Genomic DNA, 54,569 nt, shown 5'->3' with positions numbered 1-54,569 from the left:
TTTTCGCTAACTTCTTGATTTACAAGAGGTTTCGCCAAAGGCCTGCGCCGGAGAAGGTGCGCATTATAGGCACTCAGGAACTCGAGTCAACCGTTTTATTCGGACTTAAGCGACACGCGTCCGCATGCCTTTTTTCCTGCCTGGCAGACGTGAACGGCACCAACCTGAAAGACAAAAGCCCGATCAACAACTTGCCCATCAACTCGCACGCCACCAGAAGCCAACAAATCCCGGGCCACGGCAGCATTCTTGACCAGGCCTGCCCGATTCAACACCGAGGCTATTGGCATATCTTCTACCGAGCACAGCTGAATCTCAGGAATATCCTCGGGCAACTCACCCTCCTTCATCCTGTTGCCGGCCGAACGATGGGCCGTCGCGGCGGCTTCCTCACCATGAAAGCGCGCGACAATCTCTTCCGCCAGCTTGATCTTGATGTCACGAGGATTCGCGCCACGCGACACATCGGTGCGGAACTCTTCGATTTCTGCCATTTCCCGAAAACTTAACAGCTCGAAATACCGCCACATCAGTGCATCCGGGATCGATACCAGCTTGCTATACATCACGCCGGGTGCTTCCTGAATCCCCACATAGTTCCCCAACGATTTAGACATCTTCTTCACACCATCCAAACCCTCTAGAAGCGGCATGGTGACGATGCACTGCGACTCCTGCCCATAGGAGCGCTGCAACTCGCGGCCCATCAGCAGGTTGAACTTCTGATCCGTCCCACCTAGCTCCACATCCGCCCTCAACGCTACGGAGTCGTAACCCTGTACCAATGGATAGAGAAACTCGTGGATCGCGATAGGCTGATTGGTCGAGTAACGCTTGCTAAAGTCATCACGCTCCAACATACGAGCCACGGTGTATTGCGACGCCAGACGAATAAAGTCAGACGGCGTCAAACGATCCATCCAAGTGGAATTGAAGGCCACCTCAGTCTTGGCGGGATCAAGGATCTTGAACACTTGGCTTTTGTAAGTCTCCGCGTTTTCTAGAACCTGATCACGCGTCAGCGGCGGACGCGTTGCGCTCTTGCCGCTCGGGTCGCCGATCATCCCGGTGAAATCCCCTATAAGGAAGACCACCTGGTGTCCGAGATCCTGAAACTGGCGCAGCTTATTTATAAGCACGGTATGACCGAGATGGAGATCCGGCGCAGTTGGATCGAAACCGGCCTTGATTCGAAGCGGAAGACCGCGCTCCAGCTTGTTAACCAGCTCCGCCTCGACGAGCACTTCGTCAGCGCCCCGCTTGATCACCGACAACTGCTCTTGAACCGACTTCATTGGAGGCCCCACGCCAGAAGATAAGGCGGTAAACCTTACAAGAACGCCTGGAAAATTCAACGTTATCGAACGCGAACCAGGCCGCGCCCAAAGGATTCAAGGGTTGCCTCGACACCACTTTGCTTATATTTTAGGCAGATATTTTCTCTGTACAAAATTTCGCCAGATATTCCAGACTTTCTAATGACCTATTCAAAATCGAAAGCACCTCTCTACCCGAAAAGCCACCTCTTGGCTGCAAGCGGTGTAGCTGCGCTTCTGAGCCTGGCACTCCTTGTATTTCCATCCCGCGAAGTCGAAGCTAAGAAGACCTTCCTTGATCTGCGCCTCGATACCGCTGCTGAACTTGCTGCCGTGAGCGAACAACCTCTTGTCAGCCTTTCGGTTGAGCGCCCCTTCGCTCCGACCGAAACAGCTCTCGCACCGGAACTTCAGTCATTGCAGCTGAAAGAAGCCGAAGCGCCTACGGAAGCCGAGCCCTCGTCAAAAGAAGTTATCGTGACGAATGGGGACACGCTGTCGACGGTGTTTGCAAAGGTTGGCCTGCCGCAAGCAGCCGTTCACGACGTCCTGGCCAGCAGCAAAGAGGCAAAACAGTTTGCTCGCCTGAAGGTTGGTCAGCGCCTCGAATTCGAGCTGGACGACCAGGGCAACCTAGCCCGGTTACGCAGCCAGCTGAACAAGCTGGAAAGCGTGCAACTGGAGCGGTCAGGCACTAAGTATGTGTTCAAGAAGGAGCAGGTCAAGCCGGACGTCAGTACCGCTTACGCCTACGGTCGTATAGAGAGTAGCTTGTTCCTTGCTGCGAAGCGCGCAGGCCTTACTCACAACCTGACGATGGATTTGGCCAACGTGTTCGGATACGACATCGATTTCGCCATGGACATACGCAAAGGCGATTCATTTGAGGTTATATACGAGCAGAAGACTGTCGCCGGCGACCGGGTAGGAACAGGTAACATTCTCGCGGCCCGCTTCACCAATCGCGGCAAGAGCTATACCGCTGTTCGCTACACCAACAAGCAGGGCAATAGCAGCTATTACACGGCAGACGGCCAGAGCATGCGTAAGGCGTTCATTCGCACCCCAGTAGACTTCGCACGTATCAGCTCACGCTTTTCAAATGGTCGTAAGCACCCCATCCTGAACAAGATCCGCGCACACAAGGGCGTAGACTATGCCGCAGCCCGCGGCACGCCAATCAAGAGTGCAGGTGACGGCAAGGTCCTTCTTGCTGGCCGCAAAGGCGGATACGGCAACACAGTGGTTATCCAACACGGCAATCGTTACAGAACCCTCTATGCTCATATGCAGGGATTCGCCAAGGGTGTACGAAACGGTTCGTCGGTCAAACAGGGGCAGATCATTGGCTATATCGGTACCACCGGCCTGTCGACCGGTCCGCACCTGCATTATGAGTTTCAGGTTGACGGCGTGCATGTCGACCCACTGGGCCTAAAACTTCCGATGGCAGACCCCATAGCGAAGAACGAAAAACAGCGCTTTCTACAGCTCAGCACCCCACTGATGGCTCGTATGGACGATGAGCGGGCCACCATGCTGGCAATGAAGAGCGAATAGATGCCGCTTTACATCGGAGTAATGTCAGGCACCAGTTTGGATGGTCTGGATTTCGCTCTGATTGAGCAGGGTCAAGGGACGACCTTGCTTGAGACGCACTACGAACCGATGCCAGCACGGCTCAAGCAGGATCTGCTCGATCTCTGCACATCCGCATCAGACGAATTAGCCCGGTCTGCCCTTGCCGAGCAGGCCTGGGCCGAGCTCGCAAGTGTCGGGGTACACAAGTTACTGGACAAGACGCAACTCTCGTCTTCAACTATTCGCGCGATTGGCAGCCACGGACAGACCGTACGGCATGAACCGCAACGCGGCTTCTCTATCCAGGTCGGGCACCCTTCTCTCCTCGCAGAATTAACCAGCATCAGCGTAGTGACAGATTTTCGTCGACGCGACATTGCCGCCGGTGGCCAAGGCGCACCGCTGGTGCCCGCCTTTCATGAAGCCATGTTCAGCGACGCGAAACGGATCAGAGCGGTGCTCAATATCGGCGGCTTCAGCAACGTCAGCTTGCTACGTTCAGGCATGTCGACACGCGGCTTCGATTGCGGCCCGGGCAACGTGCTCCTCGATGCCTGGGTTCATCGCCACCAGGGACAACCCTATGACCGCGACGGCAACTGGGCAATCAGCGGAAAGGTCAATCACCAGCTGCTGACGCTACTGTTAAATGACGACTTCTTCTCTACCCACGGCCCCAAGAGTACCGGACGAGAGCTATTCAACCTGTCCTGGCTGGACGCCCACCTCGCATCTTTTCCGGACCTCGCGCCTGAAGATGTCCAGGCTACGCTACTAGAGCTGACGGCCCGTAGCATCAGCGAAGCGCTCGTGAAGTCTCAGCCTGATACAGAGGAAGTGCTGGTTTGCGGCGGCGGTGCGCACAACACTGCGCTGATGCAGCGCCTGCGAGCATTGCTGCCCGCATGCGAACTGGCAAGCACTGCAAATTACGGGATCGAACCTGATTGGCTAGAAGCTATGGCGTTCGCCTGGTTGGCGCACTGCTGCATTGAGGGTATTGCCGCCAACCGGCCAAGCGTAACAGGCGCTCGCGGCTTTCGTGTCCTTGGCGCGATCTATCCTGCATAGCTGTTGGCGCCGACTGCCCTACTGCCCCATTACCGTCCTGACTCACAAACAAAAACACCGTGCCAAGGCGCGGTGTCTTTTTGCTAGAACGAACCTTAAATCGAGAACGACTGACCGCAGCCACACGTTGTCGTAGCGTTCGGGTTCTTGATGATGAAGCGCGAACCTTCCAACCCTTCCTGATAGTCCACTTCAGCACCGGCGAGGTACTGGTAGCTCATCGGGTCGACCACCAGGCTGACACCCTCACGCTCGATGATGGTGTCGTCTTCGGCGAGCTCCTCATCAAAAGTAAACCCATATTGAAAACCAGAACAGCCGCCGCCGGTGACGAATACGCGCAGCTTCAGCCGCGGGTTGCCCTCTTCATCGACCAGACTCTTCACCTTGCTCGCGGCACCCTGACTGAACTGGATCGCGGTCGGCGTGAAGGATTCGACACTCATTTGGTTCTCCTGGCGCGTGAACACACATTACTGCTTTGACGGAGCATTATCGGCTTATCCTAGAAAATCGGTCAACTATTCGTCGCCGACTGGGAAATACAATACCCGACCCCCAACCGATATCCATGGCAGCCAGGTCAAGGCAGCAAAGCTGCGTTGCCTAAGCCAAGCCTTTCATCCAGACCGAAGACGATGTTCATGTTCTGTAGCGCCTGGCCCGACGCGCCCTTTACAAGGTTATCGATCACTGACAGCACGACCACCAGATCCCCGCCTTGTGGCCGGTGGACTGCAATACGGCATACGTTGGCGCCCCGCACACTGCGGGTCTCCGGATGGCTGCCGGCAGGCATCACATCAACGAAAGGCTCGCTCACGTAACGAGTTTCATAAAGCGCCTGCAGATCCACGGAGGTGTCGAGGACCGTCGCGTACAGCGTGGCATGGATGCCGCGAATCATGGGCGTCAAATGGGGAACGAAGGTCAAGCTAACGTTACCGCCGGCTGCACGTCGCAGCCCTTGGCTAATCTCTGGCAGATGACGGTGACCTTTAACCGCGTAGGCCATCATGCTTTCGCCCGCTTCGGTAAACAACGATCCAACCTTAGCCGCGCGCCCGGCCCCGCTCACGCCCGACTTACAATCGGCGATCAGCCGGGATGTATCGGCCAGCCCCTGTTCCAGCAAAGGCAGATAACCCAGCTGGGTTGCGGTTGGGTAACAACCAGGAACAGCAATCAACCGCGCCCCCTTGATCTGCTCACGGTTTACCTCGGGTAAACCATAAACCGCTTCGGGTAGCAGTGCTGGGGCTCCATGTGGCTGGCCGTACCACTTAGCCCATTCATCCGCATCCTGCAGGCGGAAATCCGCGGACAGGTCGATGACGCGAGTGCCCGCCTCCAGCAACTCAGCTGCCAGCGCATGTGCGACACCATGGGGGGTGGCGAAGAAAACCACATCACAGGCGCCGAGTGTTGCAGTATCCGGCTCACTGAAAGCCAGCTGGTCATAGTGACCTCGAAGGTTAGGATACATATCCGACACCTTGACCCCGTTTTCGGAGCGGGAGGTGATCACGGCTACTTCCGCCTGGGGGTGCTGGGCCAACAGGCGCAGCAACTCAACTCCGGTGTAGCCTGTACCGCCAACGATTCCGACCTTGACCATGAGCTGCCTCTCGCAGTGGAACGATAAGAATGTCGATGATAAAGGGGCCTGCGCTCAGGGCCAACCACCGAGATGACGCGCCGGCCCTCAAACCACTACTATCGGATCGACTCTGAACCGAAGGAATTTGCGAATGCTCTATCTCTGGCTGAAAGCCCTGCACATCGTTGCCATCGTCTGTTGGTTCGCTGGGCTGTTCTATCTGCCGAGATTGTTCGTCTATCACGCCATGAGCGAGGACGCGATCAGCCGTGATCGCTTTCAGGTCATGGAGCGCAAGCTCTATCGCGGCATCATGATTCCCTCAATGATCGCCACGCTCACCTTCGGTATAGGCATGATTGCGCTCAACCCTGCGCTCTTCAGCGGTGGCTGGCTACACGCCAAGCTCGCATTGGTTGTGTTACTGATTGGCTATCACCATATGTGTGGCGCTCAGCTCAAGCGATTCGCCCGCAACGAAAATACGCGCAGCCATGTGTTCTACCGCTGGTTCAACGAGTTTCCGGTACTGCTGCTCCTGGCTATCGTCATTCTTGTTGTCATCAAACCCTTTTGAAACCGACTCAAGGAAACTGCCATGACATTGCCAGCCATCCTCGAAGAGCGCCTGCGTCTACCTTTGGTCGCCGCTCCCATGTTCCTGGTATCGAACCCTGCGCTGGTAGCCGCATGCTGTACCAGCGGTGTGGTCGGCAGTTTTCCTGCACTGAATCAACGAGAAAGCAGCGGATTCCGTGATTGGCTGCAGGAGATAGACCAGCAGCTGAAGGGGGCCGACGAACCCGCCCCGTATGCCGTCAACCTGATCGTGCATCACAGCAACCCCCGGCTTCAGGCTGATCTCGCAATATGCGTCGAGCAGCGTGTGCCTATTGTGATCACCAGCCTTGGCGCCGTTAAAGAGGTGGTGGACGCCGTGCACAGCTATGGTGGGCTGGTGTTTCACGATGTCACCACACGACGGCATGCGGAGAAAGCGGCTGAAGCAGGAGTTGACGGCTTGATAGCGGTGGCCGCTGGCGCTGGCGGCCACGCAGGTACCTGGAGTCCGTTTGCCTTGGTGGCCGAGATCCGCCAATTCTTCGACAAGACGCTGCTGCTCTCCGGCTGCCTCAACCATGGTCACGAGATACTCGCCGCGCAGCTCCTCGGTGCGGACCTCGCCTACATGGGAACGCGCTTCATTGCGACGCGGGAAAGTCAGGCCTCGGATGAATACAAGCAAATGCTGCTGCAGGCGCATGCTGCCGACATCATTCACACCGCAGCGGTATCAGGTGTGCCCGCCAGCTTCCTGCGTCAAAGCCTGCAACAAGCCGGTTACGATGAGGATCGGCTGAAAAACAAAGGCGAAATGAACTACGGCGAAAAACTCAAGCCCGTCAGCGATGAGGCGAAGGCTTGGAAATCCGTCTGGTCGGCAGGCCAGGGCGTAGGGGAAATAAGAGACCTGCCGAGCAGCGAAGAATTGATTGCCCGGCTGGATCGAGAATACCGTGCGGCCCACGATCAGGCGTTGCAGCTGTCCCAGCGTTGGCTACGCCAACCGTGACACACCTCGCAGTTGCTACAAGCCTCGAGCAACTCTATGTGGCGACACTTGTTGGCCGCCCTACCGCGCTTTAGGCTTGCGCGAAAAACCGGCAACAGGGACGCTGGATGAGCGCTGATCAATATCGAATCGTCTTCGACGGTGAACTCCTACCGGGCGTATCACTCGACACGGCCAAGAACAACCTGACTCAACTTTTCAAATGCGACGCTAGCAAAGTCGAGCGTCTGTTCGGTCATGGCTCGGTCCCACTCAAGCGTGAACTGAGCGCCCCGGAAGCCGACCGATACCTGCAAGCGCTGCAGCGTGCTGGGGTCCAGGCACGCAAGGAAGCCGAACCAACGAAAGGTATTGCGCTGACCATCGTTGACTACGCGACCGTAAATCCGAGCGAGACACCCGTTCGGACCGAGCAGATGGCGTGCCCCAAATGCGGCCATACCCAGCCAACCGCCATCGAGTGCTGCAGGTGTGGCATCGTTATCGAGAAATATCTGGCACGCCAAGCACAGCTGGGCGAAACGTCGCTCCAGAGCCGGAGCATTGCCCATCCCTATGCACCACCGCGCGCCGAGGTCGGCGAGCCAACTGCCGAATACAGCACACTAAAGGTCTTCACGACACAAGGCAGGATCGGCCGGCTGCGCTATCTAGCCTGGTCCATGGCGTTGATGGCTGCGGCGCTCGGCCTATTGTTCATTGCCAGCATGACGTTCGCTGCCTCAGCAGTGCTCGGCATGATTGTCACCGGCGTGCTCGGCATCGGTTTTCTACTCGTGAGCGTACAGATCGGCGTGCAGCGTTTGCATGATGTGGGCTGGTCCGGCTGGTTCATGCTGCTCTATCTGGTGCCGGTCGTCGGCACGTTCTTTCCGCTGGTGGTACTGCTGATGCCAGGCAACACTGGGGCGAATCGCTTCGGGCCACCGCAACCGCCGAACAGCAGCGCCGTGAAAATTCTCGCGGCGCTATGGCTGCTTGTACCTATCATTGGCATCCTGACCGCCATCATCCTGCCAACTTATCAGTAGCGCTCTGGTATGGGACCGCGGGCCATTCAGGCCAATACTGTTCGACCCGAAGCCCAACCACGAAGCTCATCCAGCTTTTCGGCCATCACCACCGAAAGCGGAGCGGTCGCCCGGATACAATCCAAGAGCATGTCTTGGTTCGGCTCACTGGACCGGGCCTGACCCGCGTAGACAGCCGACACCACGACCTGTTCGATCTCGGCACCTGAGAAGCCATCGCAAGCGACCGCAAGTGCTGCCAGATCGAACTGTTCGACGTTCAGCTCACGCCGTGCCAGGTGAATTCCGAAAATTTCCGCCCTCGTGGATACATCGGGCAAGTCGACAAAGAACATCTCGTCGAAGCGCCCTTTACGTAACAGTTCTGGCGGAAGACGAGTCACTGCGTTGGAGGTCGCAACCATGAACACCGGCGCTTCACGCTCAGCCATCCAGGTAAGCAAGGTGCCCAGGACCCGCTGACTGACGCCTCCATCCATCTCCCCTGTAGCAAGCCCCTTTTCCAACTCGTCCATCCATAGGACGCAAGGCGCCATCTGTTCGGCCAGTTTTAGCGCCTCGCGCAAATTGCGTTCGGTTTCACCAAAGAATTTGTTGTACAAGCATGCAAAATCCAGGCGCAGCAGCGGCAAACCCCAGAACCCAGCGACCGCCTTGGCCGCCATACTTTTCCCACCGCCCTGCACGCCAACAAGCATCACCCCGCGCGGCATGTCCGAGCGGCTGCCGGCAAGAAAGGCAGCCTGACGCTGCCCCAGCCAGCGTTTGAAATTCTGAAGCCCGCCAACCTCGGCAAAACGCTCGGTCTCGTACTCGAAGCCCAACACGCCTTGCATGTCCAGCAGTTCGAACTTCTTACGGTTGAGCTCTGGAAGATCTTCCTGTGTGATCGCGCCATCATCGCAGATCAGGCTGTGCGCCAAGCTGCGCGCTTCTGCATGACTGAGCCCACGCAGGTTCTTCACGACCTGCTGCAGGGTGCGATTGTCGGTCCGCACCCGGGCGCCTCGATTACGCTCGCTCCAAACAGTCGCCTCATTACGCACAATACTCACCAGCTCTTCTTCGGTGGGCAGGGTGAGACTGAAGCGAGCCGCATAACGCTGGACCTCAGGGGGCAACTTGAGGGCATGCGACACCAGCACCAGCGTGGGTGCGGTGGCGCTTTCGCCCATTGCGATTTCCTTCAACAGGCGGACCAGACGCGGCTCATCAAGAAACGGATGCAAGTCGCAGAAGACGCACAGCCCTCCCAGCGGATCGTGTTTGACGCGCCTCAATGCGACCTCAGCCGAGCAGCTTTCGCCAGCATCCAGCGCCTCGCCGCCGAACGCGAGATGTCGGAGTCCTTCCGTTACAGACCACACATGAAGGGTCATCCCCCGGTTCACAGCTAATCCACTCAGTGTCTCGAGCACTCGACGCTCGTCCCATGATTCGATCAGCACCAAGCGCAACCTTGACTCGAGAACGAGAGCCAGATCGTGGATATCATTCTTCATTCGCTATGCTCCATGCCAGCTAACCAGTCCGAAAATCGCCTGTTACACTGCCTTTTGTTTCAGTTCTGGAGAAACGCCGTGGATTGTCTATTTTGCAAGATCGTCGCCGGGACCCTCCCCGCGCAGAAGATCTATGAAGACGAACAGGTTATCGCCTTCAATGACATCGCGCCCCAAGCGCCTGTGCATTTTCTGGTGATCCCAAAGAAACACATCGCAACCCTGCATGACCTAAGTGAGGATGACGACAAGCTTCTCGCTGGCCATATCCTTTTTACCGCGCAGCGTCTGGCCGAAGAGCAGGGCTGCCAGGAAGGCTTTCGGGTTGTCATGAACTGCAACGACCTTGGTGGTCAGACGGTACATCACATCCATATGCATGTGCTCGGTCAGCGCCAGATGCATTGGCCTCCTGGTTGAAACATCGGCTACCAAACTGCAGTAACGACTACTCACGCCTGCTCCGAATCACCTGGAGGCGACATGCCCAACCAACGCCAATACTCTCCTGCCGACCGCCTGCTGCTGCAGGCCGATGCCGCTTTAAGGACGCTGCTTCCGTTTAGCGGTCAACCTCAGCGACCGACGCCCGCCGTGTTGAAGAACGAGGCTGAGCTGAGCGATAGCGAGGCGCGTCACGTGGCCGGCCTGATGCGCATCAATCACACCGGCGAGGTCTGTGCGCAGGCGCTCTACCAGGGACAGGCGCTAACCGCTCGACTGTCGAGGGTGCGCGAGGCAATGGAGCGTGCAGCAGACGAAGAGATTGATCATCTGGCCTGGTGCGAACAGCGCATACACCAGCTGGGCAGCCACACCAGCGTTCTCAATCCGCTTTTCTACGGATTGTCGTTCGGCATCGGTGCGTCGGCGGGCTTGATCAGCGACCGCATCAGCCTGGGTTTCGTCGCCGCCACGGAAGATCAGGTCTGCAAGCATCTGGATGAGCATCTCGAGCAGATTCCACAAGAGGATGAGAAGTCGCGGGCAATTCTCGAACAGATGCGCACGGATGAAGCGCAGCATTCCACTGCGGCCCTCGATGCGGGCGGCTTGCGCTTTCCGGCGCCGGTGAAGTTCGGCATGAGTCTGATGGCCAAAGTGATGACCAAGACCACTTACCGGATCTGACCCGGCATAACGAAGAAGGGCGCCTAAGAGGCGCCCTTCTGGTTTCTACCCTCGTCCCCCATAGCCCGGCATATTGCAGACATAGAAGGTTTTCTGGCAGCTCATGGCGCATGACAATCCTCCACCTGCCCGCGTTGCTCCTAGGAAAGCTTTCGAGAAGTGTCATCGAAGAGATAGTTCTCCAGTCCGAATCCTTACAAAGCATCTTGGTGTTAAAGAAGTTCTGCTGATACACATCGGTCATGTGATAGACCGATCGGGTATCTTCGGAGAGGTAGTGCTGTATAGGGTTTATCTGTGGTCAATGAAGTGCTTTCTGCCTGAAATGCAAACTCGATAATCGACAGTGACGATATTCGAGGCACTGGTGGATCAGATAGCTGAGAGCCCTGAACGGTGAGATAACGCGCAAGTGGAATTGATATCCACGCTAAAGGAGCTCTTTGCAATCTCGACCGCGGCTGCGCAATCTAGCAGAACGCCTTGTCGAAGCGGGGCGCCTTCCAAATCGACGGCCCGCGCTCCAGCTCTGAAAGCATTAATCAAATCTGGCCAGGCTTATTGGCAGTTCAGCCCAGCTCGACGATTTCATAGTCGTGGCTGATCTGAACACCCGCGCGGCCAAGCATGATGGAAGCAGAACAGTATTTCTCCGCAGACAGTTCGACCGCGCGTTTAACTTGTGTCTCCTTCAGCCCACGCCCCTTGACGACGAAGCGCAGATGGATCTTCGTAAACACCTTCGGATCCTGATCGGCACGCTCCGCCTCAAGAAAGGCCTCGCAACTTTCCACCGCCTGACGCGACTTTTTGAGAATACTCACCACATCGAAGTTGCTACAGCCGCCGAGCCCCAGCAACAGCATCTCCATTGGCCGCACGCCCAGATTCCGCCCACCATTCTCGGGCGGGCCGTCCATGACCACGACATGTCCACTGCCAGACTCGCCAAGAAACATTGCCTCGCCAGCCCACTGAATGCGCGCTTTCATCGATAGACTCCGCTTGAAAAGGAGCGAAGCTTAGCATGACGACCTGCGGACGCCGGTGGCGATAAACCGACGAAATGAATGCCCAAAAGTTGATATTCGTGTCGCAGTTTTGTTGTCGACCCGGACCGGTCTGTTAAGCTCGCTTTGCCTGATAACAGAACTTAGTCATACATAATAAGAACTGCCTTCTAATTGGACACATCTTCCGGGACTACAGCATGGTCGCTATTACACTCACGCCCAAGATCAAGAACATCGACAAACTCCTCGCGCATTGCCATCGTCGGCGCTACACCGCCAAAAGCACCATCATCTATGCCGGTGATCGTAGCGAAACGCTTTTCTTCATCGTTAAAGGTTCGGTCACCATCCTGATCGAGGATGACGATGGTCGCGAGATGATCATTGCCTACTTGAACTCCGGGGACTTCTTCGGAGAGATGGGACTGTTCGAGAAGGAAGGATCGGAAAAGGAACGCAGCGCATGGGTTCGCGCCAAGACTGAATGCGAAGTTGCAGAACTGAGCTATGCCAAGTTCCGTGAATTGACCCAGCAAGACCCCGATATTCTTTATGCACTTGGCAGCCAGATGGCCGAACGCTTGCGCAACACTACACGCAAGGTGGGTGATCTGGCGTTTCTCGATGTGACCGGCCGCGTCGCCCGCACATTGCTTGACCTGTGCAAGCAACCCGATGCTATGACCCATCCGGACGGCATGCAGATCAAGATCACCCGCCAGGAAATCGGCCGCATCGTCGGCTGCTCGAGGGAAATGGTCGGTCGCGTGCTCAAGAGCCTTGAGTCACAGGGACTGGTGCACGTGAAGGGAAAGACCATGGTGGTGTTTGGTACGCGCTGAAACTCAGCTCAGCACCATTGAAAAAGCCGGCAACTTGCCGGCTTTTTCAATGGCAGCGGATCACTCCGGATCGGCAGCTGATTGGGGGCGGCTACGTCCCGGAAAGAACAATCGCTGCAGTTCGAGCCCCGGCTGCTCAGCTCGCATGAAAGCTTCTCCCACCAGAAACGCATACACCTGGTTGATTTCCATCAACTCCACGTCGGCACGATGAAGTATGCCGCTCTCGGTCACAGCCAGACGGTCGCGAGGGATGCGCGGCAGCAAGTCAAGAGTCGTTTCCAGGCTGAGCTCAAAGGTGTGAAGGTTGCGGTTGTTGATGCCGAGCAGAGGCGTATCGAGGCGCAGCGCGCGCTCCAGCTCTGCTCCATCGTGGACCTCTACCAATACGTCGAGATTCTGAGCCTTTGCCACATCGGCAAGCTCGGCCATCTGACCATCCTCCAGAGCGGCGACGATCAACAGAACGCAGTCAGCGCCTAAGGCTCTGGCTTCGATGATCTGGTAGGGATCGACCATGAAATCCTTGCGAATGACCGGTAGTTTGCAGGCTGAGCGCGCTTGTTTCAGGTAATCGTCGGCGCCCTGGAAGAAGTCGATGTCGGTCAATACCGAGAGGCAGGTGGCGCCTCCTGCCTCATAGCTTCTGGCGATGTCCGCCGGGACAAAATCCTCCCGCAGCACTCCTTTGCTTGGTGAGGCTTTCTTAATTTCCGCAATCACAGCCGGTTGCTTGTTACGCGCCTGCTCCTGCAACCGGCGGGCAAAACCCCGGACCGGGTCCGCTGCGGCCGCCATTGTTTCGAGTTCAGCCAAACCGACCCGACCGCGGCGCTCGCTGACTTCCTCGCGCTTGCGCCTGATGATCTTTTCCAGAACAGTCGGCACGTTACTCATTGGGAAGTCTCCTGCTTGAACACCACAGTGAAGGACACCAGCTCCTCGAACTTGTCCCGCGCCAAGCCGGTATGCAACGCATCATGGGCGATCTCCACGCCCTGTTTCAGGCTGCTGGCGATGTCGGCTGCATAAAGCGCAGCACCGGCATTAAGGACGATCATGTCGGCCGCCTTTTGCCCGTTTTCCGTCTTGCGCCGTCCCAGCGCGTCGCGAATCAGCGCCAGCGATCCCTGCGCATCCTCAACGTTCAGGCCGATCAGGCTCTGGCTCTTGATCCCGAAATCTTCCGGTTGGATACGGTACTCACTGATTTCACCCTTGTTCAATTCGGCGACATAGGTCGGCGCCGCCAGGCTGATCTCGTCGAGCCCGTCTTGTGCATGCACCACCAGCACATGCTGACTTCCCAGGCGCGACAGCACTTCGGCCATAGGCCGGCAGAGTTCCTTGCTGAACACCCCGAGCACCTGATGCTTGACACCGGCGGGGTTGGACATCGGGCCGAGGATGTTGAACAGCGTGCGCAAGCCCAACTCACGACGTGGACCGGCAGCAAATTTCATGGCGCCGTGATGCGCTGGCGCGAACATGAAGCCGACGCCCACGGCATCGACACTGCGCGCAACCTGTGCGGGTGTTAGGTCCAGATAAACCCCGGCCGCCTCGAGCAGATCGGCACTGCCACTCTTGCCCGACACTGCGCGATTGCCGTGCTTGGCGACCTTGCCCCCTGCGGCGGCGACCACGAAGGCTGCAGCAGTTGAGACATTGAAAATGTTCATCCCATCGCCACCGGTACCGCAGGTGTCCACCAATCGATGGGTATCGAAATGCACCGGCTCGGCAAGCTCGCGCATCACCTGCACCGCGCCGACGATCTCATCGATGGTTTCGCTCTTCATGCGCATGCCCATTAGGAACGCGCCAATCTGCGCATCGGTGCACTGGCCAGTCATGATCTGGCGCATCACCGCCTTCATCTCATCGGTGCTCAAGTCCAGCTGGCCGACGATGCGGTTGAGGGCTTCCTTGATATCCATCAGCGCACGCCTCCGGTCTGTTTCAGAAAATTGGCGAACAGTTCGTGCCCCTGCTCGGTGAGGATTGACTCAGGGTGAAACTGCACGCCTTCAACGTTAAGTGTCTTGTGCCGCAAGCCCATGATCTCGTCGACGCTGCCGTCTTCCAGCTGGGTCCAGGCAGTGATTTCCAGACAGTCGGGGAGCGTTTCACGCTTGACTACCAACGAGTGGTAACGCGTCACCGTTAACGGGTTGTTCAGCCCGGCAAACACGCCGGCATTCTCGTGGACCACCGGACTTGTCTTGCCATGCATGACCTGACGCGCCCGCACGACCTCACCTCCAAATGCCTGCCCAATGCTCTGGTGGCCGAGACAGACGCCGAGGATAGGCAGTCTGCCGGCGAAATGACGAATCAGTTCCAGCGAGACGCCCGCCTCGTTCGGCGTACAAGGGCCGGGCGATACGACAATCCGCTCCGGGTTCAGCGCTTCGATTTCGGAGACGCTCAACTCATCGTTGCGCACCACTTTGACGTCCGCGCCGAGTTCGCCGAGGTATTGCACGACGTTGTAGGTAAAGGAATCGTAGTTATCCAGCATTAGCAGCATTTGCATCACCCTAGGGCTTGAGGCTGATCCACCACCTGCCATTACGGCCCGAACCGGCGCAAAGGCGCCTCGGCAGAACGATCAGTAGTACAGGTGTGAACGGGGTATTCCGGCACGGAGCCAGCTACGAGGATCAGGCGCGCCAACGCCAGCGGGCATGTGCCTTGAATAGACGCATCAGGAGGGTGCTGCTGAATTTCACGGAAAAGGTCTCGCAGAGCTGACGACGCAAAGTAGCCCATGCCAGGCCACGGTTTCAACCGGACTATACCAGAGCATCGCTTGCCCGCTACAGGCAAGGCTGACGCCTAGACTGGCAGCGACCCTATAGCGGCAGGTAACGCGGAGGCTGGAACCGGTCGAGCGTAGAAAAAACCCTGCGCCTGCCGACATCCAAGTCGACGCAGCTCCGCAGCAGTGGCCTCGTCTTCGACCCCCTCTGCCAGCGTGCTCAAACCGAGCGACTCGGCCATATGGATGATCGCGGCGACGATGGCATGGCCGTCTTCATTAGGCAGATCGCTTACAAAGGAGCGATCAATCTTTAACGTATCCACCGACAATCGCCGAAGATACGCCAGACAGGAGTACCCGGTGCCGAAATCATCGATGGACAACGTGACGCCGAGGGCTTTCAGACCGGCCAGCGCAATCATCACCTGCTCAGTGTTGTCGACGAGGCTGGACTCGGTGAGCTCAAGCTCCAGCGCCGAAGCTGGCAGACCGGTCTGCGCCAAGGCGGCAGCGACAGTCTGTTCCAGCGACCCCTGGTGCAGCTGTATCGCAGCGACGTTCACTGCAACACGCGGGATGCCCACCCCCTCAGCCTGCCAGCGTTTGGCCTGTCGGCACGCCTCGAGGATTATCCATTCGCCAATATCCACGATCAGACCGCTCTGCTCGGCTGCGGGAATGAACTGCCCGGGCGCGACCAGTCCCCACTGAGGATGCTGCCAGCGCAACAGGGCTTCCGCGCCTACTACTCTGCCGATGGCAAGATCCAGCTGCAGCTGATACTCCAGAAAAAACTCCTCTCGCTCCAAAGCAAGCCGCAGGCCGTTGATGAGGTACAACCGCCCCCGCATCTCGGTATCCAGCGCAGCGTTGTAATAGCACCAGGTTCGGCGCCCGGCTTCCTTGGCCTTGTACATCGCCATTTCAGCGTTGCGCAGGAGGCAGGGAAAGTCCATGCCATCGCTCGGGCCAACCGCGACGCCGATCGAGATCGACACCACTATTTGTTGGCGCTCGATCATGAAGGGGCCGGCTAACTCATCGAGTACACGCTGGATCACTGCGGATGCACCCTCGGCATTCTCCAGATCGGCCAGCAACACGACAAACTCATCACCTCCGGCCCGTGCCAGCATGGCGCTATCGGGCAAAGCCTGCTGCATTCTTACCGAGGTTGTGCAGAGCAGCTGATCACCGAAAGCGCGCCCGAACGAGTCATTGACCATCTTGAAATGATCGAGATCCAGGTACAGCATCGCGACTGCACCCTTGAGCTTTAAAGCGCTGGCCATTGCCTGACGTGTCCGCTCTTCCAGCTGGGTCAGATTGGGCAGCCCCGTCAGGCTGTCGAAGTGGGCCATGTAGTCAGCGCGCTGTTGCGCAGCAATCCGCTCGCCCATTTCGAGTGCCAACCGCGCATATGGCGCACGCACACTCGACACGAACACCACCTGATAGATGAAGCCGTAGGAGATGATCTTGTACAGATGCCCGAGCAAACTGTAGAAGCTATTCACATTGGCGTAGGCGGTGAAGCACAACTCGGCAAGAATCGAGACCAGTGTCGCAGCCAGCATGCCCTCGAAATAGTCACGGCCTCCAACCTCTCGAGCCCGCCAGAACACCCATGCCGCCAGTGCGAAGAGGCTGATGATCAGCCACTCCATCTGCACTTTGAAGCGGGTCAGCCCCTCCCCGTCGATAAAGGTCCGAGGCCACAGCTGCGGCTGAAACAGCTGCAGATAAACCACCAGAACAACCAGTCCGAGGGATGCTGAAAGCAACATGACCCGCGGCAGTGCGATGCTTCGGTGGCAAAAACGGAACGCCACAGCGAGCAGCGTGAAAGCCAACAAGACGCGGGAAACCAGCCAGAAGGCGATCGCTTTTTCCGCCGAGGCAGGCGTCACCCATACGGGCATACCCCGGTAGGACAGCATATGAGCCAGATCCAGCAGCGCGATGGCCAAAAACGCGCAAGCGAGCAGCGGGTTCGAAAGAGGCACTGGCTGCTGGCTGTGCCAAGCCACCGCAAACACCAATCCCGCCACGACAATCGAAAAGGTTTCGACAGTGATGTGCAGCGGTAACGGAAACCATACTTGGCTGCCATTGAGATCCGCCAGGCTCGATAACAACCAGACCAGCACCAGCAGCGCCGCGAGAGCAGTCACCAACGGCGAGGCCGACGGCCAGGACTGGCGAACGGACGATGGGCGGGGGCTCGGCAGTAACGGCATGGCTGGCTCGTCTGGGCTGGGGTTGGAACGCCGAGCGTTCCTGCTCAGCTTCCACGACTATAGGTATAGCCAATAGCCATTACCATACGACCAATAAGGACTTTAGTCGCAGTCGCCGAGCAGGCCCATGAGCCGCGCCGAAACTAGTCGCTGCTGTGCTCCGCCAAGGCCACCGCACGGAACATCGCGCGGCGTTTGTTCAGCGTTTCTTCCCATTCAAGCGCGGGCTGCGAATCGGCCACGATGCCAGCGCCGGCCTGCACGTGCAGCTCGCCGTCCTTGATCACCGCGGTACGGATCGCGATGGCCGTATCCATGTTGCCATTCCAGGCCAGATAGCCGACCGCGCCGCCATAAACGCCGCGCTTGACCGGCTCGAGTTCGTCGATGATTTCCATGGCGCGAATCTTCGGTGCACCTGAGAGCGTGCCGGCCGGCAGGATCGCGCGCAGCGCATCCATCGCCGTCAATGGCGCCTTGAGCTGGCCGGTGACGTTGGAAACGATGTGCATGACATTCGAATAGCGCTCGATGACCATCTTCTCGGTCAACCGCACCGTGCCGGTCTCGGCGACACGACCGACGTCGTTGCGGCCCAGGTCGATCAGCATCAGGTGTTCGGCAAGCTCCTTGGCATCGCTGAGCAGGTCCTGCTCCAACGCCAGATCAGCTTCTTCGTTGGCACCGCGTGGACGCGTGCCGGCGATGGGGCGGACCGTGACCAGACCTTCCTCGACCCGCACCAGCACTTCAGGCGACGAACCCACCACATGGAAATCGCCGAAGTTGAAGAAGTACATGTAGGGCGTCGGGTTGAAGCAACGCAACGCGCGGTACAGGTCGATCGGCGCAGCCTTGAAGGGAATCGACATGCGCTGGGAGATCACCACCTGCATGCAGTCGCCGGCCAGGATGTAGTCCTTGATTCGGTAGACGGCCTGCTCGTAGTCCTTGCGGCTGAAGCTGGAGCGGAAAGTCGGCTCGTTACCGTTGCTCTTTTCGAAATCCAGGCCCAGGCGCGGCGTGATCGACTGGCGCAGCTTTTCTCGAAGCGCCTGCAGTTTCGCCTGCCCCGACTCGTAGGCGTCCGGCTGTGCCGGGTCGACCAGCACGATGCAATGCAGCTTGCCGGCCAGGTTGTCGAAGACCACCACGGCGTCGGACACCATCAGCAGGATATCCGGAGTACCCAGGGGATCGGGGTTGGGGCAGCTCGCAAGCTTGCGTTCGACATAGCGCACGCTGTCATAACCGAAATAGCCCACCAGACCGCCGTTGAAGCGCGGCAGTCCATCCACTGGCGCCACGCGGTAGCGCTGCTGGAACGTTTCGACGAACGCCAACGGATCGTCGACCTCACAAGCCTCGGTTTCGACGTCGTCGGTGGTCACGCTGATGCGATAATCCTGCACGCGCAACACCGTGCTGCAGGGCAGGCCAATGATCGAATAACGCCCCCACTTCTCCCCGCCCTGGACGGACTCGAGCAGGTAGGAGTTAGGCGCATCGGCGAGCTTGAGATAAAGCGTGAGCGGTGTGTCGAAGTCGGCGAGGGTTTCGAACGACAGAGGGATGCGGTTATGGCCTTCGGCGGCCAAACGCTGGAATTCTTCGCGGGTCATGTCAGCCTCGTGGTCGGAGGGGAGCTACATACGGTCGAGTTGTGCAAACGTACCGGGCAGAGCCGGCAGAAAATGTCAGGCGCGCCAGCGCCAACGGGCCAGGGCCTTGATGACATTCATCCACTGTTTGCGGGTGACCACCACGATCTGATCTCGGCTGCAGGGTTCAAAAGACAGGAGCCACACTAGCGCAGCCCCGAAACCGAAGCAACCAGCTCGCGCAGGTCGTCAAGCACCAGCGCCGGCTGCTCGCGGGCGATGGGCTCACCGTGGTTGTAGCCGTAGGTGAGCGCCACACAAGGCACCGCAGCCGCCTTCGCCGCGCGCACATCGTTGCGCGAATCGCCGACGAATAATGAAGCATCCGCGCGCACGTCGGCCTCGCGCATGACCCAAAGAAGGGCCGCCGGGTCAGGCTTCTGCTGAGGCAGGGTGTCGCCCCCGATCAACCACTGGAAATAACCGGCCAGCCCCTTCTCTTGTAGCAGCGGCTCGATGAACTGGGCCGGCTTGTTGGTGATGATTGCAAGCTTCACGTCACGCTCACGCAACCAGTCCAGGCACTCGCGAACGCCGGGGTAGACCTTGGTCAGTTCGTGCCCACCGGAATAGGCCTGCATGAACAACGCCAGGGCCTCGTCGGCCAACTCGTCGGCTACGCCCTCGTGCAGCAGCTGCCCGGCCAGCGCGCGGCGTACCAGCACCCGCGAGCCGTTGCCGACCCAGTCACGCACCCGATCAATGCCGGCAGGTTCACGCCCCAGCAACATCAGCATCTTGTCCACCGCAGCGGCCAGGTCCGGCACCGAATCCATCAGGGTGCCGTCCAGGTCGAACATCACCAACCGCGGCAGCCGGCCGTCAAACAGTTGCTCAAGACGGGTCATGGGCGTGCCAGCGCCAGTTCGGCGCGCATCTGGTCGATCACGGCTTTGTAGTCGGGCTGGTTGAAAATGGCCGAGCCGGCGACAAAGGTATCGGCACCGGCTGCGGCGATCTCACGGATGTTCTTTGGATTGACGCCGCCGTCGATCTCCAGGCGAATCTCGCGGCCACTGGAATCGATCAGCGCACGCGCTTCGCGCAGCTTGTCCAGGGTATTGGGGATGAACTTCTGCCCGCCGAAGCCTGGGTTGACGCTCATCAGCAAGACCATGTCGACCTTGTCCATGACGTACTTGAGCACGTCCAGCGGAGTGGCCGGGTTGAACACCAGACCGGCCTTGGCGCCGCCATCTTTGATCAGCTGCAGCGAACGGTCGATGTGCTCGGAGGCTTCCGGGTGAAAGGTGATGTAGCTGGCGCCGGCTTCGAGAAAGTCGCCGATCATGCGGTCCACCGGCTTGACCATCAGGTGCACATCGATGGGCGCGGTGACGCCGTGCTTGCGCAGCGCCGAGCAGACCATCGGGCCGACGGTCAGGTTGGGCACGTAGTGGTTATCCATCACATCGAAATGGACGATGTCCGCGCCCGCGGCCAGTACGTTGTCCACTTCCTCGCCCAGTCGGGCGAAATTGGCGGAAAGAATCGAAGGGGCGATGGCGAACGGCTGCATGACGACCTCGGGTAGCACGGCTGAATGCCGCGCATTGTACCCGACGGTCAGGGCTGCGGCGTACCTGACATCCGTTGCGAATGCCGGTGCGCCAGCTCGGATCAAGTCAGCTCGTCGAAACACTCACTGATAATGGACAAGCCACGCTCAAGCAGGTCGTCTTCCACGGTGAGCGGCACCAGCACCCGCAGCACGTTGTAATAGGTGCCGCAGGACAGCAGGATCAAACCCTTGTCACGTGCCTTGGCGACGATCTGCGAGGTCAGCGCTGCGGCCGGACGCGCATGATCACCGTCCTCGAACAATTCGATGGCGATCATCGCGCCGAGGCCGCGGACCTCGCCGATCTCCTGGTGCTTGGCCTGAATCGCCTTGAGGCCGGCGGTCAGCTTCTCAGCGACCGCTTTGCAGCGGTCGAGCAGTTGCTCTTCCTCGAAGATTTCCATGACCGCCAGCGCCGCCGCGCAGGACAGCGGGTTGCCGGCGTAGGTGCCGCCCAGCCCGCCGGGCGCGATGGCATCCATGATCTCGGCCTTGCCGCAGACGCCGGCGATCGGGAAGCCACCGCCGACGGATTTGGCAAAGGTGGTCAAGTCGGCGACGACGCCCATCTGTTCCATGGCAAAAAAGGTGCCGGTGCGGCCGGCGCCGGTCTGCACTTCATCTGCAATCAGCAGGATGCCGTGCTCATCGCAGAGCGCACGTAGGCGCGCCATGAATTCCTTCGGTGCGACATTGAAGCCACCCTCGCCCTGCACCGGCTCGATGATGATCGCCGCGATATCGCGCGGCTCGGCATCGTTCTTGAAGATGCGCTCGATGCTGGCGATGGACTCATCGACGCTGACGCCATGGATCGCGCAAGGATATTGAGCGCGAAAGATGCCGCCGGGCATCAGGCCCATGCCCGCCGAGTAGGGCGCGACCTTGCCGGTCAAACCAAGCGTCATCATGGTGCGACCGTGGTAAGCGCCGGTGAAGGCGATCACGCCGGCGCGGCCGGTGGCGGCACGGGCAATTTTCACCGCGTTCTCAACCGCTTCGGAGCCGGTGGTGACCAGCAGGGTCTTCTTGGCGAAATCCCCAGGCACCCGCGCGTTGATCTTCTCGCACAGCTCTACATAGGGCTCGTAGGCCAGCACCTGGAAGCAGGTATGGGTCAGCTTGTGCAGCTGATCTTCCACGGCCTTGATGATCTTGGGATGCAGGTGACCGGTATTCAGCACGGCGATGCCACCGGCGAAATCGATGAATTCGCGGCCTTCTACGTCGATCACGCTGCTGTTCTTCGCGTGGTCGGCAAAAATCGGGTGGATCTGGCCGACGCCACGGGGAACAGCGGCGACACGACGCTGCATCAGGGATTCGTTGGTTTTGCTCATAAGCTCCTCGGTAGCCGCTCATCGTCGGCGCGGGTAGGAATGAACGTCAGGACGCACGCGCCGCAGCATACGATGATCGACTGCGGCGCCTTTCCAGGCGTTCGGATTACAGTAAAACTCCGTGCATTATTTTGCACGCCTGTTTTTGCATCGTCCGGTCAAATGCCACCCAAACACAGGTATTTGATTTCCACGTATTCATCGAGCCCGTACTTCGAACCTTCGCGCCCCAGGCCGGAGGCCTTCATGCCGCCGAACGGCGCTACCTCGGTGGAGATCACGCCGGTATTGATGCCGACCATGCCGTACTCCAGCGCTTCGGCGACGCGGAACACGCGGCTCAGGTCGCGCGCATAGAAGTAGGCCGCGAGACCGAACTCGGTGTCATTGGCCTGCCGAATCACCTCGCTTTCATCGCTGAAGCGGAACAGCGGCGCCAGCGGGCCAAAGGTTTCCTCGCGCGCCACGGCCATCTCGGCGGTGACGCCACCGACCAGCGTCGGCTCGAAGAAGTTACCGCCCAGCGCATGGGGTTTGCCGCCGGCCAGCAGGGTGGCGCCCTTATCGAGCGCGTCCTGCAGATGACGCTGGACCTTGGCCACCGCAGCGGCGTCGATCAACGGGCCGGTGGTGACGCCCTCCTCCATGCCGTCACCCACATTCAGCCGCGCCACAGCGGCGGCAAGCTTATCGACAAAAGCCTCGTAGATGCCGTCCTGCACGTAGAGGCGGTTGGCACAGACGCAGGTCTGCCCGGCGTTGCGGTACTTGGAGATCATCGCGCCCTCGACCGCCGCATCCAGATCGGCATCGTCGAAGACGATAAAGGGCGCGTTGCCGCCCAGTTCCAACGAGAGCTTTTTCAGCGTCGGTGCGCACTGCTGCATCAGGTGAATGCCCACTGCCGTCGAGCCAGTGAATGAGAGCTTGCGCACCACCGGGTTTGCGCAGAGTTCGGCACCGACTTCGCGCGAGGTGGCGGCATCGGCGGTGATCACGCTGAACAGCCCCGCCGGAATGCCCGCGCGCTCGGCCAGAACGGCCAGGGCCAGGGCGGAAAACGGCGTCTGCGGCGCAGGCTTGAGTACCATGGCGCAGCCGGCAGCGAGCGCCGGGCCGACCTTGCGGGTGATCATCGCGCTGGGGAAGTTCCAGGGCGTGATCGCCGCGGTGACGCCGACCGGCTCCTTTTGTACGAGGATGCGCTTGTCGCCAGCGTGGGCGGGGATTACATCGCCATACAGGCGCTTGCCTTCCTCGGCGAACCATTCGAGAAAGGATGCAGCGTACGCCACCTCACCCCGCGCCTCGGCCAGCGGCTTGCCCTGCTCGGCGGTCATGATCCGCGCCAGGTCTTCCTGATGCTCCAGTATCAGCTCGTACCAGCGCCGCAAGCGCGACGCGCGCTCCTTGGCGGTCAGCGCGCGCCAGGCCGGCTGCGTCGCCTGTGCGGCTTCGATGGCACGGCGGGTTTCGGCGCGTCCCATGTTCGGCACCTCGCCAACGAGCTCGCCGGTGGCCGGGTTGAAGATAGCGGTGCGGCCGCCCGCATCGGCATCGCACCAGTCGCCGTTGAGGTAGGCCTGCTGGCGCAGCAGGCCGGGGTGGTCGAGTTGCAGGGTCATGGAAGCGTCCGAATCAGGCAGGTTGTTGAGTGCGCATCTTCTCGGAGCGGCCGCGCAGCCATTCCAGGGTCAGCAGCAGTGCGATGGAAAAGCCGATCAACAGGGTGGCCGCGGCGGCGATGGTCGGGCTGAGGTTTTCGCGGATACCGCTGAACATCTGCCGTGGCAAGGTGATCTGCTCGGGGCCGGCGAGAAACAGCGTCACCACCACTTCGTCGAAGGACGTGGCGAAGGCGAACAGCGCACCGGAAATTACCCCCGGAGCAATCAGCGGCAGGGTGACGCGGAAGAATGTAGCTATGGGCGAGGCGCCTAGGCTGGCTGCGGCGCGCACCAGGTTCTGGTTGAACCCCTGCAGCGTGGCGGAGACGGTGATGATCACGAACGGCACACCCAGCACCGCGTGAACCAGGATCAGCGACAGGTAGCTGTTGCCCATGCCCAACGGGGCGAAGAACAGGTAGCTGGCCACCCCGACAATCACCACCGGCACCACCATCGGCGAAATCAGCAAGGTCATCACCAGGGCCTTGCCGCGAAATTCGCCGCGGGTCAGACCGATCGCCGCCAGGGTGCCGAAGACCATCGCCAGCGCCGTGGCGGCCGGGGCGATGAGCATCGAGTTCTTCAGCGAGCGCATCCAGTCGGCCGAGCTGAACAAGGTTTCGTACCAGCGCATGGAGAAGCCTTGCAGCGGATAGACGAGAAACGAGCCGGAGTTGAACGACAACGGCACGATCACCAGCACCGGCACGATCAGAAACAGCAGCACCAGCGCGCATAGGATGCGCAGGGTATAGAACCAGACGCGCTCGATGGGCGACATGTAGGGGCTCAGCATGGAAAGTTCTCCTGCCCGGATTGGCGAATGGCTTGCGGTGATTGCCTGGTCATTACGGTCATGCTCAGCCCAGCCTCAGGCGGCTGGCGCCGACCAGCCAGCTGTAGACGATGTACAGCAGCATGGTCGCCAGGAGCAGCAGGCCGCCCAGCGCCGTGGCCATGCCCCAGTTGATGGTGGTGTTGGTGTAGAAGGCCACGAAGTAGCTGACCATCTGGTCGTTCGGGCTGCCGAGCAGCGCCGGGGTGATGTAGTAGCCAATGGAAATGATGAATACCAGCAGGCATCCGGCACCCACGCCCGCGAGGGTTTGTGGGAAATACACCCGCCAGAAGCTGGCGAAGGGGTGACAGCCGAGTGAAATCGCCGCGCGCATGTAACTCGGCGAGATATTCTTCATCACGCTGTAAATCGGCAGAATCATGAACGGCAGCAGGATGTGGACCATGGCGATGTAGACGCCAGCCCGGTTGAACACCAACTGCAATGGCTCGTCGATCAGACCCATTTTCAACAGCGCACCGTTGATCAGGCCGCTGGATTGCAGCAGCACGATCCAGGCGGCGACGCGCACCAGAATCGAAGTCCAGAACGGCAGCAGCACCATGATCATCAGCAGGTTGCTTTTGCGCGCCGGCAGGTTGGCCAGCAGATAGGCCAAGGGATAGGCCAGCACCAGGCAAATGGCCGTGATGACCAGTCCCATCCAGAAGGTGCGGGCAAAGATGTCCAGATAGACCGCCTGGTCAGGCGAAACCGACGCCAGCTCACCCATGTCATCAATACGGTGATCGAGGGCGGCCAACAAATAATAGGGGGTGATTGCGCTGTCGTTGCGGCGGATGACCTGCCAATAGGCGGGGTCGCCCCAGCGCTCATCGAAAGCTTCCAGCGCATCCTTGTAGGACGTCGGCACTTCCTTGAACGGAAGCGCGCGAGCCGTCTTGGTCATCAGGCTGCGGAAGCCGGCCTGCTCCATGTTCAAACGCTTGGACAGATCCCCCAGAGACTGGTTTTGCCGCGCCTCCTGGAGGTCTTGGCTCAGGGCCCGGTAAACCGACTCATCCGGCAGGCCGCGGCCGTCCCAGGCTGTGATTGCCTCGACCGTGCGCGGCAGGCTGCCCACCACTTCCGGATTATCGACGCTGCGCCAGAGCAGCGAGGCGATCGGCAGGATGAAGGTGAGCAACAAAAACACCAGAAGCGGCAGGATCAGCGCCTTGGACTTCAACCGGTTCATGCGCTCGGCACGCGCCAGCCGCCGCTTCAGGTTGGGCTCGGCGAGCTCGGGAACAGGCAAGGAGATGGCAGTAGCCATGACGAACTCCGCAAAGTGTCAGATTTCAGCGGCGCACGGCCCGCCTCAGGGCAGGCCATGCGAGGGGGCCAGGCTTGTTTAGCGCGCAGCCCAGGCGTTGAAACGCTGTTCCAGCTGCTCGCCGTAGTCGGCCCAGAAGGTCACGTTCATGGCCACCTGGTTGGCGATGTTCTCTGGCGTCGTCGGCATGTTTTTCAGCAGCTTTTGATCAAGCAGCTCGACCGCCTTCTTATTTGCCGGACCGTAGGCGATGTTTTCCGAGAAGGTTTTTTGCTGCTGCGGTTGCAAGGTAAAGCTGACGAAATCGAGCGCTGCCTTCTGATCCTTCGCGCCTTTGGGGATGGCCCAGGAATCGAAGTCGTAGATGCCGCCGTCCCAGACCACTTGCAGATTGCTCTCGTCCTGCACCGCCGCAATGCGACCGTTATAGGCGCTGCTCATGACCACGTCACCGGAGGCCAGGAACTGCGGCGGTTGGGCGCCCGCTTCCCACCACTGAATGCTGGGTTTGATCTGGTCAAGCTTCTTGAAGGCGCGATCCTGCCCCTCTTTCGTCGCCAGTACCTGATAGACGTCTTTCGGTGCCACGCCATCGGCCATCAGGGCGAACTCGAGGGTGTACTTGGCGCCCTTGCGCAGGCCACGTTTGCCGGGAAATTTCTCGGTGTCCCAGAAATCGGCCCAACCACTCGGAGCGCTGTCGAGCTTGTCGGCGTTATAAGCCAGCACGGTGGACCAGACGAAGAAGCCCACACCGCAAGGCTGTATGGCCCCTTCGATGAAGTCGTCCGGGTTACCCGCTACCGCTGGATCGATTTCCTCGAACAGTCCTTCATCACAGCCGCGTGACAGCTCGGGCGATTCAACTTCCACGAGATGCCAGGACACACTGTTGGTATCGACCATGGCCTTTACCTTGGCCATTTCACCGTTGTATTCGCCCGCGATGATCTTGTGGTCGGTCTTGGCTTCGAAGGGTTCGTTGAAGGCCTTGATCTGCGCCTGCTTGTTGGCCCCGCCGAAGGTGACGGCGGTGATATTTTCCGCCGAGGCCTGCGCAGCGCACGCCAGGCCGATGCTCAGGGCGGTCAGTTTCAGAGATTTCAGCATTGTGATTCGCTCCATGATGCGGTTGAAAACAGCTTTCTTGCTTGCTCGCCCCTGCTTATGCCGCCTGCAGCGGATCCAGCGCACGGACGTGTTCCACCTGCCAGCCGATCGGCACGACATCACCAACCGCCAGGGCGGTATCGAATTCGGCAATCGGCTGCTTGACGAAGAAGTCGCTGATGCCGCAGACCTCGAGGCGAATGCGAATGTGGTCGCCGAGGTAGACGAATTCGGCGACTCGCCCGGTGAAGCGGTTCGGGCAGTTGGCGCTGGCGCCGTTGAGGCGCACCCGCTCTGGCCGTATCGACAGGTTGACCGCGGCGCCCGGCACGCCGACCTTGACGGCCAGCGCCTCGACCCGCTCACCGCGGCCCAGCTCGACGGTGCAGTGGTCACCGTTGCGGCTGACCAGCCGCGCCGGCAACCGATTGTTCTCGCCGAGAAAATTGGCCACGAAAGTATTCGCCGGTCGCTCGTACAGCGCCCGGGGCTCGTCGATTTGTTGGATCTCACCCTGATGGAACACGGCGACCCGGTCGGACATGGTCAGCGCCTCACCCTGATCGTGGGTGACATAGACCACGGTCACACCCAGGCTTTGATGCAGATGCTTGATCTCCATCTGCATCTGCTCGCGCAACTGCTTGTCCAGCGCGCCTAGCGGCTCATCCATCAACACCAGCTGCGGTTCGAAGACCAGCGCTCGGGCCAGCGCCACACGCTGCTGCTGGCCGCCGGACAGCTGTGCCGGGTAGCGGTTGCGGAAACCGTCAAGCTGCACCATCGAGAGCGCGCGCTTGACCCGTTCCTTGACGTCGAGCTTGGGCATGCCACGCACGCTGAGCGGAAAGGCAAGGTTTTCCGAGACCGTCATGTGCGGAAACAGCGCATAGTTCTGGAACACCATGCCCATGTCGCGCTTGTGCGGCGGCAGCTTGTTGATCGAGCGGCCGCCCAAGAGAATTTCACCGGCCGTGGGCGTCTCGAAGCCGGCCAGCATCATCAGACTGGTGGTTTTGCCGGAGCCGGACGGACCGAGCAGCGTGAGAAACTCACCTTTACGGATATCCAGGTTGAGGTCTTTGACGATCAGCGCTTCGCCGTCGTAACTCTTCTGGATGCCACGAAAGCTGACCAGTACTTCGTTCGCTTGAGAATCGAGCATGCCGCACCTGTGATCCGTTGTTCCGTGGCCACAGGTTAGGAGCCCCACGCGCCAGCGCACATCGGCAGATGGGAGTGAATACACTCAGCGAAACGGAGAGCTGCTTGTAGGGATTGCCCTACAAGCAGCTCTGCGAACGACACAGCCCTAACGAACCCGAGCACAGCGACGGTCATAACGCCCGGTTCACAGGGTCAAGCTCAGAGCAGCTTGTGCTCCATGGCGTAGCGGACCAGATCGGCTACGGAGTGAGCGACCAGCTTTTGCATCAAGCGCGCCTTGTGCGTGCTGATGGTCTTGCTGCTCAGGGCCAACTTGGCGGCGATGTCGTTGACCGAATCGCCGTGCACCAGTCGCTCGAACACCGAATACTCACGCTCGGACAACAATGCATGGGGTGGCCGGAAGTCGGTGAGACCGACCTCGAAGACCATGCGGTCCGCCAGCTCCGGATCGATATAACGGCCGCCAGCGGCCACCTTGCGCACGGCAGTCAGCAGCAGCGCCGGGTCACTGTCCTTGGTGGCATAGCCGGCCGCACCGATCTTCAGCGCCCGCGCCGCCATCTGCGCCTCGTCGTGCATCGACAACACCAGAATCGCCGGCGGTTCGCTCAGCGCGCGTATCCGCGGTATGGCTTCCAGCCCGTTGACACCCGGCATGGAGATGTCCAGCAGGACAACATCACACGGCGTTTGCCGCAGTTGATCGAGCAGTTGCTGACCGTTGCCGGCTTCACCGATCACCTGCATGTCCTTGGCCAGCCCGATCAGCTGCTTGATACCCTCGCGAACGATGGTGTGATCCTCGGCGACGATTACCCTAATCATGGCGCTAGTTCTCCAATGTACTGATCAGAGCCACAGGCTCGGCGGGGCTGTCATCCAGTGGTACCGAGACGTGAATCAAGGTGCCTTCTCCCGGCTGGCTTTCCAGCTGCAAGCTGCCCCCCAGCATCTGCGCTCGCTCTTGCATGCCCACCAGACCGAACGAGGCTCCCTGGCGGCCCTGCTGGACCACGAAACCCTGACCGTCATCGCTGATGCTCAAGCACAGCATATCCCCATGCTGCTGCAGGGTGAGGCTCACGGTTTGTGCATTGGCGTGACGCATGACATTGGTCAGTGCCTCTTGAAGGATGCGAAACAGGCCGACAGCCTTGGCATTGCCCAGTTGCGGCGGGCATTCCGGCACCTCCACCAGGCAGGCAATGCCGGTGCGCTCTTCGAAACGCCGTGCCTGCCAATCGATCGCCGAGGCGATGCCTGCGTCCAAGATCGGCGGACGCAAGGCAGTCGCGACGTCGCGTACCTGCTGGAACAGCTGCGCAATCAGCCGTTTCATGCCTTGCAAGCGCGCTGCCAGGCCGGGATCGAGCTCGGCAAAGCTGATCTCGCACATGGAGATTTCCAGTTTCAGGACCGTAAGCATCTGACCCAGTTCGTCGTGGACCTCGCGCGCGATATGCGCCTTTTCTTCCTCACGCACCGTTTCCACATGGGCCGCGAGCTTGCGCAGTTGTGCCCGTGACGCATCCAGCTCCAGTTCGATTCGCTTGTTATCGGTAATGTCCCAGACGATGCCGTCCCAGACCTGACGTCCCTCCAACTGACCACGCACCGAGGCACGGATGTCGGCCCAACGAATCTCGCCGGAGCGGGTCAGGATCCGTCCCTGCCAGTACCAGTCGCTCATGCTGTCGAGCGCCTGCTGCTGGCTGCTCCAATAACCCGGCTCGTCATCGGGATGCACCAGGCTGCGAATACCGCGCCCAGGTTGCAGCAACAGGTCCGCCGAGTAGCCAACCAGTCGCTGACTGGCCTCGCTGATGTAGGCGATATTGACGGGCGCTCCGACGTCCTGCCGCTCCAGACGGAAAACCAGGCCCGGCACGTTGCCCGCCATGGCTTTGAGCCGCACCTCACTTTCTTGCAGCGCCGCACTGGCGCGACGGCGCTCGGTGATGTCAGCGAGGAACAGCACCAGATACTCCTTGCTACCCAGACGCAGGAAGCTGAGCGTTACCGCAGCTGGGAACCGGCTACCATCGGCCCGCTGCCACTCGCACTCATATATCTGGTGATCCTCAACGCCGCTGCGCGCATCACGCCAGAGCTGCATCCAGTCGTCCATGCTCATACCTGGCTCCAGCGCTTGCAGCGGCTGGTCGAGCAGATTGTCCGAGGCATAGCCGAGCAGTTCGACGGCCGCCTGGTTGGCATAGCGAACATGGCTGTCCCAGTTCAACCAAAGAATCCCGACCGTGCTGTGGTCAAGGCAGAACTGCGTCAACCGCTGCGCCTCTTCGGCTGCGGCGCGTGCCTCGATGTCTCGCCGCGCCGACTTCAACCTGCTCTCCAGAAGCCCCTGTTGACGACGCTGCCAGACCAGCATGGCGACGGTCGCGGCCAGCAGCAGCGACAACAGCAGACTGAGGCTGCGCCAGTAACTGATGCGGCGAGATTGATCGATGCTGCGCGACTTGAGCCACTGTTCCTGCAACTGACTGAAGTCACGGGCGGGAAAATTGCGCAGTGCCTGATCGATGACCGCACTCATCACCGGACTGTCGCGGCGCGAACCGATGCGCAGCAACAAGGGATTGCCCAGATCGCCCACGACATCAAGCGATGCGTATTCGGCTCGCTGCGAGAGCCGGCCATAAAGCGGTTCATCGACCACGGCGAAGCGAACGCGCGCTTCGAGCAACTGACGCAGCGCCTCGAACTGACTGCCCACCTCAAGAACCGGCTGGCTCGGGTAGTTGCTGCTCATGTAATCGGCGACCGCTCCGGGCCCTTCCAGCGCAATCACATCATTGCTATCCAGACGCTCCAGGTCGATCGCGCGAGGGCCGTTGATGTCACCGATAATCAGCCTCGGAACCCTTAAGAACGGATCGCTATAGCGCCAGATGCGTAGCCCTTCGCGCGTCTGGCGCAGCCCCGGCGCCAGGTCGATTTCATTGGCACGCATGGCTTCGTCCAGGTCGGTATCGTTGACGTATCGATGCCATTGCAGGTTGATGCCGAGGCTGACTGCGAGCCGTTCCATGTACTGTACGTGGAAGCCGGACAGGCGACGTTGGCGTTGATCGTATTCAGCGTAAGGCGGCGCCATCACCACACCCACGCGCCACTGCTGGTGTGCCGCCAGCCATTCCTGTTGTGCGTCGCTCAGCGGCACGGTCGAGGCCTCCACGGCCGGTACGGTCAGCGTCAGCAACAGGCAGCAACAACGCAGCAGAAATGACACCATAAGCCTCACGAGATCGGCGGTTGTGCCGAAACGCTGTTTTAGTGCATCTATGCCGCCTGCGCCAGCGTCACTGCGGTCCAGCGGGCGAATATCAGGGAAAAATCCATGGGTCGAGTGCGCGTTTCAACTGCTTTGGCGGCCGTCTTGTTCGTCATCTTCAACAGTGTCCAGCTCAGGGCCGCCGAAGAACCCGCCGAGCCGGAAACCACAACGGCGCCAGTGGTTGCTGATCGTCCGGGCCTGCCGTCGCGCAGCGAAACCATGGCTGCCGACCTGTTGCGTCAGTTGCCCTCCAGCGAGTTCATCAACCTGAACGCCGGGGGGAACGATTTCGTTGCACTCTGGCGTCCGGCCAATGTTGCCGAGCCCAAAGGTGTCATCGTCCTGCTGCCTGGTGAGGGAGAAAGCGCCGACTGGCCGCGCGGCGTTGGCCCGCTGCGTCGCAGCCTGCCTGACCACGGTTGGCACACCCTGAGCTTGAGCCTGCCGGACTCGCCGGGGTTGGTGCTCCAGATCGCCACGGAGCCCGCCCCGGAGCAAGCGACCGACGCGGCCGAAACCGAGGCAGAACAGCCCAGCGAAGATCCGGCGCCAAACGAGGCCGGCTATCTACCGGAAGAAACCGCAGCGGCGCCAGCAGAGCCGGCAGCGGACGACCCCGACACGAAAGAAACCATCGAAACATCACAAATCAAGTCCGACCAGGCTGAGCAGATCACCGCTCGTATCGAGGCGGCCCTGGCCTTTGCCCGCAGCAAGCAACCAAAGACGATCGTGCTGTTGGGCCAAGGCACAGGCGGCTACTGGGCGGCCCGCTACCTCCAACAGCAGGCACCGCAAGACGTCAGGCATTTGCTACTCGTCCAGCCGCGTCAGCCGGATGGACAGGAAGAACCGCTTGCGCAGCTGGTGCCGCCCCTCAAGCTGATCACCGGCGACTTCTACTATAAGGATGTAACCAGCGACCAGCAGACGGCTCGGGACCGGCTGAACGCCAGTCGCCGAATCCAGCACCCAGCCTATCGACAAGTCGGTTTACCCCAAAGGACCGGTGAACGGCAGGCTGATCAGGAAGTGCTCGTTCGCCGGGTACGCGGCTGGCTTGGGCGAGAAACCTAAGCCCGACCGGTGCCCATCAGCGAAAGCCCCGCCGCTCACGAATCAGGCTGTAGGCATGGTGCAGTTCGCGGGTCCGCTCGGTTGCCTCACGCACCTCAATAGCCGTTGCACCGGCACCGGCTTGCTTATCGGGGTGATGCTTGCTGAGCAGGCGCCGATAGGCCCGCTTGATGGCCTGCGGCTCGCTGTCGGCACGCACCCCGAGCAACCGCAACGCCTGTTCGTATGCGCCACCGGGGTTGCTCGGCGCACCCTGGCGGCGACCGCCGTGCTCATCCAGCGCTGCCACCGCTACAGAATCCCAGCCCATCCACTTGCCCCAGAGCATGATCAACTCGTGCTCACGTGCATCGATCTGGCCCTGAGCCCTGGCCATGCGCCAACAGGCCTGGAGGATCGCTTTCGTTTCATCCTGACGCCCGCGTAGGCGCTGCAGTGGCTCGCGCAAGCCGTCCGTACTGGATTTGCCGCGGTAGAACGCATCGATTGCCACGCGCTGCTGAGGGGGCGTCAACCGCAGCCGGCGCATTTCGTTGCGGGCAGCCTGAATATGTGACTCGCTGATCCGTCCGCTGCTTTTCGCCAGGCGCCCAAGTAGATAGAACAGCAAGTCGCTGCCTTGCATCCTGGGGGTGACGCGCGACAGCAATCGCCGAAAGCTGGCCCAGGAGTCGAGCCCGAAGCGGCGATCCAGCACCTGCCCGATCAGCGCACCCAACACCGCGCCCGGAATGCTCGCCAGCAGCCAACCGATCAGTGCGCCCAGGAAAGTAATTGGCCAGAACATTCAGCGCTGTGCCTCAAGAATGCGCTCAAGCTCAGCCAGACGCTCATGCGTCCCGACATCGATCCAGCGCCCATCGAAATACTCGCCGCTCAATTGTCCGGCAGCCATGGCCTGACGCAGCAGCGGCGCAAGCTTGAAAGCCCCAGCCGTGCATCCGGCGAAGAGTTGCGGACTGAGCACGGCAATGCCGCTGTAGGTGAGTCTCGAGGCCTCGTCGTCACCAATGTGTCCATCGATCAGACTGAAATCGCCTGTGGGGTGATGGACCGGGTTGTCCACCAGCACCAGATGCGCCAAACCTTCGAGCGGGCGTTTCAGCGCGCTGAAATCGTAGTCGGTCCAGATGTCGCCATTGACCACCAAAAAAGGCTCCGATCCCAGCAACGGCAAGGCACGATGAATCCCGCCGCCGGTTTCCAGCGGCTCGCCCTCCGCTGAATACTGGATACGGACTTCCAGACGTCGACCATCACCGAGGTGCGCCTCGATCTGCTGCCCCAACCAGGCGTGATTGATCACCAACTCATCAATGCCAGCCTTGGCCAGTGCGCGGATGTGGTATTCGATCAGCGGCACGCCGCCCGCCCGCACCAGCGGCTTGGGTGTGTGCAAGGTCAGCGGGCGGAGGCGCTCGCCCTTGCCGGCCGCGAGAATCATCGCTTTCATGATGAGGCAGGCTCCTTTGGCAGCCCCTGCAGCAGCTGTTTGAGATCACTCAGTTCAGGTCGGCGCGCCAGCACCGTGTCGAGATAAGCGAAGAAGCGCGGCACATCACCGAGGTAGCGCGGCTTGCCGTCGCGGTGACAGATGCGCGCAAAGATGCCGATGACCTTGAGGTGGCGCTGCAGACCCATCAGATCGCTGGCACGATGAAACTCGGCGAAGCTCTCCTGCACTGGTATCCCGCGCGCGCGCACAGCGTCCCAGTAACCCTGCAGCCAGCCAAGCACCCGCTCTTCCGGCCAACTGAGAAAGGCGTCCTTGAACAGCGAAGTAATGTCATAGGTGACCGGGCCGATCACGGCGTCTTGAAAGTCCAGCACGCCGGGGTTGGGCTGACTGAGCATAAGGTTGCGTGGCATATAGTCACGATGCACCAGCACGGTTGGCTGGGCTAGCGCAGAGTCAACCAGCTCCCGACAGGTTCTATCCCACAACTGCTGTTCATCCGCCGTAAAGCTGTGGCCCAGATGCCGCTGGACGTACCACTCAGGAAACAGCTGAAGCTCGCGGCGCAGCAGCGCTTCGTCATAAGAGGGCAGCGCTGCTGGCTTGGCGTTGGCCTGGAAGGTGATCAGCGCCGAGATGGCGTCCGTAAAAAGTTCATCAGCATTGTCGGTGTCGATCACGTCCAGATAGGTTTGACGACCCAGGTCGCTGAGCAACAAGAAACCCCGATCGAGATCAGCCGCCAGGATCTTGGGCACATGCACGCCAGACTCGGCCAGCATTGCCGCGATGTCCACGAACGGCCGGCAGTTCTCCTGAGGCGGCGGCGCGTCCATCAGAATGAAGCTGCGCGGCGCCGCCTCCCAACGAAAGTAACGACGGAAGCTGGCGTCACTGCTGGCAGCAACCAGCGACACTTCGGGCACTTCACCCCAACCTCGGCGATCAAAAAGCGCTTGAAGATGTGGCTCCAGCCAGGCGTTGAGGTCCAGCAGACGTTGATCATGTTGCGGCATATCAGGGGCTCTCCACGGCGCTAGCCGATAGGCGGGTCATGCTTTATTATCCAGCATCTTTTTCAGCCCATCGAGAGGCGTGCGGCCCAGCTCGGCCGATGGCTCGCCGCAAGCACGGACCAATAAACAAGATGGCAGTCAAATATCCCGCTTTTCGTAAAAAATTCCCTCTATTGGTAACCGGCGGCCTGCTCGCACTGCAACCTGTAGCGACCCCCTTGGTTATCGCAGCCGAACAATTCGCCTGCCAACCGGGTGCCGATGGCGGTTGGAACTGCGCAGCGGATGCGGCCAGCCCGGCCTTGCCGCCGCGCCCGACTCACCGCGGCGCTTCTACTGAGACCACCAGCGCCCAGCCCAGAGCCAGCAAAGCCGAGCGCCAGGCGGCCACAACCAAGCTGGTCACTGAAAGCAAGGGCCGGGCACTGGCCTCGCGCAGTGCCGATTACAGCCATCTGGACTGGGTGCCGCGCGATCAGCTGAGCAATGCACAGCTGGCCGAGACGGGTCCATATTGTGCCGGCACCTATGTTGAACCGAACCGCCCCGGTCAGTTCGACGACACACCGATGAGCGAAGCGCCGACCTACGTATCGGCCAAGGCAACCCGCTACGAACAACAGCAGGAAGTCGCCACGCTGGCCGGCGACGTGGTACTTCGCCAGGGCAGCATCCAGGCCGAAGCCGACGAAGCCAGTCTGTACCAGTTGGAAAATCGCGGCGAGCTCAAAGGCAATGTCCGACTGCGTGATGGCGGCGCACTGATGGTCGGAGATCGCGCCGAGCTGTTCCTCGACACCGGTGAAGCTCAGGTCGAGAATGCCGAATACGTGGTCCATGAAGGCAAGGTCCGCGGCAGCGCGCTGTATGCCAAGCGTACTGAGGACGCGATCATCCGCCTGAAGGATGGAACCTATACGCGCTGCGAACCAGGCGATAACGACTGGTATCTGCAGGGCAACAACGTCACCCTCAACCCGGCCACCGGCTTCGGCTCGGCGACCAACGTGACGCTGCGGGTCAAGGGTGTCCCGGTGTTCTATACGCCTTACATCTATTTCCCGATCGATGACCGCCGTCAGTCCGGCTTCCTGGCGCCGAGCATCAGCTCATCCAGCGATACAGGCCTGTCGCTGATCACGCCTTACTATTTCAACCTGGCGCCGAATTTCGACGCCACGCTCTACCCGAACTACATGACCGATCGCGGCCTGTTGATGGAGGGTGAGTTCCGTTACCTGACCCGTCGCAGCGAAGGCCAGTTCGGCGCCGCCTACCTAGATGACAGCAACGACGAGCGCAAGCTGCAGTCTGAGTACGAGGATCAGCGCTGGATGTACAGCTGGCAGCACCGTACCGGCCTGGATACCCGCTGGCTGGCAGAGGTCAACTACACCGACATCAGCGATCCCTATTACTTTCAGGATCTAGACACCCAGCTGGGCATCGATCAGCCGGACCATCTCGACCAGCGCGGCACCCTGAGTTACCGGGCCCCTTCGTACACCGCGCGACTGAACGTTCACGCCTACGAGCGTGCCACCATTGCTGATATCACGCCCTACGAGCGCCTGCCCCAGCTGACCCTGAATGGCGCACTGCCTTTCCAGCCGGGCGGCCTGCGGCTTGCCTACGACACCGAATTCGTCAGCTTCCAGCGCAGCCTGCGCAGTGGATATTTCACCGATCAAGATGGCAATACCGGGACACCCGAGCAGCTCTGGTATGACGCGCGCTTGGCCGGACTGAACCGAGCCGAGGGCGAGCGCCTCCACCTTGAGCCGGGCGTCAGCCTGCCGCTCGACTGGAGCTGGGGCTTCGTCCGCCCCTCGTTGAAATACGCGTATACCAAATACGATCTGACGCTGGATAACACTGGCCGCAGCCAGGTGAACGACTTCAATGACTCACCTGACCGCAGCGTACCGATCTTCAGCGTCGACAGCGGCCTGTATTTCGACCGTGACACCCAGTGGTTCGGCAAGGATTACCGTCAGACCCTCGAACCACGGATGTTCTACCTGTACGTTCCAGAAGAGGATCAGGACGACATCCCCGTCTTCGATACCGGTGAAAACACCTTTAGCTACTCCTCGCTGTGGCGTGAAAACCGCTTCTCCGGCAAGGATCGAATTGGCGATGCCAATCAGCTTTCGCTGGGCGTGACCAGTCGCTGGCTCGAGCCCAACGGACTGGAGCGTCAGCGCTTGAGCGTTGGCCAGATCGTCTACTTCCGCGACCGCGAAGTGCAGTTGCCAAATCTTGAGAATCGTCCGGGCTCGACATCGGACGTATCGCCATACGCCCTTGAGTACATGTATCGCTACAACCGCGACTGGCGCTTCACCTCGACATTCAACTGGGACCCGGACGAAGGCCGCACGCAGTCTGGCAGCGCCATGTTCCATTATCAGCCGGCTGACAACCCACGGAAGATCGTCAACTTCGGTTATCGCTATCGTAACGACACGGTGCGATTCGACCAAGCCACCGGCGAGTGGGCCTACGGTGGCGACTATGGCGTGCCGGGCTCGCCTGAATACATCGAGGATTACTACAAGATCAACCAGCACGACATTTCCACCATCTGGCCGATCCTGCCACAGTGGAGCGTGATCGCCCGCTGGCAGCACGACTACAGCCGCAACCGTACACTGGAGGCCTTTGGTGGCTTCGAGTACGACAGCTGCTGCTGGAAGCTGCGCCTGATCAACCGCTACTGGATCGACTACGACGAAACCAGTCTCAACCCATCGCAGAACGACGAGCCGGACAACGGCATCTTCCTGCAAATCGTCCTCAAGGGACTCGGCGGCGTGTTCGGCAGCTCGACCGAGACATTCCTCGACGAAGGCATACAAGGTTACCGTGAACGTGAAGATCAAGCTTTCTGATTACCTGCGCCCCCTACTGGCGGGCGCGATTCTACTGAGCAGCGCGACCTCGGCGGTGACTGCGTCGGCGGAAGTTCAACAGCTCGACCGCATCGTCGCGATCGTGGATAACGACGTGATCATGCAAAGCCAGTTAGATCAGCGGACCCGCGAAGTCCAGCAGACCATCGAGAAACGCGGCGCAGAAATGCCACCCGCCGAGGTCATGCAACAACAGGTGCTGGAGCGACTGATCACCGAGAATTTGCAGCTGCAGATCGGGGAGCGTTCGGGCATCCGCATCTCTGATGAAGAGCTCAACCAGGCCATGAGCACCATCGCCCAGCGCAACAATATGACGCTGGACCAGTTCCGCGCGGCTCTGGAGCGCGACGGGCTGAGCCTCGATACTGCCCGCGAGCAGATTCGCCGTGAAATGGTCATCAGCCGGGTGCGCCAGCGCAGAATTGCCGAACGTGTCCAGGTATCGAACCAAGAAGTGGAAAACTTCCTGGCTTCCGATCTCGGCAAGTTGCAGCTGTCGGAAGAATACCGACTGGCTAATATCCTGATACCGGTGCCAGAGTCGGCTGATTCGGCCACGATCCAGGCGGCTGAAAAAACCGCGCTGGATACCTACCAGCAGCTTCAGCAAGGCGCTGACTTCGGCAAACTGGCTGTGTCCCGTTCAGCCAGTGAAAACGCCTTGGAAGGTGGCGACATGGGCTGGCGCAAGGCGGCTCAACTTCCGCCCCCCTTCGACACTGAAGTCAGCACTATGTCGGTCGGCGACGTCACCCGGCCGGTGCGCACTCCTCCGGGCTTCATCTTGCTTAAAGTGCTCGACAAGCGTGGCGGTGATACTCAGGTACGTGACGAGGTCCATGTTCGCCATATCCTGATCAAACCCAGCCAGATCCGCAGCGAAGAAGAAAGCCGACGCCTGATCCAGCGACTGCGTGACCGCATCCAGGCTGGCGAGAGCTTTGCCGAACTGGCGAAAAACTTCTCCGAAGACCCAGGCTCGGCCCTCAACGGCGGCGACCTCAACTGGATCGACCCCAGCTCGCTGGTTCCCGAGTTTCGTGAGGTCATGGCCAATACGGCCAGTGGGCAACTTTCCGAACCCTTTAAGACACCGTACGGCTGGCACATTCTGGAAGTGCTTGGGCGCCGCGCCACCGATGCCAGCGAAGAGTTCCGCGAGCAGCAGGCGCAGTCCTTGTTGCGCAACCGTAAATACGAAGAAGAACTGCAGAACTGGCTTCGTCAGATTCGCGACGAAGCCTACGTCGAGATCAAGATCTGACTCGCGTCGAATAGCTACTCTGCAGCGCCTCAACGGGCCGGCCAATCGGCCGGCCCGTTTCTTTTCACCCGTCTGAAGGCATCGACATGACCGCCAAACGTTTCGCCCTGACGCCCGGCGAACCCGCCGGTATTGGTCCCGACCTCTGCCTGTTGCTCGCACGCGACAGTCATCCGCATGCATTGATCGCCATTGCCAGCGCCGAGCTGCTACGCACGCGCGCTGCAGAGCTTGGACTGGACATCACCTTGCTTGAGGTTGCACCTGGCAACTGGCCGAACCAGCCTGCACCCGCCAACAGCTTGTATGTCTGGGACACGCCGCTCGCTGCGCCCGCCATAAGCGGCCAGCTCACCCCTGCAAACGCCGACTACGTTCTGGCCACGCTGACCCGAGCCGGTAAGGGATGCCTTGATGGCAGCTTCGCCGGCATGGTCACTGCGCCGGTGCACAAGGGCGTGATCAACGAGGCAGGTATCCCTTTTTCAGGACATACCGAGTTTCTCGCGGAGCTGTCGGGCACCGAGCAGGTCGTCATGATGCTGGCCACCCGCGGGTTGCGGGTGGCATTGGTCACCACCCACCTGCCACTGAAGGACGTGCCGACCGCCATCACCGCCGAGCGGCTGCAGCGTGTGACGCGCATACTGCATGCCGATCTGGTGGAAAAATTCGGCATCGCCCGGCCGCGGATTCTGGTCTGTGGGCTCAATCCTCACGCTGGCGAGGGCGGACATTTGGGCCGCGAGGAAATCGAGATCATCGAACCGACGCTGGAGATGCTGCGGCGCGATGGGCTCGACCTCATCGGCCCGCTGCCGGCAGACACGTTGTTCACCCCTAAACACCTCGACCATTGCGACGCAGTGCTGGCGATGTACCACGACCAGGGCTTGCCGGTGCTCAAGTACAAGGGATTTGGTGCGGCCGTCAATGTCACCCTGGGGCTACCGATCGTACGCACCTCAGTCGATCACGGCACCGCCCTGGACCTTGCAGGCACGGGCCGGATCGACACCGGCAGCCTGCAAGTGGCGCTGGAAACAGCGTATGAAATGAGCGGCGGTTAGACGAGCCGCCAGTATCCAGGCAAGAAGTAGGGGGTGCACAAGTTGCGCCTGCGAGCGAACCGGCTCTGACAGCCGCCGCACGCTTGTCCCCCAACGGCTGCGCACTGAAGTCACGGTCCAGGACTGGCCATGGACCGCTTATGCGCCCACCAGGGTGCCTCAAACAGCAATGGCTCTCACAGCCCTTACCGGCGGGCGCTCGCCTCAGCTATCGCAGCTGCTAAACTGCGGGCCTTTTCGTCCCCAGCTTCAAGCCTCACGCTTAGCTGCTCCTGAGACTGCTGTATATGTCCGAGAATTACCAACACCGCGCCCGCAAGCGCTTTGGCCAGAACTTCCTGCATGATGCAGGCGTGATCCATCGTATCCTTCGCGCCATCCATGCTAAACCGGGTGAGCGGATCGTCGAGATCGGCCCTGGCCAGGGCGCATTGACCGAAGGCTTGCTCGACAGCGGTGCACACCTCGACGTGGTCGAGCTGGACCTGGACCTGATCCCGATCCTGCAACAAAAATTTGCCGACCGCGAGAACTTCGCCCTGAACCAGGGTGACGCACTGAAGTTCGACTTCGCCCAGTTAAGCTCGGAGCCAAACAGCCTGCGCATCGTCGGCAATCTGCCCTACAACATTTCCACACCGTTGATCTTTCACCTGCTCGATCACGCCAGCCTGATTCGCGATATGCATTTCATGCTGCAGAAGGAAGTGGTCGAGCGCCTGGCCGCAGTGCCAGGCGGCGGTGACTGGGGTCGGCTGTCGATCATGGTGCAGTACCACTGCCGCGTCGAACACCTGTTTAACGTCGGCCCTGGCGCATTCAATCCCGCGCCGAAGGTTGACTCGGCCATCGTGCGCCTGGTCCCGCATGAGGTGTTGCCGCACCCGGCGCGCGATCATCGACAGCTGGAGACCGTTGTTCGCCAAGCTTTCAACCAGCGCCGCAAGACCCTGCGAAACACGCTCAAAGGGCTGCTGGACGCTGACGCAATCGCCGCCGCCGACGTCGATGGCAGCCTGCGCCCGGAACAGCTGGACCTCGCCGCGTTCGTAAGACTATCGGATCAATTATCTGCCCGCGGCTGAAAGCGACCACGCGAAGGAGCACGCCATGCCTGAAGACCACCGCTACAGGATCGACGTCACTGTCCGCCCAGCCTATCTGGCTGACCAGTCACAGCCAGAGCAAAACCGCTTTGCCTTTGCCTACACCGTAACCATTGAAAACAACGGCCAGCTCACTGCGCAGCTGCTGTCACGCCACTGGATCATCACGGACGGAGACGGTCAGGTGCAGGAGGTACAAGGCGAAGGCGTGGTCGGTGAGCAGCCGGTGCTTGCCCCCGGCCATCGACACGTCTACACCAGTGGCACGCTGATGGCTTCGCGCGTTGGCACAATGCAAGGCAGTTATCAGATGCTTGCTGAAGACGGGCACCGCTTCTATGCCATGATCGAGCCGTTTCGGCTGGCCGTACCGGGAGCCTTGCATTGACTACCTACGCTGTCGGCGATCTGCAAGGCTGCCTTGAACCCCTGCTCTGCCTGCTCAAGCAAGTGGATTTCAGCCCATCGCGAGACCGTTTGTGGCTGGCGGGCGATCTGGTCAACCGCGGTCCTCAATCACTCGAAGCGCTGCGTTTCGCGCGTGACCTGGGCAGTTCGGGTGTAACCGTGCTGGGTAACCATGACCTGCATCTGCTGGCCGTGACACACAAGGTCGAACGGCTGAAGAAATCCGATACGCTGCAGCCAATCCTTGATGCGCCCGACAGAGCCGATCTGATTTTCTGGCTGCGTCAGCAGAAACTGGTCCATCACGATGCCGAGCGCCAGGTCACCATGGTCCACGCGGGGATCCCGCCGCAATGGACATTGAGCAAAGCCCTGCGCCGGGCGGCCGAGGTCGAGCAGGCGCTACGCGATGACGCCATGCTGCAACCCTTCCTCGACGGCATGTACGGTAACCAGCCGGCCAAATGGAGCAAGGAGCTGCATGGCATCCCGAGGCTGCGACTGATCACCAACTACTTCACCCGAATGCGCTTCTGCAAAGCCGACGGAACCCTCGACCTCGAAGCCAAAGAGGGGCTCGACTCGGCGCCCACAGGGTTCGCGCCCTGGTTTAGCCACCCCACTCGCAAGACCCGCGGCGAAAAGATCATTTTCGGCCACTGGGCGGCACTCGAAGGCAACTGTGACGAACCGAACGTCTACGCGCTGGACACCGGCTGCGTTTGGGGTAATTCCATGACACTGATGAACATCGACAGCAACGAACTGTACAGCTGCGACTGTGAGGCCAAGCCATGACTGACTTCAAACGTATATCCCCCGAGCAGGCGCAATCGCTACGCCATGAAGGCGGTGTATTCGTCGACATTCGCGACCCGAACAGCTTCGCCAATGGTCACGTCACCGGCTCGACACATCTGGACAATCAATCTTTGCCAGACTTCATCGCGACGGCTGATCTCGACCAACCGCTGATAGTGGTCTGCTACCACGGCAACTCCAGCCAGAGTGCAGCCGCCTACCTCGTAAATCAGGGTTTCTCTGACGTCTACAGCCTCGACGGTGGCTTCGAACTTTGGCGACAAGCGTTTCCGCAAGAAACTGAACAGGGCGATCCCGCCTGAAAAAAATCTAGCCCACCCTAGGCCGCAGCTCATGCGGCCTTGAGCCTCCCTTCCGACGAAACGCAGCGGCAAAAACACCACTCCCCCCTTGAACTTGCCGAATCCGAACTATCCTTCAGTTCAGGCCATCCAAACAGGTGGAAGCCGTACTGCGGCTACCGGGCCTCAGTTTCGACCATCAGGTGTTCGGGGGAACTCCACAGGCCGGTAAGGCGGCCGTACCTGAATGCATGATGACAACACCGGCTCCGAGCATCGTCCGAGGTGAAGTCAATGAGCATTTTCAGCCATTTCCAGCAACGATTCGAAGCAACCCGTCAGGAAGAGTATTCGCTTCAGGAATACCTCGACCTGTGCAAGGAAGACCGGGGAACCTACGCAACTGCAGCCGAACGCCTGCTGATGGCGATTGGCGAGCCCGAACTGATCGACACGTCTGCCGACTCGCGACTTTCGCGGATTTTCTCCAACAAAGTCATCCGCCGGTATCCCGCCTTTGAAGACTTTCACGGGATGGAAGATTGCATCGACCAGATCGTTTCCTATTTCCGCCACGCCGCGCAGGGCTTGGAGGAGAAGAAGCAGATTCTCTATTTGCTGGGGCCAGTGGGCGGCGGCAAATCATCGCTGGCCGAGAAGCTCAAGCAATTGATGGAGCGGGTGCCCTTCTATGCGATCAAGGGCTCGCCGGTGTTCGAGTCGCCGCTGGGGCTGTTCAACCCGGCTGAAGACGCACAGATCCTCGAAGAGGATTACGGCATTCCCCGTCGCTACCTCAGTTCGATCATGTCGCCCTGGGCCACGAAGCGCCTGCAAGAGTTCGGCGGCGATATCAGCCAGTTCCGTGTGGTCAAGCTCTATCCCTCGATCCTCAATCAGATCGCAGTGGCCAAGACCGAACCGGGCGACGAGAACAACCAGGATATTTCCGCCTTGGTGGGCAAGGTCGATATCCGCAAGCTAGAGGAATTCCCGCAGAACGACGCCGATGCCTACAGCTATTCAGGCGCTCTGTGCCGTGCCAACCAGGGCATGATGGAATTCGTCGAGATGTTCAAGGCGCCGATCAAGGTGCTGCACCCGCTGCTGACCGCAACCCAGGAAGGCAACTACAACAGCACCGAGGGCCTCGGCGCGATCCCCTATAACGGCATCCTGCTGGCTCACTCCAACGAGTCGGAATGGCATACCTTCCGCAACAACAAGAACAACGAAGCTTTCATCGACCGTATTTACATCGTCAAAGTGCCGTACTGCCTGCGCGTCACCGATGAGATCAAGATCTACGACAAGCTGCTGGTCAACAGCTCGCTGTCCAAAGCCCATTGCGCGCCCGACACGCTGAAGATGCTGGCGCAGTTCTCGGTATTGAGCCGTCTGAAGGAGCCGGAAAACTCCAACATCTACTCGAAGATGCGGGTCTACGACGGTGAAAACCTCAAGGACACCGACCCCAAAGCCAAATCAATCCAGGAATACCGCGACACCGCCGGCGTTGACGAAGGCATGAATGGGCTCTCCACCCGCTTCGCCTTCAAGATCCTGTCCAAGGTGTTCAACTTCGATCCGCACGAGATCGCGGCCAACCCGGTTCACCTGCTGTACGTGTTGGAGCAGCAGATCGAACAGGAGCAATTCCCAGCCGAAGTGCGCGAACGCTACCTGCGCTTCATCAAGGAATACCTGGCGCCGCGCTACGTGGATTTCATCGGCAAGGAGATCCAGACGGCCTATCTCGAGTCCTACAGCGAGTACGGTCAGAACATCTTCGACCGCTACGTGCTCTACGCGGATTTCTGGATTCAGGACCAGGAATACCGGGACCCGGAAACCGGCGAGATTCTCAACCGCATGGCGCTCAACGAAGAACTGGAGAAGATCGAGAAACCGGCCGGCATCAGCAACCCCAAGGACTTCCGCAACGAGATCGTCAACTTCGTGCTGCGCGCACGCGCCAACAACAACGGCAAGAACCCATCCTGGCTCAGCTACGAGAAGCTGCGCGTGGTGATCGAGAAAAAAATGTTCTCCAACACCGAGGACCTGCTTCCAGTCATCAGCTTCAACGCCAAGGCCAGCAAGGAAGATCAGAAAAAGCACAACGACTTCGTCGTTCGCATGGTCGAGCGCGGTTACACCGAGAAGCAGGTACGCCTGCTTTCGGAATGGTATCTGCGCGTACGTAAATCGCAGTAAGAGCAGCTGAGGGCTGGAGTCGGAGCCGGAAGCAGATGCAACAAGCTTCCGGCTCCAGGCTCAGGACTTCCAGCTCAGCCCGGAGGGCTCGTATGAGTTACGTGATCGACCGCCGTTTGAACGGCAAGAACAAGAGCACGGTCAATCGCCAGCGCTTCTTGCAGCGATACCGAGGACACATCAAAAAGGCCGTGGAAGAGGCCGTTGGACGCCGCTCCATTACCGACATGGAGCACGGCGAGCAGATCAGTATTCCCGGTCGAGACACCGATGAACCAATCCTCCACCACGGCCGTGGCGGTCGGCAAACCATCGTTCATCCTGGTAACAAGGAATTCATCGCCGGCGAGCGCATTCCTCGTCCACAAGGCGGTGGTGGCGGCCAGGGGGCCGGCCAGGCCAGCAACAGCGGCGAAGGCATGGACGACTTTGTCTTTCAGATCACCCAGGAAGAGTTCCTGGATTTCATGTTCGAGGATCTGGAACTGCCCAACCTGGTCAAGCGCCACTTGAGCGGCACCGACACCTTCAAAACCGTCCGCGCCGGCATCAGTAACGAGGGCAATCCGTCTCGGATCAACATCGTTCGAACCCTGCGCTCGGCACATGCGCGCCGTATCGCCCTATCGGGTAGCAGCCGCGCCAAGCTGCGCGAGGTCAAGGCCGAACTGGCGCGACTCAAACTGGAAGAACCCGCCAACTTCACTGACATCCAGGCCGCTGAAGAGGAAATCGAGCGGCTCAGTGCACGCATTCACCGGGTGCCCTTCCTCGACACCTTCGACCTCAAGTACAACCTGCTGGTAAAGCATCCCAACCCCAGTTCCAAGGCCGTGATGTTTTGCCTCATGGACGTGTCCGGGTCGATGACCCAGGCCACCAAGGACATTGCCAAGCGATTCTTCATCCTCTTGTACCTGTTCCTGAAGCGGAACTACGACAAGATCGAGGTGGTATTCATCCGCCACCACACCAGTGCCAAGGAAGTCGACGAAGAAGAGTTTTTCTACTCACGGGAGACGGGCGGCACCATCGTCTCCAGTGCACTGAAAATGATGCAGGAGATCATGGCCGAACGTTACCCGGCCAATGAGTGGAATATCTATGCCGCTCAGGCGTCCGACGGTGATAACTGGAACGACGACTCGCCGGTCTGCCGGGACATCCTTATCAATCAGATCATGCCGTTCGTCCAGTACTTCTCTTACGTTGAAATCACCCCTCGCGAACATCAGGCACTGTGGTACGAATACAACCAGGTGGCCGAGGCCTTCGGCGACTCGTTCGCCCAGCAGCAGTTGGTGACGGCGGGGGACATCTATCCAGTGTTCCGCGAACTGTTCCAGCGGCGCATGGCTAGCTGAGGTAAGCGACATGAAACGACAGCCCATTTCCACCGGCTCGGAATGGACCTTCGACCTGATCCGCACCTACGACCGCGAGATCGGCCGGATCGCCGAACGCTACGCGCTCGACACCTACCCCAACCAGATCGAGGTCATCACCGCTGAACAGATGATGGATGCCTATGCTTCGGTAGGCATGCCGCTGGGCTATCACCACTGGTCCTACGGCAAGCATTTCCTCAGCACGGAAAAATCCTATACCCGCGGGCAGATGGGCCTGGCATACGAGATCGTGATCAATTCCGATCCCTGCATCGCCTATCTCATGGAAGAAAACACCATCACCATGCAGGCGCTGGTGATCGCCCACGCGAGCTACGGCCATAACAGCTTTTTCAAAGGCAATTACCTGTTCCGCACCTGGACAGATGCCAGCTCGATCATCGATTATCTGGTGTTCGCCAAGCAGTACATCACACAGTGTGAGGAGCGCCACGGCATCGACGCGGTTGAGGATCTGCTCGATTCCTGCCACGCGCTGATGAACTATGGCGTGGACCGCTACAAGCGCCCCTATCCGATTTCCGCAGAGGAAGAGCGGCGGCGGCAGAAGGATCGTGAAGAGCATCTGCAAAAGCAGATCAACGACCTCTGGCGAACCATTCCCAAATTTGGCGAGAAGGAAGATGAGCGCCAGCGAGATCAGCGCTTCCCGATCGAACCCCAGGAAAACATCCTCTACTTCATCGAAAAGCATGCGCCGCTGCTGGAACCCTGGCAGCGCGAAGTGGTGCGGATTGTGCGCAAGATCGCACAGTATTTCTATCCGCAGCGCCAGACGCAGGTGATGAACGAGGGCTGGGCGACCTTTTGGCATTACACCCTGCTGAACGACCTCTACGATGAAGGTTTGGTCACCGACGGCTTCATGATGGAGTTCCTGCAGTCGCACACCAGCGTCATTTATCAGCCCGGTTTTGACAGCCCTTACTACAGTGGCATCAACCCCTACACCCTGGGCTTTGCGATGTACCAGGACATCCGCCGGATTTGCGAGCACCCCACCGAGGAAGACAAACGCTGGTTCCCGGACATAGCCGGAAGCGACTGGCTCACCACGGTGAAGTTCGCCATGAATAATTTCAAGGATGAAAGCTTCATCCTGCAGTTCCTCTCGCCCAAGGTCATTCGGGACCTCAAGCTGTTCAGCATCCTTGACGATGACCACAAGGACGAGCTGCTGGTCCCTGCCATCCACGACGAAAACGGCTACCACGCCATCCGCGAACTGCTGGCAGCGCAGTACAACCTCGGCAACCGCGAACCCAATGTGCAGGTCTGGAGCGTCGATCGCCGCGGTGATCGCTCGTTGACCCTGCGCCATCAGCAACACGATCGCAAACCCCTGGGTGGTTCGACCGATGAGGTTCTCAAGCACCTGCACCGGCTCTGGGGTTTCGACGTGCACCTACAGTCAATGCAGGACGACAAGCTGATCGCTACTCACCATATGCCACCCAGGGCGGAACCGGATGCCGAGGCCAAATACCCCGGCATGAACCTGGCGCTGCCGCCCATCTGACGGACGTCCGTCGCGGCAGATCGAGGCCTCGAGAACAGTCGCAGCTTGCTGCCTCGGGGCATTCGTTTATCCTCCGCCGCAACGGAGGGCTGCATGCGAATTTATAAAGTCGGCGGGGCGGTACGTGACCGGTTGCTGGGTCGCCCAGTGACTGAAGTGGACTGGGTGGTGGTCGGCTCCAGTGCCGAAGAAATGCAGGCCAAGGGCTTTCGCCCGGTCGGTGCGGATTTTCCGGTCTTCCTCCACCCGGTCACCGGAGAGGAACACGCCCTGGCTCGCACCGAACGCAAAAGCGGTCGGGGTTACGGTGGATTTACCTTCTATGCCAGCCCCGAGGTGAGCCTGGAAGAAGACCTGATCCGCCGAGACCTGACCATCAACGCCATGGCCGAAGATGAGCAGGGCCAACTGATCGACCCCTATGGTGGACAGGCCGACCTCGCCGCCCGCCAACTCCGGCACGTATCCCCCGCCTTCGCCGAAGATCCATTACGGGTGTTACGCGTGGCGCGCTTTGCTGCGCGTTATGCCGAGCTCGGTTTTAGCATTGCGCCCGAAACCCAGATACTGATGCGTCAACTCGCCGAATCGGGCGAGCTGTTGGCGCTGACGCCGGAACGCAGCTGGAAGGAAATCTCCCGCGCCTTGATGGAGGCGCGTCCGGACGTATTTGTGCAGGTGCTGCGCGACTGCGGCGCGCTGAAAGAACTGTTTCCAGAAATCGATCAACTGTTCAATTCAACAGCGCCGCTCGAGGATGACATGCAGGCCGAAAAGCACGCCCTCACAGTGCTGCACAGATGCGCCATCCACACTCAACCCTTAAGCGTGCGCTGGGCCTGTCTGCTGATGTCGTTGGGACAGGCCCAGAACCTCGATGCCCCAGACACGCAGACGGCCCAAGCAGCCGCAACACCGATTGACGTCATCAATACACGCTACAAGGTGCCACGCGATTGCCAGGAGCTGGCCAGACTGGTCGGCGAATTCCACCAACTCGGCCATCAGGCAATGTCGCTCCCCGCATCAACGCTGTTCCAGTTGCTGCAGCATTTCGATATCTACCGCCGCCCTGAGCGCTTCGAGCAGTTCGTTGCCAGCTGCACGATGGACGCGCAAAGCCGTCACGAGGGGGACGCCTATCCGCAAGCCGACTACCTGCGCGGCGCTGCCGAGCTGGCCCGTGCGGTGCAGGTGAAACCGCTTATCGAGCAAGGCTTCAAGGGTGCGGAGCTGGGCGAAGCGCTCAAGCATGAACGGCTCGAGGCCGTGCGCCACTACCAGCGCCTTCACCAGCACGAGACCAACTGATCATCACCGGTTGCCGCGACGCCACAAGCCGAAGCACCTGAGGCACGTCGTCGGTTAGCGATGACCTGCGTCGGACAACAACGACGCCGGCGTCAGCTCCTCGCCTTTCCACTGGAAAGGCACGGGCCACAGTTGCTGCGCGATGTCCGCTTCTCGCCACAGCTCAGCGAAGCACCGACCCACCTCAGGGTGGATCACATCTGGTTCCAGCAATGCCAATGGCCAGAGCACGAAGGCATTTTTCAGCGTCTCAGGCCGCGGCAGCTGCAAGCCATGAAAATTGCCCAGCAAATCGCCATACATCAATACATCGATGTCCAACGGCAGACCTTTGCGGTCAGGCGCGTAGCGTCCATTGTCCGCCTCGATGAACTTGAGCCTCCGATCCAGCTCCATCAAGGGCAGGTCGGTGTTACCGGAGACGACGAGGTTGTAGAAGTGGTCGCCTTTGTAACCCACCGCAAGGCTTTCAAATACGGGCGAGCAGCGCATCTCTCCGAGCTGCTTTTCCAGCGCATCGAGACCGGCCGTCAGATTCCGTTTACGTTGGCTATTGCTGCCGAGCCCCAGCAGTACGCGCGTCAGCGACATCCGCGTTCGATCTCCACACCTAACGCTTTGGCGCGCGGGTTGACGCCAGGTTTGGTCACCCGAAGCCGCAGCCAGGGAATGCCGAACCGGCTCATCAGAGTGCCCGCCAGGCGTTCGGCAAAGGTTTCCACCAGCTCGAAACGCGACGCTTGCGCAAAGCGATCAATGGCGGCAGTCACTTCGGCGTAGTCCAACGCTTTATCCAGCTCGTCGTTTTGCGCGGCAGGTCGAATGTCCCAGCCAAGGGTCAGGTCCAGGCGCAGGCATTGGCGAATGCCGCGCTCCCAATCATAAGCGCCGATCAGCGTATCCACTTCCAGCCCTTCGATGAAAACTGTATCCACGCAACGTTCTCCCACGGCACGACAACTTCACTACAGGCCGTTAGACTCAGGAGCTCCTAGACCCGGATGGATGCCATGTTCTGGCAATTAGCACTGCTCGCCTATCTGACCGGCTCGCTTTCATTCGCCATTCTACTCAGTCGCCTGACCGGTGCACCTGATCCCCGCGCAAGCGGATCAGGCAATCCCGGCGCCACCAACATGCTGCGCCTGGCAGGCAGAGGCCTGGCCATTAGCACCCTGTTCGGCGATATGCTCAAAGGCCTACTGCCGGTGCTGCTTGCCGCAGCACTGGGTCTGACGATTGCGCAACAAGCCTGGATCGGCCTTGCCGCTGTACTGGGCCACTCATATCCGCTGTACTTCCGCTTCAGTGGGGGCAAAGGCGTGGCCACCGCCGCAGGCGTCTTGCTTGGGCTGCATCCCGCAACGGCATTGCTCGCGCTGCTCATCTGGCTGGCTGTTTTCACGGTGTCACGCACCAGTTCACTGGCCGCACTGGCCGCACTAACGCTCTGCCTACCCGTTCTTGCCTGGATGCAACCTGCGGCGCTCTGGCCTATGGCATTGCTGGCCGCGCTCGTCGTCTGGCGTCACCGTAACAACCTGCGCGACCTGTCTAAAGGCAGAGAGCGACATTTTTAAGCTAACCGGCGTCAAATCGCCGGTAGCGTTTCCATTGGCCAGCGCGCCTGAACCGAAATCTCGGGACCATCCTGCTGGCCGGCTAGCAAACGCTGGCAGCCGGCGTAGGCAATCATCGCCCCATTGTCGGTACAGAAACGCGGACGGGCATAGAACACCCGCCCCTTCAGCTCAGCGAGCATCGTTTCCAGACTCTGGCGCAATGCCGTATTGGCGCTCACGCCACCGGCAATGACCAGACTGTGCAAACCCGTCTGCTGCAAAGCGCGTCGACATTTGATGGTCAGCGTATCGACAACGGCCTGCTGAAAAGCCAGGGCGATATCGCAGCGGGTTTGTTCCCCCTCGTCGCCGGCACTCTGGCGTTGCTGCCAGGTGGTCAGGGTCGACGTCTTGAGGCCGCTGAAACTGAAATCGAGCCCGGGCCGATCGGTCATGGGTCGGGGAAAGGTGAAACGCCCCGGCGTACCGCGCTCGGCAAGCGCTGCGATCTCCGGCCCCCCCGGGTAGCGCAGCCCCATGAGCTTCGCCGTTTTGTCGAACGCTTCCCCGGCGGCGTCGTCCACCGATTCGCCCAGCAGCTCATAACGACCAATACCATCAACTCGAACCAGCTGTGTATGCCCACCAGAAACCAGCAACGCAACGAAGGGAAAGGCAGGAGGCTGTTCTTCGAGCATTGGCGCCAGAAGGTGCCCTTCCATATGGTGAACCCCAACGGCAGGCACACCCCAGGCAAACGCCATTGCCTGGGCGCAGGAGGCGCCCACCAACAGTGCCCCGACCAGCCCTGGTCCTGCCGTGTAGGCCACCGCGTCGATCTGACTCGATTCGCGCCCCGCGTCTTCGAGCACCTCGCGGATCAGTGGCAGCATGCGTTTGACGTGATCACGCGACGCCAGCTCCGGCACCACCCCACCATAAACACGATGCAGATCGATCTGGCTGAACAGGGCGTCGGCCAGCAAGCCGTGCTCGCTGTCATACAGCGCGACGCCGGTCTCGTCGCATGAAGTTTCCAGCCCCAGTACCAGCATGGGCACGACCTTTCCAAAGAAGCGAATGAAGCCGAGCATATTAATCGTCGGGGCCGGCGACCGACCAGCGCTTTTCGATCAAGGGGCTTTGCATTCCACGCGGCAAGGCGTTAACATCCGCAACCCTTAAAACCAGCGTGCTCGCGATATTTGCCGAAGCGCGTTGTAACCGGTAAACAAGTGAAGGTACGTCCTGGATGCCCAACGTTAAAGTTAAAGAGAACGAACCATTCGACGTAGCTCTGCGTCGCTTCAAGCGTTCTTGCGAAAAGGCCGGTGTTCTGGCCGAAGTCCGCAGCCGTGAGTTCTATGAAAAGCCTACTGCTGAGCGCAAGCGTAAAGCTGCTGCCGCAGTCAAGCGTCACGCCAAGAAAGTGCAGCGCGAACAGCGCCGTAGCGTTCGCCTGTACTGATCCAGTACTGCTGACGCTGCATCAAGCCCGGCCAATGCCGGGCTTTGCATTTGAAGGAGACTCCGCTTCGCCATCAAGGCGAATGGTCGGAGTTTTTTTCATTCCGGCCTGAACACTGCGAGCGTATTCTCATACCCCTATGGCCGGCTTGATCCCGCAATCTTTCATTGATGACCTGCTCAACCGCTCCGACATCGTCGAGGTGGTGAGTTCGCGCATCCAACTGAAAAAAGCAGGCAAGAACTACACGGCCTGCTGCCCGTTTCACAAGGAAAAGACCCCATCCTTCAGCGTCAGTCCGGACAAGCAGTTCTACTACTGCTTCGGTTGCGGCGCTGGCGGCAACGCGCTCGGCTTCGTCATGGATCACGACAGCCTGGAATTTCCGCAGGCAGTCGAGGAGCTGGCCAAGCGCGCCGGCATGGAAGTGCCGCGCGAGGAGAGCGGGCCAGGGCGCAAACCACGCCAGCCCGTGGACTCGCCGCTGTACCCCCTGCTCGAATCTGCCGCCGAGTACTATCGGCAGTCGCTCAAGGGACACCCGGCACGCAAGGCCGCGGTGGAATACCTGAAAGGTCGAGGCCTGTCCGGCGTTATCGCGAGGGATTTCGGCCTCGGCTTCGCCCCGCCCGGCTGGGACAATCTGATGAAGCACCTGAGCGGTGACGCCCTGCAACAAAGAGCCATGATCGATGCCGGGCTGCTGATCGAAAACGCCGAAACCGGCCGCAGCTACGACCGCTTCCGCGACCGGGTGATGTTTCCGATCCGCGACAGCCGCGGGCGCGTCATCGCCTTTGGCGGCCGCGTACTGGGCGATGACAAGCCGAAGTATCTGAACTCCCCAGAGACCCCCGTCTTTCACAAAGGCCAGGAACTCTACGGACTCTACGAGGCACGCAAGGCCAACCGCGACCTGGACGAAATCATGGTCGTTGAAGGCTACATGGACGTCATTGCACTGGCGCAGCAAGGGCTGCGCAATGCCGTCGCGACACTGGGCACCGCGACCAGTGACGAACACCTCAAGCGCCTGTTCCGCATCGTACCCAGCGTGCTGTTCTGCTTCGACGGTGACGCAGCGGGCCGCAAGGCTGCCTGGCGCGCTCTGGAATCGGCGCTGCCCAACCTGCAAGACGGCCGCCGCGCACGTTTTCTGTTTTTGCCAGAAGGTGAAGATCCGGACAGCCTGGTGCGCCGCGAAGGCACCGATGCCTTCAGGGCCCGTATTCAGCAACAAGCGCAACCGCTAGCAGACTACTTTTTCCAGCAACTCAGCGAAGAAGCAGACCCACGCTCGCTGGAGGGCAAGGCCCACCTGGCGACTCTGGCGGCACCGCTCATCGAAAAAATCCCCGGGAACAACCTGCGGGCACTGATGCGGCAGCGCCTCGGTGAAATTACCGGCCTGCACAGCGAAGCACTCCAACAGATGAGCGCTGCACAGCAAAGCGCTGCGCCGGAATACGATGACAGCATTTACTACGACACTGCGTCCGCGCATGACGAAGGCGACTATTACGCACCACCCACCCCACCCGAGCCAAAGCCCGGCAGCAAGAAAGAGTGGAAAAAGGACTGGAAAAAACCTGGCCAGCGTCCAGACTTTAAAAAGCCACGTGCCCCAAGAACCCCCGCCGCAGTCGAACCACCGGCTCTGACGACGCTGCGCACCCTCCTACACCACCCGGAGCTCGCACAGAAAGTCGAAGATGTCAGCCACTTCGCGGCCGAAGACGACACTTACGCGCAGTTATTGGTCGCCCTACTTGGAACCCTGCAGAAAAACCCCAAACTGCGCAGCCTGCAACTGATCGCACGCTGGCACGGAACCGACCAAGGGCGCCTTTTACGCGCGCTTGCCGAGAAAGAATGGCTTATCTCGGCCGATAACCTTGAACAACAGTTTTTCGACACCATAACAAGCCTTGCCGCCAGACAACGCGAACGCAGCCTTGAAACGCTGCTTCGCAAAGCTCGCCAGGGTGAACTCAGCGCAGAGGAGAAAGAACAGCTGCGCAGCCTGCTAAATCGCAACTCGACACCCGCTATATCGACCTCAACTGGCGCGTGAGGT

Annotated in this window: 49 protein-coding genes and 1 pseudogene; 23 read left to right on the top strand and 27 right to left on the bottom strand. The window is 60.0% G+C overall.

Annotated elements, in window-relative coordinates:
• Positions 1-95: 95 nt before the first annotated feature.
• Positions 96-1,295, bottom strand: coding sequence for a tyrosine--tRNA ligase (tyrS, locus tag AAGW23_RS16975; RefSeq protein ID WP_342407512.1), 1,200 nt, complete (start codon positions 1,293-1,295; stop codon positions 96-98).
• Positions 1,296-1,478: 183 nt separating this feature from the next.
• Between tyrS and AAGW23_RS16970 the strand changes: the two genes are divergently transcribed.
• On the top strand, positions 1,479-2,876 hold the full coding sequence (locus tag AAGW23_RS16970) for a peptidoglycan DD-metalloendopeptidase family protein (RefSeq protein ID WP_342407511.1): 1,398 nt from the start codon (positions 1,479-1,481) through the stop codon (positions 2,874-2,876).
• The gene (locus AAGW23_RS16965) at positions 2,877-3,968 is read left to right on the top strand and encodes an anhydro-N-acetylmuramic acid kinase (protein ID WP_342407510.1); all 1,092 of its coding nucleotides are present in this window, start codon (positions 2,877-2,879) and stop codon (positions 3,966-3,968) included.
• A gap of 95 nt (positions 3,969-4,063) precedes the next feature.
• Here the strand turns inward: AAGW23_RS16965 and erpA are convergent, their stop codons facing one another.
• Positions 4,064-4,414, bottom strand: coding sequence for an iron-sulfur cluster insertion protein ErpA (gene erpA, locus AAGW23_RS16960; RefSeq protein WP_045430630.1), 351 nt, complete (start codon positions 4,412-4,414; stop codon positions 4,064-4,066).
• A 137-nt stretch (positions 4,415-4,551) separates the two neighbouring features.
• Positions 4,552-5,586, bottom strand: coding sequence for an N-acetyl-gamma-glutamyl-phosphate reductase (gene argC / locus AAGW23_RS16955; RefSeq protein ID WP_342407509.1), 1,035 nt, complete (start codon positions 5,584-5,586; stop codon positions 4,552-4,554).
• 133 nt (positions 5,587-5,719) lie between these two features.
• Here argC and hemJ point away from each other — a divergent pair, with 133 nt between their 5' ends.
• The 3 genes from hemJ to AAGW23_RS16940 all read left to right on the top strand — a co-directional run bounded on the left by hemJ (position 5,720) and on the right by AAGW23_RS16940 (position 8,172).
• Positions 5,720-6,145, top strand: a complete 426-nt coding sequence (hemJ, locus tag AAGW23_RS16950) for a protoporphyrinogen oxidase HemJ (protein ID WP_342407508.1) — start codon at positions 5,720-5,722, stop codon at positions 6,143-6,145.
• A gap of 21 nt (positions 6,146-6,166) precedes the next feature.
• Positions 6,167-7,141 (top strand): nitronate monooxygenase family protein, encoded by a 975-nt coding sequence (locus AAGW23_RS16945; protein ID WP_342407507.1) that lies wholly within the window; start codon positions 6,167-6,169, stop codon positions 7,139-7,141.
• Between the two features lie 107 nt (positions 7,142-7,248).
• Positions 7,249-8,172, top strand: coding sequence for a DUF805 domain-containing protein (locus AAGW23_RS16940; protein ID WP_342407506.1), 924 nt, complete (start codon positions 7,249-7,251; stop codon positions 8,170-8,172).
• Between the two features lie 26 nt (positions 8,173-8,198).
• Here AAGW23_RS16940 and AAGW23_RS16935 read toward each other — a convergent pair whose 3' ends face one another.
• On the bottom strand, positions 8,199-9,674 hold the full coding sequence (locus AAGW23_RS16935) for an AAA family ATPase (protein ID WP_342407505.1): 1,476 nt from the start codon (positions 9,672-9,674) through the stop codon (positions 8,199-8,201).
• A 78-nt stretch (positions 9,675-9,752) separates the two neighbouring features.
• Here AAGW23_RS16935 and AAGW23_RS16930 point away from each other — a divergent pair, with 78 nt between their 5' ends.
• Together AAGW23_RS16930 and coq7 are read left to right on the top strand one after the other, a co-directional pair.
• On the top strand, positions 9,753-10,094 hold the full coding sequence (locus AAGW23_RS16930) for a histidine triad nucleotide-binding protein (RefSeq protein ID WP_342407517.1): 342 nt from the start codon (positions 9,753-9,755) through the stop codon (positions 10,092-10,094).
• Positions 10,095-10,157: 63 nt separating this feature from the next.
• Positions 10,158-10,805 carry a 2-polyprenyl-3-methyl-6-methoxy-1,4-benzoquinone monooxygenase gene (gene coq7, locus AAGW23_RS16925; protein ID WP_342407504.1) on the top strand — a complete coding sequence of 216 codons (648 nt, stop codon included), beginning with the start codon at positions 10,158-10,160 and terminating at the stop codon, positions 10,803-10,805.
• A 143-nt stretch (positions 10,806-10,948) separates the two neighbouring features.
• Here the strand turns inward: coq7 and AAGW23_RS16920 are convergent.
• Positions 10,949-11,246: pseudogene (locus tag AAGW23_RS16920) on the bottom strand (adenosylmethionine decarboxylase); the annotation flags it as partial.
• 128 nt (positions 11,247-11,374) lie between these two features.
• Complete coding sequence (locus tag AAGW23_RS16915; RefSeq protein WP_342407503.1) at positions 11,375-11,797, bottom strand: OsmC family protein; 423 nt, start codon at positions 11,795-11,797, stop codon at positions 11,375-11,377.
• Between the two features lie 218 nt (positions 11,798-12,015).
• Between AAGW23_RS16915 and crp the strand changes: the two genes are divergently transcribed.
• Complete coding sequence (gene crp / locus AAGW23_RS16910) at positions 12,016-12,660, top strand: cAMP-activated global transcriptional regulator CRP (RefSeq protein WP_045430655.1); 645 nt, start codon at positions 12,016-12,018, stop codon at positions 12,658-12,660.
• A gap of 60 nt (positions 12,661-12,720) precedes the next feature.
• On the opposite strand, the gene trpC is transcribed toward crp, so the two are convergent.
• The 15 genes from trpC to AAGW23_RS16835 form a co-directional block, all read right to left on the bottom strand.
• Positions 12,721-13,557, bottom strand: coding sequence for an indole-3-glycerol phosphate synthase TrpC (trpC, locus tag AAGW23_RS16905; protein ID WP_342407502.1), 837 nt, complete (start codon positions 13,555-13,557; stop codon positions 12,721-12,723).
• On the bottom strand, positions 13,554-14,600 hold the full coding sequence (gene trpD / locus AAGW23_RS16900; RefSeq protein WP_342407501.1) for an anthranilate phosphoribosyltransferase: 1,047 nt from the start codon (positions 14,598-14,600) through the stop codon (positions 13,554-13,556). Before trpD ends, trpC begins: the two co-directional genes overlap by 4 nt.
• Positions 14,600-15,193: an aminodeoxychorismate/anthranilate synthase component II gene (locus AAGW23_RS16895; RefSeq protein WP_342407500.1), complete on the bottom strand. Its 594-nt coding sequence runs from the start codon at positions 15,191-15,193 to the stop codon at positions 14,600-14,602. The genes trpD and AAGW23_RS16895 overlap by 1 nt, the downstream gene beginning before the upstream one ends.
• A 308-nt stretch (positions 15,194-15,501) precedes the next feature.
• Positions 15,502-17,667, bottom strand: a complete 2,166-nt coding sequence (locus AAGW23_RS16890; RefSeq protein ID WP_342407499.1) for a putative bifunctional diguanylate cyclase/phosphodiesterase — start codon at positions 17,665-17,667, stop codon at positions 15,502-15,504.
• 143 nt (positions 17,668-17,810) lie between these two features.
• Positions 17,811-19,289 (bottom strand): anthranilate synthase component I, encoded by a 1,479-nt coding sequence (gene trpE, locus AAGW23_RS16885; RefSeq protein ID WP_342407498.1) that lies wholly within the window; start codon positions 19,287-19,289, stop codon positions 17,811-17,813.
• Positions 19,290-19,474: 185 nt separating this feature from the next.
• Positions 19,475-20,176, bottom strand: a complete 702-nt coding sequence (locus AAGW23_RS16880) for a phosphoglycolate phosphatase (protein ID WP_342407497.1) — start codon at positions 20,174-20,176, stop codon at positions 19,475-19,477.
• A complete protein-coding gene (gene rpe / locus AAGW23_RS16875) occupies positions 20,173-20,847 on the bottom strand; it encodes a ribulose-phosphate 3-epimerase (RefSeq protein ID WP_342407496.1) in 675 nt (224 codons plus the stop codon). The genes AAGW23_RS16880 and rpe overlap by 4 nt, the downstream gene beginning before the upstream one ends.
• Before the next feature lie 101 nt (positions 20,848-20,948).
• A complete protein-coding gene (gabT, locus tag AAGW23_RS16870) occupies positions 20,949-22,229 on the bottom strand; it encodes a 4-aminobutyrate--2-oxoglutarate transaminase (RefSeq protein WP_342407495.1) in 1,281 nt (426 codons plus the stop codon).
• Between the two features lie 158 nt (positions 22,230-22,387).
• Complete coding sequence (gabD, locus tag AAGW23_RS16865) at positions 22,388-23,848, bottom strand: NADP-dependent succinate-semialdehyde dehydrogenase (RefSeq protein ID WP_342407516.1); 1,461 nt, start codon at positions 23,846-23,848, stop codon at positions 22,388-22,390.
• A gap of 19 nt (positions 23,849-23,867) precedes the next feature.
• Positions 23,868-24,695 carry an ABC transporter permease gene (locus tag AAGW23_RS16860; RefSeq protein ID WP_342407494.1) on the bottom strand — a complete coding sequence of 276 codons (828 nt, stop codon included), beginning with the start codon at positions 24,693-24,695 and terminating at the stop codon, positions 23,868-23,870.
• A gap of 64 nt (positions 24,696-24,759) precedes the next feature.
• A complete protein-coding gene (locus AAGW23_RS16855) occupies positions 24,760-26,013 on the bottom strand; it encodes an ABC transporter permease (protein ID WP_342407493.1) in 1,254 nt (417 codons plus the stop codon).
• Positions 26,014-26,091: 78 nt separating this feature from the next.
• Positions 26,092-27,123, bottom strand: coding sequence for an ABC transporter substrate-binding protein (locus AAGW23_RS16850; protein WP_342407492.1), 1,032 nt, complete (start codon positions 27,121-27,123; stop codon positions 26,092-26,094).
• A gap of 55 nt (positions 27,124-27,178) precedes the next feature.
• A complete protein-coding gene (locus AAGW23_RS16845) occupies positions 27,179-28,288 on the bottom strand; it encodes an ABC transporter ATP-binding protein (RefSeq protein ID WP_342407491.1) in 1,110 nt (369 codons plus the stop codon).
• 200 nt (positions 28,289-28,488) lie between these two features.
• Positions 28,489-29,118, bottom strand: a complete 630-nt coding sequence (locus AAGW23_RS16840; RefSeq protein WP_342407490.1) for a response regulator transcription factor — start codon at positions 29,116-29,118, stop codon at positions 28,489-28,491.
• Between the two features lie 4 nt (positions 29,119-29,122).
• Positions 29,123-31,546: a PAS domain S-box protein gene (locus tag AAGW23_RS16835; RefSeq protein WP_342407489.1), complete on the bottom strand. Its 2,424-nt coding sequence runs from the start codon at positions 31,544-31,546 to the stop codon at positions 29,123-29,125.
• 105 nt (positions 31,547-31,651) lie between these two features.
• On the opposite strand from AAGW23_RS16835, the gene AAGW23_RS16830 reads away from it, so the two are divergent.
• Complete coding sequence (locus AAGW23_RS16830; RefSeq protein ID WP_342407488.1) at positions 31,652-32,665, top strand: alpha/beta hydrolase family protein; 1,014 nt, start codon at positions 31,652-31,654, stop codon at positions 32,663-32,665.
• A 16-nt stretch (positions 32,666-32,681) separates the two neighbouring features.
• On the opposite strand, the gene AAGW23_RS16825 is transcribed toward AAGW23_RS16830, so the two are convergent.
• Genes AAGW23_RS16825 through AAGW23_RS16815 form a run of 3 tightly spaced genes read right to left on the bottom strand, consistent with a single transcriptional unit; the run spans position 32,682 to position 35,137 of the window.
• Entirely contained in the window at positions 32,682-33,452 is a 771-nt protein-coding gene (locus AAGW23_RS16825) for a DnaJ domain-containing protein (RefSeq protein ID WP_342407487.1), read from the bottom strand.
• On the bottom strand, positions 33,453-34,118 hold the full coding sequence (murU, locus tag AAGW23_RS16820; RefSeq protein ID WP_342407486.1) for an N-acetylmuramate alpha-1-phosphate uridylyltransferase MurU: 666 nt from the start codon (positions 34,116-34,118) through the stop codon (positions 33,453-33,455).
• Positions 34,115-35,137: an aminoglycoside phosphotransferase family protein gene (locus tag AAGW23_RS16815; protein WP_342407485.1), complete on the bottom strand. Its 1,023-nt coding sequence runs from the start codon at positions 35,135-35,137 to the stop codon at positions 34,115-34,117. The genes murU and AAGW23_RS16815 overlap by 4 nt, the downstream gene beginning before the upstream one ends.
• 131 nt (positions 35,138-35,268) lie before the next feature.
• Between AAGW23_RS16815 and AAGW23_RS16810 the strand changes: the two genes are divergently transcribed.
• From AAGW23_RS16810 to AAGW23_RS16760, 11 genes are all read left to right on the top strand, one after another.
• The gene (locus AAGW23_RS16810) at positions 35,269-38,031 is read left to right on the top strand and encodes an LPS-assembly protein LptD (RefSeq protein ID WP_342407484.1); all 2,763 of its coding nucleotides are present in this window, start codon (positions 35,269-35,271) and stop codon (positions 38,029-38,031) included.
• Positions 38,012-39,319, top strand: a complete 1,308-nt coding sequence (locus AAGW23_RS16805; RefSeq protein ID WP_342407483.1) for a peptidylprolyl isomerase — start codon at positions 38,012-38,014, stop codon at positions 39,317-39,319. Before AAGW23_RS16810 ends, AAGW23_RS16805 begins: the two co-directional genes overlap by 20 nt.
• Before the next feature lie 86 nt (positions 39,320-39,405).
• Positions 39,406-40,389: a 4-hydroxythreonine-4-phosphate dehydrogenase PdxA gene (gene pdxA, locus AAGW23_RS16800; RefSeq protein ID WP_342407482.1), complete on the top strand. Its 984-nt coding sequence runs from the start codon at positions 39,406-39,408 to the stop codon at positions 40,387-40,389.
• Positions 40,390-40,676: 287 nt separating this feature from the next.
• Complete coding sequence (rsmA, locus tag AAGW23_RS16795) at positions 40,677-41,474, top strand: 16S rRNA (adenine(1518)-N(6)/adenine(1519)-N(6))-dimethyltransferase RsmA (RefSeq protein WP_342407481.1); 798 nt, start codon at positions 40,677-40,679, stop codon at positions 41,472-41,474.
• 25 nt (positions 41,475-41,499) lie between these two features.
• On the top strand, positions 41,500-41,883 hold the full coding sequence (gene apaG / locus AAGW23_RS16790; RefSeq protein WP_342407480.1) for a Co2+/Mg2+ efflux protein ApaG: 384 nt from the start codon (positions 41,500-41,502) through the stop codon (positions 41,881-41,883).
• The gene (locus AAGW23_RS16785) at positions 41,880-42,701 is read left to right on the top strand and encodes a symmetrical bis(5'-nucleosyl)-tetraphosphatase (protein ID WP_342407479.1); all 822 of its coding nucleotides are present in this window, start codon (positions 41,880-41,882) and stop codon (positions 42,699-42,701) included. Before apaG ends, AAGW23_RS16785 begins: the two co-directional genes overlap by 4 nt.
• Positions 42,698-43,027, top strand: coding sequence for a thiosulfate sulfurtransferase GlpE (gene glpE, locus AAGW23_RS16780; protein WP_342407478.1), 330 nt, complete (start codon positions 42,698-42,700; stop codon positions 43,025-43,027). Before AAGW23_RS16785 ends, glpE begins: the two co-directional genes overlap by 4 nt.
• Positions 43,028-43,300: 273 nt before the next feature.
• Positions 43,301-45,223, top strand: a complete 1,923-nt coding sequence (locus tag AAGW23_RS16775) for a PrkA family serine protein kinase (protein WP_342407477.1) — start codon at positions 43,301-43,303, stop codon at positions 45,221-45,223.
• 92 nt (positions 45,224-45,315) lie between these two features.
• The gene (locus AAGW23_RS16770) at positions 45,316-46,587 is read left to right on the top strand and encodes a YeaH/YhbH family protein (RefSeq protein ID WP_342407476.1); all 1,272 of its coding nucleotides are present in this window, start codon (positions 45,316-45,318) and stop codon (positions 46,585-46,587) included.
• Between the two features lie 10 nt (positions 46,588-46,597).
• Entirely contained in the window at positions 46,598-48,151 is a 1,554-nt protein-coding gene (locus AAGW23_RS16765) for a SpoVR family protein (protein WP_342407475.1), read from the top strand.
• 93 nt (positions 48,152-48,244) lie between these two features.
• Positions 48,245-49,462 carry a multifunctional CCA addition/repair protein gene (locus AAGW23_RS16760; protein ID WP_342407474.1) on the top strand — a complete coding sequence of 406 codons (1,218 nt, stop codon included), beginning with the start codon at positions 48,245-48,247 and terminating at the stop codon, positions 49,460-49,462.
• A 54-nt stretch (positions 49,463-49,516) separates the two neighbouring features.
• On the opposite strand, the gene folK is transcribed toward AAGW23_RS16760, so the two are convergent.
• Together folK and folB are read right to left on the bottom strand one after the other, a co-directional pair.
• Complete coding sequence (gene folK / locus AAGW23_RS16755; RefSeq protein ID WP_342407473.1) at positions 49,517-50,053, bottom strand: 2-amino-4-hydroxy-6-hydroxymethyldihydropteridine diphosphokinase; 537 nt, start codon at positions 50,051-50,053, stop codon at positions 49,517-49,519.
• Positions 50,044-50,397, bottom strand: a complete 354-nt coding sequence (gene folB / locus AAGW23_RS16750) for a dihydroneopterin aldolase (RefSeq protein ID WP_342407472.1) — start codon at positions 50,395-50,397, stop codon at positions 50,044-50,046. Before folB ends, folK begins: the two co-directional genes overlap by 10 nt.
• Before the next feature lie 75 nt (positions 50,398-50,472).
• On the opposite strand from folB, the gene plsY reads away from it, so the two are divergent.
• Positions 50,473-51,042, top strand: a complete 570-nt coding sequence (gene plsY, locus AAGW23_RS16745) for a glycerol-3-phosphate 1-O-acyltransferase PlsY (RefSeq protein ID WP_342407471.1) — start codon at positions 50,473-50,475, stop codon at positions 51,040-51,042.
• 11 nt (positions 51,043-51,053) lie between these two features.
• Here plsY and tsaD read toward each other — a convergent pair whose 3' ends face one another.
• On the bottom strand, positions 51,054-52,079 hold the full coding sequence (gene tsaD, locus AAGW23_RS16740) for a tRNA (adenosine(37)-N6)-threonylcarbamoyltransferase complex transferase subunit TsaD (RefSeq protein WP_342407515.1): 1,026 nt from the start codon (positions 52,077-52,079) through the stop codon (positions 51,054-51,056).
• A 197-nt stretch (positions 52,080-52,276) separates the two neighbouring features.
• On the opposite strand from tsaD, the gene rpsU reads away from it, so the two are divergent.
• The gene (rpsU, locus tag AAGW23_RS16735; RefSeq protein ID WP_003283508.1) at positions 52,277-52,492 is read left to right on the top strand and encodes a 30S ribosomal protein S21; all 216 of its coding nucleotides are present in this window, start codon (positions 52,277-52,279) and stop codon (positions 52,490-52,492) included.
• A gap of 139 nt (positions 52,493-52,631) precedes the next feature.
• The gene (gene dnaG, locus AAGW23_RS16730; protein WP_342407470.1) at positions 52,632-54,566 is read left to right on the top strand and encodes a DNA primase; all 1,935 of its coding nucleotides are present in this window, start codon (positions 52,632-52,634) and stop codon (positions 54,564-54,566) included.
• Positions 54,567-54,569: the final 3 nt, after the last annotated feature.

It is taken from the genome of Stutzerimonas chloritidismutans, from assembly GCF_038562055.1.
In the GTDB taxonomy this organism is placed as follows: domain Bacteria; phylum Pseudomonadota; class Gammaproteobacteria; order Pseudomonadales; family Pseudomonadaceae; genus Stutzerimonas; species Stutzerimonas chloritidismutans_A.
This window is presented reverse-complemented; position numbering and strand designations above follow the sequence as displayed.

What these genes read in the sequence shown, in the direction of transcription:
- AAGW23_RS16915 (WP_342407503.1), bottom strand. Translation starts at nt 11,797, where the DNA reads ATGAAAGCGCGCATTCAGTGGGCTGGCGAGGCAATGTTTCTTGGCGAG.
- gabT (WP_342407495.1), bottom strand. Translation starts at nt 22,229, where the DNA reads ATGAGCAAAACCAACGAATCCCTGATGCAGCGTCGTGTCGCCGCTGTT.
- rpe (WP_342407496.1), bottom strand. Translation starts at nt 20,847, where the DNA reads ATGCAGCCGTTCGCCATCGCCCCTTCGATTCTTTCCGCCAATTTCGCC.
- hemJ (WP_342407508.1), top strand. Translation starts at nt 5,720, where the DNA reads ATGCTCTATCTCTGGCTGAAAGCCCTGCACATCGTTGCCATCGTCTGT.
- AAGW23_RS16850 (WP_342407492.1), bottom strand. Translation starts at nt 27,123, where the DNA reads ATGCTGAAATCTCTGAAACTGACCGCCCTGAGCATCGGCCTGGCGTGC.
- AAGW23_RS16825 (WP_342407487.1), bottom strand. Translation starts at nt 33,452, where the DNA reads ATGTTCTGGCCAATTACTTTCCTGGGCGCACTGATCGGTTGGCTGCTG.
- AAGW23_RS16970 (WP_342407511.1), top strand. Translation starts at nt 1,479, where the DNA reads ATGACCTATTCAAAATCGAAAGCACCTCTCTACCCGAAAAGCCACCTC.
- AAGW23_RS16770 (WP_342407476.1), top strand. Translation starts at nt 45,316, where the DNA reads ATGAGTTACGTGATCGACCGCCGTTTGAACGGCAAGAACAAGAGCACG.
- AAGW23_RS16965 (WP_342407510.1), top strand. Translation starts at nt 2,877, where the DNA reads ATGCCGCTTTACATCGGAGTAATGTCAGGCACCAGTTTGGATGGTCTG.
- AAGW23_RS16895 (WP_342407500.1), bottom strand. Translation starts at nt 15,193, where the DNA reads ATGCTGCTAATGCTGGATAACTACGATTCCTTTACCTACAACGTCGTG.
- erpA (WP_045430630.1), bottom strand. Translation starts at nt 4,414, where the DNA reads ATGAGTGTCGAATCCTTCACGCCGACCGCGATCCAGTTCAGTCAGGGT.
- argC (WP_342407509.1), bottom strand. Translation starts at nt 5,586, where the DNA reads ATGGTCAAGGTCGGAATCGTTGGCGGTACAGGCTACACCGGAGTTGAG.
- pdxA (WP_342407482.1), top strand. Translation starts at nt 39,406, where the DNA reads ATGACCGCCAAACGTTTCGCCCTGACGCCCGGCGAACCCGCCGGTATT.
- AAGW23_RS16840 (WP_342407490.1), bottom strand. Translation starts at nt 29,118, where the DNA reads ATGATTAGGGTAATCGTCGCCGAGGATCACACCATCGTTCGCGAGGGT.
- AAGW23_RS16940 (WP_342407506.1), top strand. Translation starts at nt 7,249, where the DNA reads ATGAGCGCTGATCAATATCGAATCGTCTTCGACGGTGAACTCCTACCG.
- trpC (WP_342407502.1), bottom strand. Translation starts at nt 13,557, where the DNA reads ATGAGTAACGTGCCGACTGTTCTGGAAAAGATCATCAGGCGCAAGCGC.
- dnaG (WP_342407470.1), top strand. Translation starts at nt 52,632, where the DNA reads ATGGCCGGCTTGATCCCGCAATCTTTCATTGATGACCTGCTCAACCGC.
- tsaD (WP_342407515.1), bottom strand. Translation starts at nt 52,079, where the DNA reads ATGCTGGTACTGGGGCTGGAAACTTCATGCGACGAGACCGGCGTCGCG.
- plsY (WP_342407471.1), top strand. Translation starts at nt 50,473, where the DNA reads ATGTTCTGGCAATTAGCACTGCTCGCCTATCTGACCGGCTCGCTTTCA.
- trpD (WP_342407501.1), bottom strand. Translation starts at nt 14,600, where the DNA reads ATGGATATCAAGGAAGCCCTCAACCGCATCGTCGGCCAGCTGGACTTG.
- AAGW23_RS16860 (WP_342407494.1), bottom strand. Translation starts at nt 24,695, where the DNA reads ATGCTGAGCCCCTACATGTCGCCCATCGAGCGCGTCTGGTTCTATACC.
- AAGW23_RS16835 (WP_342407489.1), bottom strand. Translation starts at nt 31,546, where the DNA reads ATGGTGTCATTTCTGCTGCGTTGTTGCTGCCTGTTGCTGACGCTGACC.
- AAGW23_RS16935 (WP_342407505.1), bottom strand. Translation starts at nt 9,674, where the DNA reads ATGAAGAATGATATCCACGATCTGGCTCTCGTTCTCGAGTCAAGGTTG.
- rpsU (WP_003283508.1), top strand. Translation starts at nt 52,277, where the DNA reads ATGCCCAACGTTAAAGTTAAAGAGAACGAACCATTCGACGTAGCTCTG.
- AAGW23_RS16830 (WP_342407488.1), top strand. Translation starts at nt 31,652, where the DNA reads ATGGGTCGAGTGCGCGTTTCAACTGCTTTGGCGGCCGTCTTGTTCGTC.
- AAGW23_RS16760 (WP_342407474.1), top strand. Translation starts at nt 48,245, where the DNA reads ATGCGAATTTATAAAGTCGGCGGGGCGGTACGTGACCGGTTGCTGGGT.
- AAGW23_RS16890 (WP_342407499.1), bottom strand. Translation starts at nt 17,667, where the DNA reads ATGCCGTTACTGCCGAGCCCCCGCCCATCGTCCGTTCGCCAGTCCTGG.
- glpE (WP_342407478.1), top strand. Translation starts at nt 42,698, where the DNA reads ATGACTGACTTCAAACGTATATCCCCCGAGCAGGCGCAATCGCTACGC.
- AAGW23_RS16775 (WP_342407477.1), top strand. Translation starts at nt 43,301, where the DNA reads ATGAGCATTTTCAGCCATTTCCAGCAACGATTCGAAGCAACCCGTCAG.
- AAGW23_RS16855 (WP_342407493.1), bottom strand. Translation starts at nt 26,013, where the DNA reads ATGGCTACTGCCATCTCCTTGCCTGTTCCCGAGCTCGCCGAGCCCAAC.
- tyrS (WP_342407512.1), bottom strand. Translation starts at nt 1,295, where the DNA reads ATGAAGTCGGTTCAAGAGCAGTTGTCGGTGATCAAGCGGGGCGCTGAC.
- AAGW23_RS16765 (WP_342407475.1), top strand. Translation starts at nt 46,598, where the DNA reads ATGAAACGACAGCCCATTTCCACCGGCTCGGAATGGACCTTCGACCTG.
- folK (WP_342407473.1), bottom strand. Translation starts at nt 50,053, where the DNA reads ATGTCGCTGACGCGCGTACTGCTGGGGCTCGGCAGCAATAGCCAACGT.
- AAGW23_RS16880 (WP_342407497.1), bottom strand. Translation starts at nt 20,176, where the DNA reads ATGACCCGTCTTGAGCAACTGTTTGACGGCCGGCTGCCGCGGTTGGTG.
- AAGW23_RS16815 (WP_342407485.1), bottom strand. Translation starts at nt 35,137, where the DNA reads ATGCCGCAACATGATCAACGTCTGCTGGACCTCAACGCCTGGCTGGAG.
- AAGW23_RS16810 (WP_342407484.1), top strand. Translation starts at nt 35,269, where the DNA reads ATGGCAGTCAAATATCCCGCTTTTCGTAAAAAATTCCCTCTATTGGTA.
- trpE (WP_342407498.1), bottom strand. Translation starts at nt 19,289, where the DNA reads ATGACCCGCGAAGAATTCCAGCGTTTGGCCGCCGAAGGCCATAACCGC.
- coq7 (WP_342407504.1), top strand. Translation starts at nt 10,158, where the DNA reads ATGCCCAACCAACGCCAATACTCTCCTGCCGACCGCCTGCTGCTGCAG.
- murU (WP_342407486.1), bottom strand. Translation starts at nt 34,118, where the DNA reads ATGAAAGCGATGATTCTCGCGGCCGGCAAGGGCGAGCGCCTCCGCCCG.
- AAGW23_RS16945 (WP_342407507.1), top strand. Translation starts at nt 6,167, where the DNA reads ATGACATTGCCAGCCATCCTCGAAGAGCGCCTGCGTCTACCTTTGGTC.
- AAGW23_RS16845 (WP_342407491.1), bottom strand. Translation starts at nt 28,288, where the DNA reads ATGCTCGATTCTCAAGCGAACGAAGTACTGGTCAGCTTTCGTGGCATC.
- rsmA (WP_342407481.1), top strand. Translation starts at nt 40,677, where the DNA reads ATGTCCGAGAATTACCAACACCGCGCCCGCAAGCGCTTTGGCCAGAAC.
- crp (WP_045430655.1), top strand. Translation starts at nt 12,016, where the DNA reads ATGGTCGCTATTACACTCACGCCCAAGATCAAGAACATCGACAAACTC.
- apaG (WP_342407480.1), top strand. Translation starts at nt 41,500, where the DNA reads ATGCCTGAAGACCACCGCTACAGGATCGACGTCACTGTCCGCCCAGCC.